At 41.2% G+C, this 57,671-nt stretch carries 55 protein-coding genes and 1 pseudogene (2 of these 56 cut by a window edge); 14 read left to right on the top strand and 42 right to left on the bottom strand.

The window, feature by feature from the left end; genetic code table 11:
- On the bottom strand, nt 1-78 hold the start of the coding sequence (gene hldE / locus GUY17_RS03575) for a bifunctional D-glycero-beta-D-manno-heptose-7-phosphate kinase/D-glycero-beta-D-manno-heptose 1-phosphate adenylyltransferase HldE (protein WP_101086086.1). 1,353 nt of this gene lie to the left of the window's left edge; only the first 78 of its 1,431 coding nucleotides appear in the window; it begins with the start codon at nt 76-78; its stop codon lies beyond the left edge, outside the window.
- A 105-nt stretch (nt 79-183) separates the two neighbouring features.
- Here hldE and lpxL point away from each other — a divergent pair, with 105 nt between their 5' ends.
- Complete coding sequence (lpxL, locus tag GUY17_RS03570; RefSeq protein ID WP_162022320.1) at nt 184-1,110, top strand: LpxL/LpxP family Kdo(2)-lipid IV(A) lauroyl/palmitoleoyl acyltransferase; 927 nt, start codon at nt 184-186, stop codon at nt 1,108-1,110.
- Between the two features lie 161 nt (nt 1,111-1,271).
- Here the strand turns inward: lpxL and GUY17_RS03565 are convergent, their stop codons facing one another.
- Together GUY17_RS03565 and GUY17_RS03560 are read right to left on the bottom strand one after the other, a co-directional pair.
- Nucleotides 1,272-1,646, bottom strand: coding sequence for a hypothetical protein (locus GUY17_RS03565; protein ID WP_101086088.1), 375 nt, complete (start codon nt 1,644-1,646; stop codon nt 1,272-1,274).
- Between the two features lie 146 nt (nt 1,647-1,792).
- Complete coding sequence (locus tag GUY17_RS03560) at nt 1,793-2,464, bottom strand: nitroreductase family protein (RefSeq protein ID WP_174839626.1); 672 nt, start codon at nt 2,462-2,464, stop codon at nt 1,793-1,795.
- Nucleotides 2,465-2,687: 223 nt separating this feature from the next.
- Between GUY17_RS03560 and GUY17_RS03555 the strand changes: the two genes are divergently transcribed.
- A complete protein-coding gene (locus GUY17_RS03555) occupies nt 2,688-3,368 on the top strand; it encodes a nucleoside-diphosphate sugar epimerase (protein ID WP_162022319.1) in 681 nt (226 codons plus the stop codon).
- A gap of 232 nt (nt 3,369-3,600) precedes the next feature.
- Nucleotides 3,601-3,774: a helix-turn-helix domain-containing protein gene (locus GUY17_RS03550; protein ID WP_101086091.1), complete on the top strand. Its 174-nt coding sequence runs from the start codon at nt 3,601-3,603 to the stop codon at nt 3,772-3,774.
- A 177-nt stretch (nt 3,775-3,951) separates the two neighbouring features.
- On the opposite strand, the gene nqrF is transcribed toward GUY17_RS03550, so the two are convergent.
- The 9 genes from nqrF to GUY17_RS03505 form a co-directional block, all read right to left on the bottom strand.
- Nucleotides 3,952-5,169, bottom strand: a complete 1,218-nt coding sequence (gene nqrF, locus GUY17_RS03545) for an NADH:ubiquinone reductase (Na(+)-transporting) subunit F (protein WP_162022318.1) — start codon at nt 5,167-5,169, stop codon at nt 3,952-3,954.
- 24 nt (nt 5,170-5,193) lie between these two features.
- Nucleotides 5,194-5,802, bottom strand: coding sequence for an NADH:ubiquinone reductase (Na(+)-transporting) subunit E (gene nqrE / locus GUY17_RS03540; protein ID WP_101086093.1), 609 nt, complete (start codon nt 5,800-5,802; stop codon nt 5,194-5,196).
- A gap of 9 nt (nt 5,803-5,811) precedes the next feature.
- A complete protein-coding gene (locus GUY17_RS03535) occupies nt 5,812-6,432 on the bottom strand; it encodes an NADH:ubiquinone reductase (Na(+)-transporting) subunit D (protein WP_101086094.1) in 621 nt (206 codons plus the stop codon).
- Complete coding sequence (locus GUY17_RS03530; RefSeq protein WP_101086095.1) at nt 6,433-7,200, bottom strand: Na(+)-translocating NADH-quinone reductase subunit C; 768 nt, start codon at nt 7,198-7,200, stop codon at nt 6,433-6,435.
- Nucleotides 7,190-8,404, bottom strand: coding sequence for an NADH:ubiquinone reductase (Na(+)-transporting) subunit B (locus tag GUY17_RS03525; protein ID WP_162022317.1), 1,215 nt, complete (start codon nt 8,402-8,404; stop codon nt 7,190-7,192). The genes GUY17_RS03530 and GUY17_RS03525 overlap by 11 nt, the downstream gene beginning before the upstream one ends.
- Nucleotides 8,404-9,783 carry a Na(+)-translocating NADH-quinone reductase subunit A gene (locus tag GUY17_RS03520; RefSeq protein WP_162022316.1) on the bottom strand — a complete coding sequence of 460 codons (1,380 nt, stop codon included), beginning with the start codon at nt 9,781-9,783 and terminating at the stop codon, nt 8,404-8,406. The genes GUY17_RS03525 and GUY17_RS03520 overlap by 1 nt, the downstream gene beginning before the upstream one ends.
- A gap of 356 nt (nt 9,784-10,139) precedes the next feature.
- Nucleotides 10,140-11,837, bottom strand: a complete 1,698-nt coding sequence (gene cydC / locus GUY17_RS03515) for a cysteine/glutathione ABC transporter ATP-binding protein/permease CydC (RefSeq protein WP_162024269.1) — start codon at nt 11,835-11,837, stop codon at nt 10,140-10,142.
- A gap of 35 nt (nt 11,838-11,872) precedes the next feature.
- Nucleotides 11,873-13,663: a cysteine/glutathione ABC transporter permease/ATP-binding protein CydD gene (gene cydD, locus GUY17_RS03510; protein WP_162022315.1), complete on the bottom strand. Its 1,791-nt coding sequence runs from the start codon at nt 13,661-13,663 to the stop codon at nt 11,873-11,875.
- A 332-nt stretch (nt 13,664-13,995) separates the two neighbouring features.
- Nucleotides 13,996-15,054 (bottom strand): DUF3626 domain-containing protein, encoded by a 1,059-nt coding sequence (locus GUY17_RS03505; protein WP_162022314.1) that lies wholly within the window; start codon nt 15,052-15,054, stop codon nt 13,996-13,998.
- 336 nt (nt 15,055-15,390) lie between these two features.
- On the opposite strand from GUY17_RS03505, the gene GUY17_RS03500 reads away from it, so the two are divergent.
- Entirely contained in the window at nt 15,391-16,824 is a 1,434-nt protein-coding gene (locus GUY17_RS03500; RefSeq protein WP_101086100.1) for a DEAD/DEAH box helicase, read from the top strand.
- Nucleotides 16,825-16,973: 149 nt separating this feature from the next.
- On the opposite strand, the gene dbpA is transcribed toward GUY17_RS03500, so the two are convergent.
- Complete coding sequence (gene dbpA, locus GUY17_RS03495; RefSeq protein WP_101086101.1) at nt 16,974-18,377, bottom strand: ATP-dependent RNA helicase DbpA; 1,404 nt, start codon at nt 18,375-18,377, stop codon at nt 16,974-16,976.
- A gap of 325 nt (nt 18,378-18,702) precedes the next feature.
- Nucleotides 18,703-19,569 carry a pirin family protein gene (locus GUY17_RS03490; protein WP_101086102.1) on the bottom strand — a complete coding sequence of 289 codons (867 nt, stop codon included), beginning with the start codon at nt 19,567-19,569 and terminating at the stop codon, nt 18,703-18,705.
- Nucleotides 19,570-19,790: 221 nt separating this feature from the next.
- On the opposite strand from GUY17_RS03490, the gene GUY17_RS03485 reads away from it, so the two are divergent.
- The gene (locus GUY17_RS03485) at nt 19,791-20,684 is read left to right on the top strand and encodes a hypothetical protein (RefSeq protein ID WP_162022313.1); all 894 of its coding nucleotides are present in this window, start codon (nt 19,791-19,793) and stop codon (nt 20,682-20,684) included.
- A gap of 186 nt (nt 20,685-20,870) precedes the next feature.
- Here the strand turns inward: GUY17_RS03485 and GUY17_RS03480 are convergent, their stop codons facing one another.
- The 4 genes from GUY17_RS03480 to GUY17_RS03465 form a co-directional block, all read right to left on the bottom strand.
- Complete coding sequence (locus GUY17_RS03480) at nt 20,871-22,421, bottom strand: PAS domain-containing methyl-accepting chemotaxis protein (RefSeq protein ID WP_162022312.1); 1,551 nt, start codon at nt 22,419-22,421, stop codon at nt 20,871-20,873.
- A gap of 457 nt (nt 22,422-22,878) precedes the next feature.
- Nucleotides 22,879-23,376: a hypothetical protein gene (locus GUY17_RS03475; protein WP_162022311.1), complete on the bottom strand. Its 498-nt coding sequence runs from the start codon at nt 23,374-23,376 to the stop codon at nt 22,879-22,881.
- Between the two features lie 24 nt (nt 23,377-23,400).
- Entirely contained in the window at nt 23,401-23,649 is a 249-nt protein-coding gene (locus GUY17_RS03470) for a hypothetical protein (RefSeq protein WP_101086109.1), read from the bottom strand.
- A 573-nt stretch (nt 23,650-24,222) separates the two neighbouring features.
- Nucleotides 24,223-24,771, bottom strand: coding sequence for a hypothetical protein (locus GUY17_RS03465; RefSeq protein ID WP_174839625.1), 549 nt, complete (start codon nt 24,769-24,771; stop codon nt 24,223-24,225).
- 737 nt (nt 24,772-25,508) lie between these two features.
- Between GUY17_RS03465 and GUY17_RS03460 the strand changes: the two genes are divergently transcribed.
- Nucleotides 25,509-25,886 carry a hypothetical protein gene (locus GUY17_RS03460; RefSeq protein WP_101086110.1) on the top strand — a complete coding sequence of 126 codons (378 nt, stop codon included), beginning with the start codon at nt 25,509-25,511 and terminating at the stop codon, nt 25,884-25,886.
- A 163-nt stretch (nt 25,887-26,049) separates the two neighbouring features.
- On the opposite strand, the gene GUY17_RS03455 is transcribed toward GUY17_RS03460, so the two are convergent.
- Entirely contained in the window at nt 26,050-26,700 is a 651-nt protein-coding gene (locus tag GUY17_RS03455; RefSeq protein WP_242445107.1) for a class I SAM-dependent methyltransferase, read from the bottom strand.
- A 413-nt stretch (nt 26,701-27,113) separates the two neighbouring features.
- Between GUY17_RS03455 and GUY17_RS03450 the strand changes: the two genes are divergently transcribed.
- Complete coding sequence (locus tag GUY17_RS03450) at nt 27,114-27,365, top strand: hypothetical protein (RefSeq protein WP_101086111.1); 252 nt, start codon at nt 27,114-27,116, stop codon at nt 27,363-27,365.
- Between the two features lie 93 nt (nt 27,366-27,458).
- On the opposite strand, the gene GUY17_RS03445 is transcribed toward GUY17_RS03450, so the two are convergent.
- From GUY17_RS03445 to GUY17_RS03410, 8 genes are all read right to left on the bottom strand, one after another.
- Nucleotides 27,459-28,223: a lysozyme inhibitor LprI family protein gene (locus GUY17_RS03445; RefSeq protein WP_101086112.1), complete on the bottom strand. Its 765-nt coding sequence runs from the start codon at nt 28,221-28,223 to the stop codon at nt 27,459-27,461.
- A gap of 195 nt (nt 28,224-28,418) precedes the next feature.
- Nucleotides 28,419-28,835, bottom strand: a complete 417-nt coding sequence (locus GUY17_RS03440; RefSeq protein WP_101086113.1) for a hypothetical protein — start codon at nt 28,833-28,835, stop codon at nt 28,419-28,421.
- Nucleotides 28,836-29,034: 199 nt separating this feature from the next.
- A complete protein-coding gene (locus GUY17_RS03435) occupies nt 29,035-30,354 on the bottom strand; it encodes a M24 family metallopeptidase (protein WP_254439907.1) in 1,320 nt (439 codons plus the stop codon).
- A 127-nt stretch (nt 30,355-30,481) separates the two neighbouring features.
- Complete coding sequence (locus GUY17_RS03430) at nt 30,482-30,880, bottom strand: hypothetical protein (RefSeq protein WP_101086114.1); 399 nt, start codon at nt 30,878-30,880, stop codon at nt 30,482-30,484.
- Between the two features lie 127 nt (nt 30,881-31,007).
- On the bottom strand, nt 31,008-31,652 hold the full coding sequence (locus GUY17_RS03425; protein ID WP_101086115.1) for a DUF2306 domain-containing protein: 645 nt from the start codon (nt 31,650-31,652) through the stop codon (nt 31,008-31,010).
- An 87-nt stretch (nt 31,653-31,739) separates the two neighbouring features.
- Nucleotides 31,740-31,904 (bottom strand): hypothetical protein, encoded by a 165-nt coding sequence (locus GUY17_RS03420; protein ID WP_157822778.1) that lies wholly within the window; start codon nt 31,902-31,904, stop codon nt 31,740-31,742.
- 544 nt (nt 31,905-32,448) lie between these two features.
- On the bottom strand, nt 32,449-33,150 hold the full coding sequence (locus GUY17_RS03415) for a CPBP family glutamic-type intramembrane protease (protein WP_157822779.1): 702 nt from the start codon (nt 33,148-33,150) through the stop codon (nt 32,449-32,451).
- A gap of 451 nt (nt 33,151-33,601) precedes the next feature.
- Nucleotides 33,602-34,612: a substrate-binding domain-containing protein gene (locus GUY17_RS03410; protein WP_162022310.1), complete on the bottom strand. Its 1,011-nt coding sequence runs from the start codon at nt 34,610-34,612 to the stop codon at nt 33,602-33,604.
- Between the two features lie 327 nt (nt 34,613-34,939).
- Between GUY17_RS03410 and GUY17_RS03405 the strand changes: the two are divergent.
- A pseudogene (locus tag GUY17_RS03405) lies at nt 34,940-35,212 on the top strand (tyrosine-type recombinase/integrase); the annotation flags it as partial.
- Nucleotides 35,213-35,366: 154 nt separating this feature from the next.
- On the opposite strand, the gene GUY17_RS03400 reads toward GUY17_RS03405, so the two are convergent.
- The 8 genes from GUY17_RS03400 to GUY17_RS03365 form a co-directional block, all read right to left on the bottom strand.
- Nucleotides 35,367-36,137 (bottom strand): ABC transporter permease, encoded by a 771-nt coding sequence (locus GUY17_RS03400; protein ID WP_101086119.1) that lies wholly within the window; start codon nt 36,135-36,137, stop codon nt 35,367-35,369.
- The gene (locus GUY17_RS03395) at nt 36,137-37,072 is read right to left on the bottom strand and encodes an ABC transporter ATP-binding protein (protein WP_101086323.1); all 936 of its coding nucleotides are present in this window, start codon (nt 37,070-37,072) and stop codon (nt 36,137-36,139) included. The genes GUY17_RS03400 and GUY17_RS03395 overlap by 1 nt, the downstream gene beginning before the upstream one ends.
- Before the next feature lie 146 nt (nt 37,073-37,218).
- Complete coding sequence (hpt, locus tag GUY17_RS03390) at nt 37,219-37,749, bottom strand: hypoxanthine phosphoribosyltransferase (RefSeq protein ID WP_011638672.1); 531 nt, start codon at nt 37,747-37,749, stop codon at nt 37,219-37,221.
- Nucleotides 37,750-37,756: 7 nt separating this feature from the next.
- Nucleotides 37,757-38,416, bottom strand: a complete 660-nt coding sequence (locus GUY17_RS03385) for a flavin prenyltransferase UbiX (protein ID WP_101086120.1) — start codon at nt 38,414-38,416, stop codon at nt 37,757-37,759.
- Nucleotides 38,417-38,441: 25 nt separating this feature from the next.
- A complete protein-coding gene (mpl, locus tag GUY17_RS03380; protein WP_162022309.1) occupies nt 38,442-39,857 on the bottom strand; it encodes a UDP-N-acetylmuramate:L-alanyl-gamma-D-glutamyl-meso-diaminopimelate ligase in 1,416 nt (471 codons plus the stop codon).
- 97 nt (nt 39,858-39,954) lie between these two features.
- Complete coding sequence (locus tag GUY17_RS03375) at nt 39,955-40,257, bottom strand: AzlD domain-containing protein (protein ID WP_059746143.1); 303 nt, start codon at nt 40,255-40,257, stop codon at nt 39,955-39,957.
- Complete coding sequence (locus tag GUY17_RS03370; RefSeq protein WP_162022308.1) at nt 40,254-41,039, bottom strand: AzlC family ABC transporter permease; 786 nt, start codon at nt 41,037-41,039, stop codon at nt 40,254-40,256. Before GUY17_RS03370 ends, GUY17_RS03375 begins: the two co-directional genes overlap by 4 nt.
- Before the next feature lie 531 nt (nt 41,040-41,570).
- Nucleotides 41,571-42,530, bottom strand: a complete 960-nt coding sequence (locus GUY17_RS03365; protein ID WP_101086124.1) for a LysR family transcriptional regulator — start codon at nt 42,528-42,530, stop codon at nt 41,571-41,573.
- A gap of 518 nt (nt 42,531-43,048) precedes the next feature.
- Here GUY17_RS03365 and GUY17_RS03360 point away from each other — a divergent pair.
- The 4 genes from GUY17_RS03360 (at nt 43,049) to nrfD (ending at nt 45,684) form a co-directional block, all read left to right on the top strand.
- Nucleotides 43,049-43,513 (top strand): hypothetical protein, encoded by a 465-nt coding sequence (locus GUY17_RS03360; protein WP_101086125.1) that lies wholly within the window; start codon nt 43,049-43,051, stop codon nt 43,511-43,513.
- Nucleotides 43,514-43,588: 75 nt separating this feature from the next.
- Complete coding sequence (locus tag GUY17_RS03355) at nt 43,589-44,053, top strand: multiheme c-type cytochrome (protein WP_124729735.1); 465 nt, start codon at nt 43,589-43,591, stop codon at nt 44,051-44,053.
- 6 nt (nt 44,054-44,059) lie between these two features.
- Nucleotides 44,060-44,746 (top strand): 4Fe-4S dicluster domain-containing protein, encoded by a 687-nt coding sequence (locus GUY17_RS03350; RefSeq protein WP_162022307.1) that lies wholly within the window; start codon nt 44,060-44,062, stop codon nt 44,744-44,746.
- Nucleotides 44,743-45,684 (top strand): NrfD/PsrC family molybdoenzyme membrane anchor subunit, encoded by a 942-nt coding sequence (nrfD, locus tag GUY17_RS03345; RefSeq protein WP_162022306.1) that lies wholly within the window; start codon nt 44,743-44,745, stop codon nt 45,682-45,684. Before GUY17_RS03350 ends, nrfD begins: the two co-directional genes overlap by 4 nt.
- Nucleotides 45,685-45,916: 232 nt before the next feature.
- Here nrfD and GUY17_RS03340 read toward each other — a convergent pair whose 3' ends face one another.
- From GUY17_RS03340 to GUY17_RS03320, 5 genes are all read right to left on the bottom strand, one after another.
- Nucleotides 45,917-46,597, bottom strand: coding sequence for a Fe2+-dependent dioxygenase (locus GUY17_RS03340; protein ID WP_162022305.1), 681 nt, complete (start codon nt 46,595-46,597; stop codon nt 45,917-45,919).
- Between the two features lie 14 nt (nt 46,598-46,611).
- Nucleotides 46,612-48,933, bottom strand: a complete 2,322-nt coding sequence (locus GUY17_RS03335; RefSeq protein ID WP_162022304.1) for a TonB-dependent siderophore receptor — start codon at nt 48,931-48,933, stop codon at nt 46,612-46,614.
- A 252-nt stretch (nt 48,934-49,185) separates the two neighbouring features.
- Nucleotides 49,186-49,572, bottom strand: coding sequence for a VOC family protein (locus GUY17_RS03330; RefSeq protein WP_162022303.1), 387 nt, complete (start codon nt 49,570-49,572; stop codon nt 49,186-49,188).
- Nucleotides 49,573-49,765: 193 nt separating this feature from the next.
- Nucleotides 49,766-51,826, bottom strand: coding sequence for a PhoX family phosphatase (locus tag GUY17_RS03325; RefSeq protein ID WP_162022302.1), 2,061 nt, complete (start codon nt 51,824-51,826; stop codon nt 49,766-49,768).
- Between the two features lie 173 nt (nt 51,827-51,999).
- Nucleotides 52,000-53,265: a DEAD/DEAH box helicase gene (locus GUY17_RS03320; RefSeq protein ID WP_162022301.1), complete on the bottom strand. Its 1,266-nt coding sequence runs from the start codon at nt 53,263-53,265 to the stop codon at nt 52,000-52,002.
- A gap of 276 nt (nt 53,266-53,541) precedes the next feature.
- Between GUY17_RS03320 and GUY17_RS03315 the strand changes: the two genes are divergently transcribed.
- Nucleotides 53,542-53,739: a hypothetical protein gene (locus GUY17_RS03315; RefSeq protein WP_162022300.1), complete on the top strand. Its 198-nt coding sequence runs from the start codon at nt 53,542-53,544 to the stop codon at nt 53,737-53,739.
- A 12-nt stretch (nt 53,740-53,751) separates the two neighbouring features.
- Here GUY17_RS03315 and GUY17_RS03310 read toward each other — a convergent pair whose 3' ends face one another.
- The gene (locus tag GUY17_RS03310; RefSeq protein ID WP_157822781.1) at nt 53,752-54,237 is read right to left on the bottom strand and encodes a GNAT family N-acetyltransferase; all 486 of its coding nucleotides are present in this window, start codon (nt 54,235-54,237) and stop codon (nt 53,752-53,754) included.
- A 312-nt stretch (nt 54,238-54,549) separates the two neighbouring features.
- Here GUY17_RS03310 and GUY17_RS03305 point away from each other — a divergent pair, with 312 nt between their 5' ends.
- A complete protein-coding gene (locus tag GUY17_RS03305; protein WP_101086135.1) occupies nt 54,550-54,990 on the top strand; it encodes a DUF3429 domain-containing protein in 441 nt (146 codons plus the stop codon).
- A 79-nt stretch (nt 54,991-55,069) separates the two neighbouring features.
- Here the strand turns inward: GUY17_RS03305 and GUY17_RS03300 are convergent, their stop codons facing one another.
- On the bottom strand, nt 55,070-57,671 hold the 3' portion of the coding sequence (locus GUY17_RS03300) for a transglycosylase domain-containing protein (RefSeq protein ID WP_162022299.1). It continues 446 nt past the right edge of the window; the window shows 2,602 of its 3,048 coding nt (coding positions 447-3,048); its start codon lies beyond the right edge, outside the window — the gene reads right to left on this strand; its stop codon occupies nt 55,070-55,072.

Here is a 57,671-nt window from a genome sequence, read left to right as displayed (position 1 = left end):
TACCCAATAGCGATCTAACATCACATCGCCAATCACTAAAACGCGCGCATTTTCAAAAGCTGGGAGAGAAACCTTCATAGTGTATTCGCTGTCTTGTAAAAATTTAACCGTGATTGTACCTAATTTTCATCTAAATATGAGTTAGAATAACAAATAATTTTTTGTGAACTAGACGAGTTGTCCGTGGTCGAGAAAGCCGAATTTTCTTCTGATTTATATCATCCTAAACATTGGCCTATATGGTTTGGCGTCGGTTTGATGCGTTTAACCTTACTATTACCTCTGTCTTGGCAAATGAAAATTGGCCGTGGCATTGGTCGATTAGTCATGAAAGTTGCGAGCGGAAGAACCCATACCGCTAAGCGTAATATCAATTTATGCTTTCCTGATATGAGTGATGCAGACAAGCAACAACTGCTTGAGCGTACTTTTGAAGAAACCGGTAAAGCGGTATTTGACACCATTAACGCATGGTGGTGGTCAAACGAGCGCGTGCAACAGCACATGACCATTAAAGGCACTGAGCATGTTAGTCAGAGTTTAGACAATGGCAAAGGGGTGATTTTATTTGCGGTACATTGTTTACCACTTGAAATGGGCGCGCGTATATTTGGCCAGTTTGCCCCGGGAATTGGCGTATATCGTCCCCATAACAATCCGGTGATGGAATACTTACAAGTCAAAGGTCGCTTACGTTCAAACAAAGGCTTAGTGCCTAAGCGTGATGTGCGCCAGATGATCCGCAGTCTGCGCAGTCCTGATGTCATTTGGTATACCGCCGATCAAGATTTTGGCCGTTCAAGCGCGGTGTTTATTCCCTTTTTTGGCGTGCCAGACGCTGCCACCATTACTGGCGCAACCTCACTGGCAAGATTAGGTAAAGCCAATGTAGTGCCTTTTTTTGTTGAACGTAATAGCGATGACAAAGGCTACACCCTTGAAATAATGCCGCCTTTAGAGAATTTTCCTGGCGACAATGAAACAGACGACGCCATTCGTGGTAACCAGATTGTAGAACAACTGATTAGCCGCAACAAAGCTCAATACATGTGGCTTCATCGTCGTTTTAAAACCCGTCCCACTGAAGACACGCCATCGTTATATGACTGATTTAAGTTAAACGCGTCGGGGTATATAAATGATGACTGTTGCTACCAACTAATAGCTACTGATGAGCAATACATAATTAACCCGCTATAGCAGTATTAAAGCCATAGCGGGTTAGTTATGTATTCAGAAAAATGTAAAAATCGAGACAAAAAAAGAAGCTATTAAGTTTTCTTATGAGTAAATTCAAACTCTTGCGAAATATTGACCGCCTTAAATCCTGATGGGTCCGCCATCAAGGTTTTCGCCATAAAATCGGCTGCCATCCCAAAAGGCTTTTCATTAACTTGGCGATTAAACTCAATACCTTCGCCCGTTTGGCTGATTAAATATTGATAAGCCAAACGGTTACACTCAATCACCCAATCAGCGGTTTCGCCAGCGGCTTCAGTTCTTGGCAAGCAACTTAACCCAATAGCGTTATCATTGTGTGTTATCGATAATTCGACTAAGTGGCCTAATTGAGCATCATCAGCTTCTGCTAGCATGGAGACAATCCCGCCTAGAGAGCAAACCAACAACGAACTTAACAATTTCATATTAACTCCTTTTAATACGTATCTAACGACGATCATTGAGATCAATAATATTCTTACCAACAATCATTTTACAAGCAGTCATTTTACAAGCTGTCGTTTTACAAGCTGTCGTTTTGTAAATACAGCTAGACTAACAGTGAACACCATTAAATAAAATCACAAATCTCCGCAAGCGACTTTTTCTCAATAGCATGCTGTGGAATGGTCGCTCCATCGGCCGGGTATCCCGCTATAATAAGCATATACGGACGCTCATTATCATTGTCGCGCCCACACACTTTACTTAAAAAACTCATCGGTTTTGGCGTATGCGTTAATGTGCCAAGACCTGCATGATGCAATGCTTGAATTAAAAAACCGGTCGCAATCCCCACAGACTCATGCACATAATAATTACTTTTCTGTTCACCCGATTCTTCAGTACGTTTTTTGCTAAACACTGCAATCAGCCAAGGCGCGTGTTCTAAATACGGTTTATCAGCATTAGTGCCTAAAGGTTTTAATGCATCTAACCATTCTTCACCGGCGCGACCTGCATAAAATGCTTGCTCTAACGCCTCAGCTTGTTGACGAATTTGCGCTTTTATCTGTGGGCTATTTATCGCCACAAAATGCCATGGTTGATGGTTAGCACCATTGGGCGCCGTGCCCGCTGCCAATATGCACTGCTCAATAATGGCTTGGGGTACCGCGCGATCAGAGAATGCCCGTATTGAATGACGTCGCTTAACTTGCTGGTAATTATCTTGTGCCCGCTTGAGCATTTCATCTGGAGAATATTCAATAAAATCTGTTAGTGGTAAATGCGCTTGGCTCATAATCCATCCTAATTGTTGTTCTTATGATTGCTATTCTTATGATTGTTATTCTTATGATGGTTATATTTTTATAAAGTGAAAACTCATTTTCAATAACCGGTAGTTTTTGTAATAGTCCTAAGCTAACAAACAGGATAATAATTGCTATTAAAATATTCTTATTGAAACCATTAAGGCGACAGATTAGAGTCTAGCGAGTCGGTTTAGCTTTCTAAAGGATTATATGATTGCAGCAATAATAGGTGCGACGGGTTTAGTGGGGAATACCTTACTTACTCGCATCATTGAAAGTGAACATTATAGTAAAGTATTGGTTATTGGCCGTTCGGCACCTAATTTGGTCGAACATCAATTTGGGGCTGAGAAAGTGCAATTTATTTGCTGCCAACTGGACGAAGTACATGAGCTGGCATTGGCAGAAAAAGTTGATCATGCGTTTTGCTGTTTAGGCACCACAATTAAACAAGCGGGCAGCGAAGAAGCCTTTATTCAAGTCGATAAATTAGCCGTATTGGCTTTCGCTAAACTTATCCAAGTTCAAGAAAATCCTTCACTTAAATTTATGGTGGTGACCGCATTGGGCGCGGATGCTAAATCAACCGTGTTTTATAATCGAGTCAAAGGCGAAGTAGAGCAAGCCCTTAAGGCACTATCTTTACCGGTACTCAATATTTTTCAACCGAGCTTATTATTAGGACCACGAGATAATGGTCGTTTTATGGAAGATATTGGCCAAAGCCTTTTTGGTGGTTTATCGTTTCTATTTATCGGTCCGCTGCGTAAATATCAGCCCATTAATGCGCACACGGTAGCGGAGTCGATGTACCAAGTGGCTTTGAAGCCTCAGGTCGCTCCCACGCATCAAATTATCACTAATGCCATGATGCATCGCTGTCATTATTAATACCAATCGTATTAGTTATCTGCTCATGCTGTGGGAATTCAAATGACGTTAATCAAGTCGAAGACTTGAAGGCATAGTCATTTTACGTCAAAGGCTTCAACGCAGAATAATGTGATTGGTTTAATACTAAGCTCGACAAAAACACGCGAATATGACAAGTTAATGCACATGTGATGTTTAATACTAACAAGGCAACACGAGTAACTATAACCATAACGTAAGGAGAACGAGAATGAGTGATGATAACGATTTATCTTTAAATGAAGTCTGTGAAATACTCGACAAAAGCCCTACTACGATTAAGCGTTATGCTCGCGAAAATTTACTGTTCACTGAACAAAACGGTAATGTGCTAAGTTTCAACAAAGCCGAAGTAATGCGTTATCTGGCGTTTTCTGAACGTTAATATCGACTTAACTCCTATTTGCTAAAAAATCCCCAAACCGTCAATGACAGTATGGGGATTTTTTATTGATACGCTCAGTTCATATTCTTATTTACAGCTTCTAAGCTACACTTGGACGAGTAAATATGAATGACCGAACATAGGCTAGCAAACATAAACCCAACGCTCAACACAGCATTAGTCACCAAAATCATCTAGCAAGATGTTTTCAGACTCGACACCTAAGCTTTCTAGCATGGCTATCACTGACGCGTTCATGATTGGAGGACCACACATATAAAACTCACAGTCTTCTGGCGCTTTATGTTGTTTCAAGTAATTCTCATACAGCACGTTATGAATAAAGCCGGTATAACCCGTCCAATTATCTTCAGATAATGGATCAGACAAAGCAACATGCCAAACAAAGTTGTCATTTTCGGCGGCTAGTTGATCAAAATCTTGCTGATAGAACACTTCACGAGTTGAGCGAGCACCATACCAAAAGCTCATTTTACGTTTGGTTTTAACACTTTTTAATTGGTTAAATATGTGCGATCGCATCGGTGCCATACCCGCACCACCACCAACAAACACCATTTCAGCATCGGTTTCTTTGACGAAAAACTCACCAAAGGGACCAGAAATAGTTACCTTATCACCGGCTTTTAAATTAAAAATATATGACGACATTTTGCCTGGTGGTAAACCTGCTTTAGGCGGCGTTGCAATACGTACATTTAGCATAATCGTCCCCTTTTCATCAGGGTAATTTGCCATTGAATAAGCACGTAATACGTCTTCATCAACGGTAGACACTAAATCGAACAAACCGTATTTAACCCAGTCACCACGATACTCTTCAGGAATATCAAAATCGGCATAACGTACTTCATGCGCAGGCGCTTCAATTTGAATGTAACCACCGGCTTTAAATAATACATCTTCACCGTCGGGGATTTTTAATAACAGCTCTTTAATAAACGTCGCTTGGTTATTATTTGAAACAACCTCACATTGCCATTTTTTAACCCCAAAAATTTCTTCATCAATCTCAAGTTCCATGTCAGTTCGCACCGTCACTTGGCACGCTAAACGACAGCCGTCTTTGGCTTCTTTTTTCGAAATATGATCAAGTTCGGTCGCTAAAATATCACCGCCACCCGCTTTTACTTTTACGCGACATTGGCCACATGTTCCACCACCGCCACACGCTGATGGTATAAAAATATGTTGTCCAGACAGTGCGCCCAATAACTTATCACCAGCAGGAGTTTGCACGCTTTTGCTGGCGTCACCATTAATACTAATAGTGATATCATTGGTGTTCACTAACTTACGTTTGGCAGCTAAAATCACCACCACTAGCAAACTTACCACTATGGTAAACATGCCAATACCTATTGCCATTTCCATTAAATAACCCTTCTCTTCAATGCGTTATAACGTAATTCCCGCAAATGACATAAAGCCCAGAGCCATTAAGCCGGTGGTAATAAAGGTAATCCCAATGCCTTGTAACCCATCAGGAATAGCATGAAACTTCATCCGCTCACGCAATCCCGCTAATAACACAATGGCCATCGCCCACCCCACACCAGAACCCGCAGCAAAAACCACTGACTCAGTAAAGTTATAGTCACGGTTAGCCATAAAGATAACCCCAGCAAAAATGGCACAATTCACCGTTAATAGCGGTAAGAAGATCCCTAATGACTGATATAAGGTCGGAATATAACGGTCTAAAAACATTTCTAAGATTTGCACTAATGCAGCAATGACCCCTATAAAGGTAATCAACTGTAAATAGCTTAAATTCAGCTCAGGAAACCCAGCCCAAGCTAATGCGCCTGGCGCTAAGATATTAACGTAGATAATTTGGTTTAATGGCACAGCCAGCATCATGACCACAATCACCGCAATGCCTAAACCAAATGCAGTAGAGACCTTTTTCGACACGGCTAAAAAGGTGCACATACCCAAGAAAAATGACAGCGCCATGTTGTCGATAAACGCCGCTTGGATAAATAAATTAATATAGTGTTCCATGCTGTTTCCTTATCCGCGCTTACGCTGAATGATTTTAATGACCCAAATCATCACGCCAATTAAAAAGAACGCACTGGGTGGTAAAGTGAACATTTCATTTGCAAGATACCAACCGCCATTTTCAACAGTGGTAAATATGTTGTGACCAAACAAACTGCCACGCCCCAGTAGCTCACGAATAAACGCTACGCCCATTAAAATTAAGCCATAACCCAAGGCATTGCCTAAGGCATCAAATACGGCTAAATGAGGCGGATGTTTCATCGCAAAGGCTTCAGCTCGGCCCATAATGATACAGTTAGTGATGATCAAACTAACAAACACAGACAACTGTTTTGACAATTCATACGCCACGTCTTGTAGCACCATGTCGACAATAATCACCAACGAGGCAATCACCGTCATTTGCGCAATAATCCGCACACTATTAGGAATAAAATTGCGGATACTTGAGATAATCAAGTTAGAAAATACCAACACAAAGGTCACAGCAAGTGTCATGACGAATGCAGTTTGCATCGAATTACTGACCGCTAAAGCCGAACACACACCTAATACCTGTATTGCCACAGGGTTATTAGCCATAATTGGCGATGTTAGGATCTCACGAGTTGAAATAGCACGACTCATTTACTTACCCTCCGCAGCTAACGTGTGTAGATAGGTTTGGTATCCTTCTACGCCAAACCAAAACTCGACTAAGCGCTGAATACCTACACCGGAACGAGTAGCCCCACTTACGCCATCAATACCGTGAATGTCACCGTCTTTGGCGCCGCCCTTAACCACTTTAATGGCAATGTTACCTTTGGCATCAAATAACGTTTTGCCTTGCCACAAGGCTAACCATTGTGGGTCAGTAATAAAGTCAGCAATACCTGGGGTTTCGCCATGTTCATAAAACACGATATTTTCGATAGTGTTTAAGTCTGGTTTTATCGCCATGTAACCGTAAATAATCGACCATAAACCTTTGCCATAGATCGGCATCACAATGCTGGCAAGTTGGCCATTGGTGTCATACACCTCAAAAATACGAATGTCGGTCGCCATGGTTTTAATTTTAGCGATATCTTTTTTCGGTTTGGTCGAGGTTTCAGGATTGATCGATGCCATGCGCTCATCAAAATCAAGTAGATTGGCTTTTTCAGTCACCTTGCCTGTCGCCAAGTTAACCATCTTAGGCTTCACTCGTTGAGCAAATAACTCACTAAAGTCACCTTGGCTGATGTCGATGTCCGCAGCCTTTAACACAAACTGCTGCACTTCTTCACGCTTTTTAGCCAACTTACGTTCTTTTAAAATCTCCACGGTACCGGTGATCATAAATGAGCACACTAGGCTTAAAATGATGATAAAAATCATTGTTCCAGCGACGCTATCTTTCTTAAAGGCCATGACGTTTTAGTCTCCGTTTAATATTGGCGCGTGCGACTAAGTAGTCGAATAACGGTGCCCATAAATTAGCAAACAAAATAGCCAACATAATGCCCTCTGGCATTTTGGCATTCAGTAAACGAATAATAATGGTCATAAAACCAATCATAAAACCAAAGGCAAATTTAGCCTTGCGGGTATATGACGCCGTTACCGGATCGGTGGCCATAAACATCATCCCCAGTGCAAAACCACCAGTGACTAAATGCCATGTCCACGGCATTGCCGACATAGGATTTCTGCTAGAACCAAAGTAGTTAAACAACAAAACGGTTATGATCATTCCTAGCATCACGCCGGCTACCACACGCCAATCAGCTACGCGGGTAAGCAGTAAAATACCACCACCGATAAGGATAGCTAAGGTACTGGTTTCACCCACTGCACCTGGGGTAAAACCTAAAAAGGCATCCCACCAAGTGCTGTCGCTTAATACGCTGAACCAACTCACATCAATAAAGCTTAATTTTTTAGCCACGGTAAGGGTTAACGTCGTTGCACCAGAAAAGCCATCAACGGCCACAAACTGGCTTAATGACACCACTTCTGTTGGGTATGCAAAATAAATAAACGCATAACCCGCCAGTGCAGGGTTTAAAAAGTTGTAACCCATACCACCAAACATCTCTTTGGCCACGACCACACCAAAGCTAAGGCCCAAAGCCACAATCCATAACGGCGTAGAGATAGGTAATATGAGTGAGAATAATAACGCGGTGATAAAGAAGCCTTCGTGCAGTTCTTGGTGGCGTACTTTGGCAAACACCACTTCCCACACCAAACTGACCACCAACGCAGTTAAGTAAAATGGCACATAAAAACTGGCACCATAGGCGAACAAACTGATTAAACCTGCGCTTTGCGTAAGTGGGCCAAACAGTAAGTCATAAAAGGTAAGTTGCCATACATCCGGCTGTGTTGCCCCGGCAATAATGGCTATTTGAGCCTGCAGGCCAATGTTGTACATGCCCAATAACATTGCAGGAAATAAGCACATGCCCACAATATGCATGGTGCGCTTAACATCAATCGCATCACGAATATGCACATCACCTTTGGTGCTACGACCATTGGCTATCCACAACGAACGTAAATAGCTGCGCATCGAGTTGCCATGAGCGTAATAGCTGTCTTGTTTGCTAGGCTTTTTCTGTTGCTGACTCATTAACCTTCCCTCTCGATAATATCTAGGCAAGCACGAAGTTCTTTACCAAAGTCATACTTTCCTGGGCACACAAAAGTGCACAACGCTAAATCTTCTTCATCTAGCTCTAATGCGCCGAGCAGTTGTGCCTCATCGGTATCTCGCACCACTAAATCACGTACTAACAAGATGGGTAAAATATCAAGCGGCATAACGCGGGCCAGTTGGCCAAACGCCATCATGGCTCGTGGAGAACCACCAGCAGTAGTGGTGAAATCGAACAGTTTTTTGGTGCGACTAAAACCTGACATCATGATGCCGGTAAGTGAAAATTTACTGCTGTCATGACGCACCCAAGGCAACAACTCTTGACGTTCATTTTCAGTCAATACGCTAATTTGATTATGGAATCGACCTAGGTAATCGTACACATCAGCAGCGGTATGGCCTGACAATAATGACCCAGACACAATGCGCGACTGTCGCTGGTCAATTTCACCATTTACCCATTCGCTTAAGTTTGCGCCTAACTGGGTACGCACTAAACGAGGCTTTAATACATTAGGCCCTCCTAGCGCGACGATGCGATCAGTATACAGTTCACCGGTTAAAAACAGTTTGCCGAAGGCAATCACGTCTTGGTAACCCACATGCCACACCTGGCGTTCAATACTGGCTGGTAACAGGTAATGAATGTGAGTGCCGACTAATCCTGCTGGGTGCACGCCGTTAAAGCGTTGCACACTGACTTGCGATAAGTCGTACTCGCTGCTGGCATCTGCCAATAACGAAACGCCATCGTCTTGGCATAAATACACTTTTTCGGTGGTCAAAAACGTTAGGGCAAATAATCCGGCTTGGAAAGCTTGTGGTTGAGTGGCAATAATGACACGCGGATCGGGCGCGAGAGGATTTGTGTCAATAGCAGTAACAAATATCCCTGCAGGACTGACATCTAATTGGGGAACTCGAGAAAAAGGACGCGTACGCAGCGCTGTCCATAAGCCACTGCGGACTAAACCGTCTTTAACGACTTGATGTGATAACGCATGAATATCCACTGATTGGAGAATAATGGCAGGCTCTTGCGTGGCATCACAATCAATCACTACCGACTGCAGTACCCTACGCTCTCCGCGATTAATCGCGCAAACAACTCCGCTGGCTGGCGCAGTAAATAACACGCCAGGGGTTTTCTTGTCCTCAAACAGCACTTGGCCTTTGGCGACATGATCACCCACTTCAACCGACATTGTAGGCTTTAAGCCAACGTATTCTTCACCAATCAACGCCACTTGGGTCGTTTTAGGTGCGCCATCTATTTGCTGCAGTGGTTCTCCAGCAATCGGGATATCAAGTCCGCGCTTAATAGTTATTACTGGATTGGTAACACCAGCCATCACATTCACCATCTAAAAATATTCGATAGCTCATGTTATATGTTTGCAACTACTAATATAGTAACTAAGATCACACTCCGAGCGAGGACTGTAATTTTGGAACATAACCGAATGCCAGATTTGTGAAGCAGGTCAATTTATGGTCTCGAGATAAAACTATTTATGTAATTTATGTGTCAAAAGGGTTGTTACATTCCGGCAGTATTAGCGGTACATGTTATAACCGATAATCCATAAAAAACCCACGACTAGATTGATTAACATCCACAAATTAGACTTGATTACTCCGCACCAAAACAGCCATAACGTATGTTCTATTGCGCTAGGCTAAGAGTTTAATCCGCTAATGGCTTATTTTAATCCGCTATCTGTTGAATTAGTCGACCTTGTTGAAAAAGGTACACGCAATCCATTTGTTCTAACGCAGTCAAACGATGACTAATCATTAACAGGGTTTTATACTCCGCAAAATCGAGCAACACGTTAAGGATTTCACGCTCGGTACGTTTATCTAATCCTTCAGTCGGTTCATCAAGCAATAACAAAGGAGCGTCACGCAATAATGCCCTTGCGACTCCGATTCTGCGCTGCTCACCACCCGATAATTGTCGGCCGCCCTCACCTATCCAGCAATCTAATGGTTTATCGCCCTGCAACAAGGTTTGTAAACCAACGCGCTGTAATACCTCTATAAAACGAGGATCATGAGCTTTTTGGGTTTCGCTTTGCACAAAGGGCAACGCCAAGGCTAAATTGTCACGTAAGGTGCCAGAAAACAGATAAACTCGCTGACTCACCACGGTCATCGCAGCACGAAGATTGGCATCGCTGTAGGCACTTATGGGCTCGCCATCAAGCGAAATAGACCCTTGTTGCGGCGCCCAATCACGAGTAATCAGCCCCAACAAACTGGATTTACCACAACCTGTGGGACCTAAAATAGCCACTTTTTCACCGGCTTTAAGAGTCAAATCTACACCTTGTAACACCGGTGAATGGCTGTGATAACCAAAGTGGATGCCACTGAGCTGCAAGGCGCCGTGTTTTGCTTGCAAGTGACTGTTAGCATTAAATTTAACACTCGGTATTTGTTCGGTTATTTCGGTCACCCGCCGCGCAGCAAGTACTGTACTAGATAAATGTTGAAATGCACCGGCTATTGGCATCATCATTTCAAGACTGGCCATGGTGGCAAACACCATTAAGGCCATTAACGGCCCCGGAGGCGTGGCATCTCCGACGCTTTGACCCGCTAAATACAACATAAACACTACTGCAATGCCATTGATTAATATCAATAATGCTTGGCTCAACCCAGTAATATTAGCCATGGTAGTTTGCTGACTAAATAAAGCCTGCTGTGATTTATCAAGTTGGGCTAAAAAACGCTTATTGGCGCCAAATAAACTTAATTCAGCTTGCCCCTGAATAACATCAAACAACTCGACTCGATATTGCCTTTGCGCTTGCATCAATGCTTGCCCAGGTGCCTTACCTAAGTAATAAAATACCAGCGGTAAGATAAACCAAGCCGCTAATAACAAAGCACATAAACTCAAGGCTAAATGGTTATCAAACCACCCGAGAAACACCAACAATACCCCAATCATCATCAAAGATGCGGTCATTGGCGTGAGTAAGCGTAAGTAGAGATGATCTAACGTATCAATGTCGGCAACTAAACGATTGAGTAAGTCGCCTCTGCGCAGACCTTGTAAGTTAGCAGCACTCAACGGTAGCAACTTATTCCATGCCCAAACACGCAGTTGAGTCAGCAATTTAAAGGTCGCTTCATGCGTTGCTAAACGCTCGCCGTAACGACTTGCTGTTCTGGCGATGGAGAAAAATCGAACGCCTCCTGCCGGGGTAAAAAAGTTGAATGTTTGGGCCGTCAACACTGCTAAGCCTGCTACCGCACTGGCTGATAAGAACCAACCAGATAAAGACAACAGACCAATACCGGTGAGTAACGTGGTAAACGTAAGCAATAAGCCGACTAACATCATCAGCCACTGGCGGCGGAACAAAGCAATAAACGGCCGTAACACCTGAATAATGTTACGCGGCGCGGCATCAACGGGTTGCGACATCAGCACACCTCCGGTTGTTGATTCTGTTGCTGATTGAGCATTTGTGCTAATAATCCATCAGCCTGCTGTAAATCATTGACATGGCCTTGCTGCACTACCATTCCGTTGTCCATCACCAATACGTAATTCATGTTGTGTAAATCATCTAATTTGTGGGTAACGGTTAATGCTGTTGTCGACTGCATCGCGCGGTGCAACGAGGCCAGCACTGACTGCTCGCTTTGGGCATCTAAGCTGGCAGTGGGTTCATCTAATAAAAACAATTTAGCGGGTTGTGCCAACGCACGTGCTAATGCAAAACGCTGGGCCTGGCCCACTGACACTCCTGCACTTTGGTCGCTTATGACTAAATCGAGGCCTAATGGTTGCTGCTTTACAAACTCACTGATATCAGCTTGTTCTAGCAACGTCATAATTTGTTCATCGTTTAATTGCGGATTGGCCAATGCAACATTTTCTCTTACCGTGCCATGAAACAATTGCGGATCTTGCCCTAACCAAGCCAAATGTTGCCGCCACTGAGCCACATTAAGTTGTGAAAATTCCTGACCATTAATCAGTAACGATCCCTGATAAGGCAAAAAACCCAGCAACGCATTAAGCAAGCTGGTTTTACCCGCACCACTTGGGCCCACAATAGCCCAGTGTTCACCTGCGGGTAATGTAAATGATATTGGCCCAGCTAAACGCTGACCATCTAAACTAAACACTTCAACCCCAATCGCTTGAATGTCTATGCTGTCGGCTGTGAACGCCATATCTGGTGATGCTGAATGGATTTTAGCAGGGGTATTAACGTGATAATCAAGTAGCTCAACCAACGCTTCTGCAGCGCCTATCGCTTGAGCTTTGGCGTGATAATGAGTGCCTAAGTCTCGTAGGGGTTGATAAAATTCTGGCGCTAAAATCAACACAAACATGCCAGTAAACAAACTTACCTGTACGCCATAGTGACCAAAATCTAAATGGCCTAAATAACTAAAGCCAAAGTACACCGCCAACACGGCAATCGATACCGCGGCAAAGAACTCTAATACCGCGGAGCTAAGAAAGGCTAAGCGTAATACCGACATCGTCCGGGCACGAAAATCTTCCGAAGCATGTTCAATGTTAACTAACTCGGCTTCACCGCGATTAAACAGCTTTAACGTTTGTAGGCCTTTTAGGCGATCCATAAAGTGACCGCTTAAACGTGATAACGCCTGCATATTTTTACGATTAGCATCTGCGGCGCCCATACCCACTAAAATCATAAATAGCGGAATCAATGGTGCCGTGGCCATCAAAATGATCCCAGCGGCCCAATTAAGCGGAAACACACAGGCTAATATAAGCAAAGGAATAAACCCTGCCAGCATCATCTGCGGTAGGTATTTAGCATAATAGTCATGCAAATCTTCAACTTGCTCAAATACTAAGGTTGCCCATGACCCAGCAGGTTTGCCTTTAATAAATACCGGCCCTAATGCGACTAATTTATTGAGCACCGCCTGGCGTATGTCGGTGCGTAAACGTTTGCCCGCCTCAAAGCTTATCCGTTCACGCACCTGCGCTAACAATGCTCGGGTGAATAGCAAACCAATAAGGGCAAAAAATTGAATGTTTAATGTGGCGGGAACAAGGCTATCAATAATGACACCCTGTAAAATCTGAGCAATAAAATAGGCCTGTGCCACCATGGCAATGCCATTTAGCACACCACATAGCACCGATAGTTTGAGGAAAATACCACAAGAAGATTGTTGGCTTTTAAGCCATTTGGCTAATGACTTTTCTAACGACTTGTCCATGAAGCTCCGGCAGAGTTATCGATGACCACTTTAATCACGCAGTATCGCAGTACTGGCATCGAGTTAACACCTAAAACAGTGTAAATGTTATCTGATTCACATTTTGCTAATAAAGCCTTATTTAAAGATTAAATTTAACCACTATCAGCTTGAAACTTATCAAATTCAATAAAGTGCATCTTTTACAAATAAAATGGTTAATCACAAACAATATCACAGTGTTAAACACAGTTTTTAACACAAACACGTTGAGCGACAAAACCAAGCTAATTTGCAAAAAGAACCAAAGGGGAAGCAATGCGAGTAAAATAATTTATTGTTGGTAATAACATTTATTGACCAGTACTCTCCCCGTATTTTACCAATACGTGCCAGAGTAACTTTAAGTCTTGTCGTTTTTTAGAATGTGCACCACGCTCACTCCATGAAGCCGGTTTTTTTTGCAATTGATACGCCGCACGGCCAATAATCTCAGCATTAATCAACTCATTTTCAGCAAGGCTTTGCGCCAAAATAGGCATCGCAGCACCACGAAAATCATCGGGTATTTGTGCCACATTAATCTGCCGCCCTTGATGCCAATGCAACTCAATTCCATACTCATGACACAAGGCGACTAATGAATCGCCAATGGCAGTGCCTACATATGACGGATCGGCCACTAATATGGCAATATCTTGATCCAGCGACACATCGCCGTGAATTTGGGCTTCAATATAATGATCTAAATTACCGCTAGGGGCCACATCGAAACGGCTACTGATATCATCGGTTAAATGCTGACTAAAATGTTCAATCAACTTACTCGGTTTAAGCCCAGAAATACCCAAAGCATATTGACGCTCAAAACTCTCACTGAGTAATGCCGCTAAAATCGCATCAAAACACTTTATAGTGCCCTTTTCTTTGGGCAACCGATAAGAGTCCATGTAACTAAAGGTACATCGAGACAATATTTGAGGATGAGTCACTAAATAACAACTGCCAAAGCGAGGCGCCGGACCTAATGGGCACAAACCAAAATCTAACGCACCATATTTAGGCCGATGCTTAATCCCAGAATAGCTGTGACCAAATAATTGGTTTTCCCAATGGTCGCGAGAACCGCCTAATTCTGGTGATAAATGACCATTAGAGACATGGGTTTCAAACTGGCTTTTATACACCCCGTCACGCAATAAACCATCAACGACAGTGAGGCCTCGATTATCAATTTGATCGGGATGAAAATGCAACGCGACTCGGCTATGTTGAGCGAGCTCGCGCATAGCAAGTTGAAGAGATAAGGTTGAAATATTAGACATTAACAGCACATTTTTGATCACGGCATGAGCATGATCTCGCAGCTCATACGCCATTTTCTCAATATGTATTTGTGCCGTTAATTTCATCAGTTAGAGACACCTTAAGTTAAGTAACCTCAGCTAAGTCGCTGAATATTTAGATAGAAAACGAGTTACCATTTTATTGTATGCAATAAGTCGACTTTTAGCACTGATTCTGGTCTTAAGATTAACACGATTTCATTAAATCGCTGTATTTGGCAATCATAAGCGAGACATTTTCACCATTAAATAGTCCATTATTAATTGTGATTTCAGAGTATATATCGTTGCCCACACAGGGATTTGATAGCACTCAAAGAGGTTTTCAGGTAAGCTTCACGGCCGCCGTTACTGGCTACCTTTTATTCAAAGCAACAATGCGTTGCCCAAAGAGATTTTTCTATGAGTTTTTCCTCACTTGGTCTGAATGCTGCTATTTTAAAAGCGGTTGAAAAACAAGGTTATGACACCCCCTCTCCAATTCAAGCACAAGCAATTCCAGCTGTTTTAGCCGGTCAAGATGTAATGGCAGCAGCACAAACAGGGACAGGAAAAACAGCTGGTTTTACCTTACCAATTTTAGAATTATTATCTAAAGGTGAACGAGCGCAACGTGGTCAAGTCCGTGCGCTAGTATTAACACCAACACGCGAACTTGCCGCGCAAGTACAAGAAAGCGTCGCCACTTACGGCATCAACTTACCGTTAAAATCAGCCGTAGTCTTTGGTGGCGTGTCCATCGTGCCACAATTAGCTGCGCTCAGAAATGGTGTCGACATTCTGGTCGCAACGCCAGGCCGTTTACTCGACTTATGTCAGCAAAAAGCCATTAGCTTTAACAAATTAGAAATTCTAGTGTTAGACGAAGCAGACCGCATGCTAGACATGGGCTTTATTCGCGACATTAAAAAAGTATTAGCATTATTACCCGCTAAGCGTCAAAACTTGATGTTTTCAGCAACATTCTCGAATGAAATTCGTGAACTTGCTAAAGGCCTGGTTAACAATCCGGTAGAGATTTCAGTTACGCCGCGTAACGCAACAGCAAACACCGTGACCCAATGTGTGTATCCAGTGGATAAAACCCGTAAATCAATGGCGCTAATCGAACTGATTAAAACCAATGATTGGAAACAGGTGTTAGTGTTTTCTCGTACCAAACATGGTGCTAACCGTTTAGCGAAAAGCCTAGAAGCTGCTGGCATCAAAGCCGCTGCCATTCATGGCAATAAAAGCCAAACAGCACGCACTAAAGCATTGGCAGATTTTAAAGCCGGTGCCGTACAAGTTATGGTCGCAACAGATATTGCCGCGCGTGGCATCGACATCGATCAACTGCCATTTGTGGTTAACTTTGACTTACCTAACGTACCTGAAGATTATGTGCATCGTATTGGCCGTACCGGCCGTGCTGGTTCAACAGGTCAAGCTGTATCATTAGTGGGTCTTGAAGAAGTTAAATTACTGCATGATATCGAGCGTTTAATCAATCGTGTTATTGAGCGTAAGCAACTTGCTGGTTTTGAAGCACCATTCACTATCCCTGAAGCGAGTAGCAGATCTGGCGGTAATAGCGCTAAAAAGCCAAACCCGAATCGCAGTAAACATGCTCAACAGCATGCAAATGATGGCGCTCAAGGTGATAAACCAGCGCGTAAACCTGACTCTCGCCAACCATCACGCAGTCACGATAAGCCTGCAGATCCTAAAGCGGAAGCTAGAGCGAATGGTAATAAACCACCACAGCGTAATCGTCCACCACGTCGCAGTGGTACTGCACCAGTAGTGTCAGCCAATAGCAATAATCCTTATGCCAACGCTAAAGTTAAAAGCTAACTTGCGATAGAGCATAAAAAAGCCGGTGAACATTGTTCACCGGCTTTTTTATTATTCAGGCATAACCCAATCGACTAACTATCAATCAACTGCAAATCAATCAACTGCAAATCAATCAACTGCAACCCTACAGGCTGCAAAAGGCTCAGTTACATGAACCACGCACGATAGCTACGGCCTTTTAACTTACCTTTACTGATGATATTCATCGCTTGTTTAGACACATTGCTTTTTACGGCAAAGTAAGCGCGAAAATCAGTCACTTTAATTTTGCCAATATCGTTAAAATCTAAACCATTGCCACCCGTTAATGCACCAACAATGTCACCAGGACGGATTTTTTGCTTTTTACCCGCCTCAATCTGAATGGTGATCATTTCAGCAGCAAGCGGTTGCTTGTTGAGCGCACTCATTGGCGGTAAAGGCTCACTGACGACATCTTTGTTCATGGCTTCTTCAATCATCGCCATTTTGTAACCGTCTTCTTCACCAAAGAAAGTATATGCGGCTCCAGAACTGCCAGCACGGCCAGTACGGCCGATACGGTGAATATGCACTTCAGTATCGTAAGCAATATGATAGTTAAATACTGCGTCTAACTCATCAATATCCAAACCACGTGCAGCTACGTCGGTAGCAACTAAAATACGCGCACTACGGTTAGCAAACTGCAATAACATTTGATCGCGATCGCGCTGCTCTAAATCGCCATGTAATGCTAGTACGCTAAAGCCAAACTCATGTAATGAGTCAGCCACTTGTTGGGTTTCACGCTTGGTATTACAAAACACGACTGCGCTTCCAGGCTGCTTATCTAATAACAATAAACGCAATGCCTCAAGACGGCCCTGGTTATCTTCAATACGATAAAAGTGCTGATCGATAGTGAGGTTATCGTGTTTAGCTTCAACTTTAACCATTACCGGTTTATACAGAATTTGATCGGCAATCGCTTGGATTTGATCTGGGAACGTGGCACTAAACAGCAATGTTTGACGTTCACGAGGGGCCGCTGCAATGATTTGGTCAATGTGCTGTTGGAAGCCCATTTCTAACATGCGATCAGCTTCATCTAAAATCAGCATGTTCATGTTACTTAAATCTAAACGGTTGCGATCTAAATGATCAACAATACGACCCGGTGTACCGACAATAATGTGTGCTCCGTGTTCCAATGAGCCAACTTGTGGCCCCATAGGTACGCCGCCACATAGCGTTAGTACTTTAACGTTATGGATACCACGGGCCAAGGTACGAATGTCTTTCGCTACTTGGTCGGCTAACTCACGCGTTGGACAAAGCACCATGGTTTGGATGCGAAAACGTTTTACATCCAGTTTATTAAGCAATCCTAAACCAAAGGCAGCTGTTTTACCTGAACCTGTCATCGCTTGGCCGATAACATCTTCACCGGCCAAAATAGGCGGTAAGCTCTCAGCTTGGATCTGAGTCATCGATTCAAAACCCATAGTTTGGAGGTTTTCAAGCAATTCAGGTTTTAATTTAAGTGATGCAAAAGCCGTGTTAACGACTTGTTCTGTAGACTGACTCAAGGCAAATATCCTCTGATATCGAAAGGTAAAAAGCAGGCAAAAGCTGCAAAAAAATATACCAATACCATTACATAAATGAGCCAATAACGCGCAAAACTATCATTAAACAGCGGAACAAAATTAGCATATACAATGATGTTATATGAAAAATGCTTACCGCTATTTGCGAACGATTTATCTTGCCAGAAGGAACAGATAATAAATAAGATTGGTGTGAGCAAAGGTCTTAAAACAAACCTAAGCCAGATGTCAGCTATTGTAGCAATTTTATTCGCAGTTCGCTGACAAATATTTATCGATAATTCAGCTTATTTTGAGGGTAATGCTAGGTAATTTGGCCAAAGTGGCCTTGCTGATAATCACGAACAGCTTGCTCTATCTCAGCCTGGGTATTCATCACAAACGGCCCCATGTGGACAATTTTTTCGTTAATCGGCTTGCCCGCTAATATTAACAACCCAGCACCTGTGGCCTCGGTTTGAAAATGACAGACTTCAAGCGCATTTAAAACTAAAAACTGCCCTGCTCCTGCAGTTTCTCGCAAACCTTGTGCATCAATATAGTTAAGCTCGCCTTGATACACATAAGCGCACACCGTTTGGTGCTCTGCAAGGTTCAGCGTGCAGTGACCATATTCAGTTAACGTTAAATCAGCAATTGCCCCATGGCCAGCTAACCCCTGAAGAGTTGAAGTAATCTTATGTGGCTCATGATTAAAACCCCAACTCCCCGCCAAGGCAACAAGCGTTGCGCCGTGTTCGTTATTTATACGGGGATTAGTCTGTTTGCTGCTGTCTTGATAAATCGGCGGACGCATTTTGTGTTTTGCTGGCATATTGATCCAAATTTGAAACCCATGCAGCCCTTCTTTGGCATCTGCTAATGGCATTTCAGAATGCAGCACGCCACTGCCAGTACTCATCCACTGCACATCTCCGGCACGAATAGGTTTAACATTGCCCATTTGATCGCGATGTTCAAAGCCGCCTTTACGAATATAAGTAAAGGTTTCTACACCTCTATGTGGATGCGGCGGAAAACCACCAATAAAATCTTGTTCATCATCAGACTTAATCTCATCGATCATTAAATATGGATCAAAACGAAGCTTATCAAAGTCGGCAATACGATTAATGTTTACACCATCACCGTCCATTGCGGGCAAAGCGCTAAAACGCTGTAATACTTTCATGAAAACCTCGGTGATGAAAAATAACTATTTAATAATAGCAGGCTGTTAACTGAATAAATATTGCATAATAGTGTGATTTTCTTTCGATAAAATAGACCAATTAACAAGGATGATGTCTTTTGCTCAAGCAAGATAAATTTATCCACATCAATTTATGAACTTTACCTTCTGTTAACAATCAAAAAAGGACTGATAATACTGCGATAAAGTGATTGATATAAATGGAAGTAATAACGGTTGGCTGGGAGCCACATCACTCTCGATCTTCAACACACTCCTCTAAAGAAGCATATTGGCTTAAGCCTGTACTCACGGCATTCATCATCCATGTTTTATTGATTTATGTGTTGATTGCGTTTTGGTACCAAGACACGACGCAACGAGTGTCAGCTTTAGTGGTTAAGCCTTCGCCCACCGCAATAAAAAGCTATCTCATGACTTCAACGCAATACCAATCAATAACCCAAACAAGTTTGCCACCCAAGCTTTATGACCTAGAAAAAGCCCAACACATAAAGAATTTTCCGCCCATTATTGATACGAATGTTGATGTTAGCCAATCAACGTCTATATACACGAAAGAGACACCAACCTCCTTAGATGAAGACAACACCCTCGATAAAGTGATGCCATCAAGCAATAAGCCCAACAACATACAACCACATGTAATAACCAAAAAAAATAATGTACTTCCGAGCCAAATAAAACCAAACACGACCACTAACGTAAACAAGTCCACGCCATCATTAGCATCAATACAACAAGCCACTAGCCATTTTATACAACAAAATAATATTGCAGCATTAGACACACTCATAGGATCGCAAACTGCATTACAAAACAAACCCACTGGCACTATGAGTGAAATGGACCCTAACCTTGATTTTATAGAGTTAGCAGCAGAAATTGATATCAGCCAACCGCATACCTTTAACCATAGGCTAGACCCTAACAGAATTGTAAAACAGGGCGATTATTGTTACCGGGTGGTTGAATTAGCAACTCAAGTGAATCCTCATGGATGGGGACTAGGATTTGCAACATTTTGTGGCGAGGACCAAGTCAAAAAGCAATTAACAGAAGCAATTAACAATAGAGTTAATCGCATAAAATAACAGCGCTAACTCAATAGAGAATAATACTTATTGATTGGCTCATTATGTTAATGATGACACGCTTGAAGATTTGTATTTCCTCATCACGACACTATTTTGAATGGCTACAGTACAAAATGAGCAACATTACCTTTGTTAGAACCATAGTGAATGATTCACTTTTACTGCGATGGCGATTCGAAAAGGCTAATTAAATTGATTTACCAACTCTGTTTGACGTATACCCTGACCACTAATTTCTTGGCTATGTATTGCTGCATTATGACAATTTTGTTCAAATTGATTAATGCCATCTTGTAGTATCATCGCGTTGTTATAAATTTGATTAACAACAGCAGCTTGCTCTTCTGCCGCCACTGAAATCTGCTCGCCATTACTTTCGATAATACTCATCACTTCACTAACCGAAACCAGGCTTTTCTCGAGTATTTGACTAGAATCAATACTCTTATCTATTAACAAATGGCTTTGTTCCATCTGTGCAACGGCTTCTGCAGTTGTGCGACTAAGTGAATTTATAATAGCGTGTATTTCATGAGCAGAAGTTGCCGAGCGACTGGCCAAGTTACGCACTTCATCCGCGACCACCGCAAACCCTCTCCCAGCCTCTCCAGCCCTCGCAGCTTCAATGGCGGCATTGAGCGAAAGCAAGTTTGTTTGCTGTGCAATACTCTCGATCACCTCGACAACTTGGTTTACATTTTGACATTGCTTATTCAGCGAAGAAATAGCAATACGAGATTCTTCCAATAAGTTATTAATTTCCGTAGTCGCGATTTGACTGCTGGCTAATGCCACCTTAGTTGACTCTATTTGTTCAACTAAGTGATGAATTTCTGTGGTTGAATTTGTCGTATTTTTAGCTATATCAGTAACAGACGAGCTCATTTGGCCGATGGCTGTGACAACTTGCTCAAGGTTTTGTGATTGCGTAACCAACTGATTTTGATTGGCTTGATTTTGTTGTTGATGCTCTTCTAAACCTTGCTGTAATTCCTCACCACTGTCTTTTATACGTCCAACCACCGCCAGCGTTTCAGCTTTTTGCATCCGTAGACTTAATTCGATGTGAGAAAGCTCATCGGTATAACCTGTATAAACAAATTGATTTAGTGGATTGTTATGTATTTTTTCACTTAATATCAATATTTTAGTGAAACGCTGTTTAAGAACATAAAGCGGCCGACAAAAACAGATAATGGCAACAATAAATGCGACGACGGTGAAAAAACCACTTGAGTAAGGCAAGGACATCAACAACCCAACAGATAGCAACCAAGCCAAAAAAAGTTTGGTAATAATACTGGCGCCAAGCTTAGGCTTAGCAGCTTTACCAGCATTAATGGCATCGTAACAGGCTTGAGCACGTTCAGTCAGCTCTGCTTCAGGCTGAGTTCTTACCGACTGATACTCGCAAATAATACCGTTACGTTTAATCGGGGTCACATAAGCGTTAACCCAATAATACTGACCATTCTTGCAGCGATTCTTCACCAATCCCATCCAGCTTTTCCCTTGCTTTATGGTGTCCCATAGGTCACTAAATGCAGCTTTAGGCATATCTGGGTGGCGTACTATATTGTGGGGTTTATTAATTAGCTCATCTTCTTTATAACCACTGACCGTCATAAAGTCATCGTTAACATGAGTAATAACACTGTCTAAATCGGTTGTTGAAAGGATCATATAATCCGACGGATAAGTGACTTCTTCATCGATGATATCTTTTGTGGTCATGTTGATATATTAAACGTCATTGAGTTAAATAATTAAGCTGATTATTAAACAATCAGCATTATTTGTATGTGATGACTCACGACTTTAATCAGTAAATAATTAACATCTTTGAAATATTTGCGATTGGTCACACTGACAGTTATCCAGACTCACAACAGTTCAAAGTATTGACTCGATCATATAATGGGCAAGAAAATGGCTATCATCATGATTGATTGGTTTTTATTCTTAAGGTTTTGAATTGCGATGTTGTTTCGCATAATTAAAGCTTAGAGAAGCAATAGGATAAAGAGATTTAATACTTTTCCTATACCGAGCAAAGACAATCGTGGCGATGGTGACACCAACTGTGACCCCAAAAGGATGCTTTCGAGTCTGCTTTTTGACAGAATGGAGTAATAAATTAAGCGTTAACTCGCACTGCCTAACAGAGTCTTTCCCCTGCATACGTGTTAACTTAATCGAATGATTTAGATGCTTTAGAGATGACATCGATACCCTCCTTTAATTGGGAGACAGTGTCTTTGAAGCCAAAAAAACGAATAAGCCGTTTTTGCCAATACAGCAAGCCAACTAAAACCAACATCATTGTGAGTAGAAATACCCCTAAGCCAATAAATATGCTGTGAGTGAGGCTGTAGATCACGATCCCGGAACAAACACATAAACTGAAGATAAAGAGAACTAACAATGGAATAAATAAAAGCTGGCAAACAAGAAACTGTTTTGCTGCGGCAACATTTCGTAATATTTCCATAAAGAAAAGTTGGACTGTAGACTCTGACCACTGTCCAACCTCTTGAGCTAATTTCGATGCCTTATTAAAAATATCTTTAATTTCTTCAACGTTTACGTCATCGGAGTTTACGTCCACCTCATCTGAGTTAACGTGAGGATCGGTCTGCGTGCCATCGGAGATTTTATCTTTACTGTACACTTTCTCAGTGTTTTCCATAATAAAACCCCTCCGGCCGCTTTGCTATTTTATAAGTTTCGAAATCGCCCATCCCGCTAAAAAAGCACACCCGACACTTAATAAAGGGTGTTCCTTAATAAGATTTTCAGTTTGAGCTGTTGCCGATTTAACTTTTTCAGTGCCTTCACCCAATGATTCTTTCGCTTTATCTTTCAAGGAATGAACAGCCTCTGAAGTCGCTTCTTCAGCTAAGTGATAAGCATCTTCAATTTTCTGTTGTGGATCTTGATTTTTTGCCTTTGTTGTAGCCATTTCTAATCTCCTTAAATACAAAATTTATAGAGTGATATTACGTTGAAATAAATAGGGGCAATAAAAACTGTCCAATTAACACACTATTACGATAAATAGATTGGGTCAATTTATATAACATTAATAAAAAAACATGCCTAAATATTAGCGACTCTATTTTAATAAAGCGAAAGGCATGCCACATTTAAACCGAAGCAACAAAAAAATAAACAACTGATAAATATAACATTTATATTTGATGATAAAAAATGAAATATTGTAATATAATTATTTTGTAGTTTTTACAAATTATTACTTTTTACCATGTAAAAGTTACTCATGAAAATAAAAATAACCATCAATAGTTGTTTCAGAATAATATGGGGATTGTATCCAACTGGTAATAACAAAATATAACCAAACTAGAAATTAGATAGCTATTGCTCGACTAATTTCTGGCTAGGTGATTTGGGTGATGCTTATATCAATCTAACACTTAAAAAAATAACTGCGAGCCTAGTAAACAAAAGCCTACCGAATAAGTCAGCTAAAATTTACAGCAGACTAAGCAATAAGCTTGAGGCCATGCATTTTTTACTCTACTAGTGATACCTCATTCTTATCTATCTGTAACGCAGATAATTTATCAAGTAGTGCTTCAATGTTTTTTCTTCCAGCACCTTCATTGGCTAATCTAAGCCTTTTTACCGCAACAAAGGCATCCTTAAATGTTGCTGTGTGCGGTGCAATGATGGTTTCGTCAAACACAATGGATTGGGTTGCCGAATCGGTCAGTAAATATTGAACATGAGTAGTAACTTCAAAATCTAACCCAAAAATAGGTTGATCCACTTTAAGCATATTCACAACCAGTTTATATCGACCATCATCAGACAATAATCCCTGTGCTTGCAGGCTTCCCCTGACAGCACCAGAAAAGGCTTCACTGCTAATTTCTGATGTCCACAGTGGATTTGTTTTTTGACCACCAGAGACATTTGATAACTCTATGTTGTCATTTAATACATCAAAGTAGGATTTTTGTTCACCCTGAAACGTCATATTTTTCATTTTTGCACCAGATGCGCATCCAGATAAATATATGGCCGCTACAAAAATTAAAGCCAATTTGAACAACTTCATCTATCACTCCGTTGAGTTAATAAGTTTATCTATGACAGCGTATTTGTGAAAAGAGTCAGAGTTTCGGTAAATACCCGGAACACATTTAACTGCGCAATAGTAACACGTGTTTAATTATTAATATTTTTAATAACTTACCAGCATACATTGGTTAAATCAATCCTCCTTACAACAGGAAAATAGATGAATTAATCCGTATATAAAAATATTGCCAAGTTCTCATTATTAGCGGTATCAATCATCCGCTTAATAATGAGTTGATTTGGTCGACTCTTTTAATTAACTCATTACTTGCAGTTACCAAGACAAGAGCGGGAATGTTTTTTCGTACCATTAGATAACCTATCTAACTCGCTAATGTTGTTGTGACATTACAACTCTTTTTAAGGAGTATTGTATGAGTCTTGCTGGTGAATCAACTCACTTTAATGCATCGATGTTCCTCGTCAGGCAAGTAAATTAAACCCATTTTTTGACGGGTTATTTGTTACCATTGCAGCTTTCATCCTAGGCTGTGAGGCATAGTAAGAATTGAAGACTTAAGCTATTGTCATTTAGAGTGGTCATCACAGCTTAATAAACGATCACGATATTATCCTCGTCGGAAGTGTCCCTATGCGGCTATATTTACAACTGAGTAATCAATATTAATTAGCACGATTGATGTGTGCTAGATAACGTTAAATTATTCAATAAACTGTATAATTGTGGTTAATTATTAATTGGTGGAAGATGACGTGCTAACAAAAATTCTAGTGACAATATTGGTAATCCTTGGCGCTATTGTCTACTTGCGCCGTGGACGAGGGCATAAAGTTAATCGCATCGCAGATATGGCAGATGCACAAAAATCACCCCTTCTTAGTCGAGTAATTATTTACACTATGATTGCGGTGTCGATGTTAGCCTCTGCAGGCTATTGGGGCTGGAGTTGGTATGACGATAATACCGTCGTTGAAGTTACAATTACATCACCTATTGAAGCGATGACAAACAGTTACAAGGTGCGTAAAAAAGATATTGAAGCTCAGCGGATTACCACAGTCGATGGGATTCAAATTCGGTTATCTAATCAAGAGAGATTAACGATTAAAACGACTAATTCACCTCAATGACACGAAATAAAAACGACTAAATTCTAGACCAAAATAGCACTGCCCAGTTCCCGCCTATTATCTTAATCTAGATCATTATGCTCATCACCTCGACTAGGATAACAAAACTAAGTACTGAAATTAAAGTGACCAGTTTAAACCACCTTATATCCCCACTCTCTTGTTAGGTCTTTTTAGTCGCCACACCACAGCTAATATACGATGCAAACTTTGGCACTCCCTTTATATAATCACTTTCAAACCAATCGATACTAAAGCCGCTGCTTTGTATATTGTCAATCATAGGTCTATTCAAATTACAGCCACCAAAAGCGTTACCCCATAAGCGATTTAAACGATGTTGCCATTTTTTAATTGAATCGTCAGGTGCTTCTCCATGCTCACAGAAAAATATTTTACCATCAGGCTTCAACACTCTATGTATTTGCTGCATAGCGGCACGCCAATCAGCAATAGTGCAAAGAGTATAAGTTAACACAACTGAGTCAACACATTGATCATCTAAAGGAATCTGTTCACTAGGGAGACTTAGCCATTCAACCTGAATAGGCGATTTCGCTAAATTTTTCCGCGCTTTTTTACGCATCCCAGGAGAAGGTTCAAGGCCCCATATCATATTAACGTTCATAGGATTATACAAAACCATATTAACAGCAGAGCCCATACCAATCTCTAAAACATTGCCATAAGCTAAAGGCACAACTTTCTGCCTAAGCTCCATGATGACACTTGAAGAACAAGCACAATTTATAATGTGTGGAAGAATGTTGTTTTCATAAAAACTCAAAGGTAAATCCTCTGTAATAATTAACATTTGCATTCCGAAAGCTCAATATAAACCATGGCTAACATCTGCAAGCATTGGGTGTTAATTTACGATTATGATTACAGCCTAATCTAACAGCCATCGTCTATTTGCTGTTTTATATGACTCTATATGTATCTATATTAGCAGTTTCGTCAATTTAACCTTAATCACGATCTTCATATGGTTGGCACTCCAAGCACTTTTGAGTGCCAATAGGCTGATTAATATTAAACAGCCAGTCATAAAGATAAGCATTAAAAGAGTCTTAAGCTCTTTCTTGGTCAGTAACATTAACGGATAACAGCGTATACCAATAGCAAGAGGGCCGGATGATAAAAGGCATCGCTAACTTTAGCCTAACCCGGCACTTTTCATTACAATAGGCTAAAGCACTTTACAGACTTTAGAGTAAACGATACATGGCCCAACCCAACAAGAAAGGTCCTTCGCGCACCGTCGATGTTTTCTGCGCTAAGTGTAAAGCACCATTGTTTAAGTATCGTAAGGGAGGTAAAGGCGCCTTAATCAAATGCTTTAAGGAGCGTATTGTCGAAGACAACACCAAGGTTCCTTGCACATGCCCTGAATGCAGCCAGATATTTGCCAGAGATACCTTAGTGAGAGGCGCACCAGCCTTTAAAATGGTGGGAGGCAAAGTTACCTTTAAATAATGACATCCTATAACGAGAAATGCAGGCCAAATAACTAAGGAAGCTAATAACTTGTTTAATAGGTACTTAGCAGCCCTAGTTTACGTTAATTATCTACACTTTATTGGCTAACGGTGCAAGTTGCTGTAAACAACGAGACTGTTCCATCCAACGATCTTCTAAAGGTATTTTGTTAATACACTTAATAGATGAATTAACGCGGCGCAAACGTTCTTCAGTCAAATTGACCTCACAACGATTAGCATAAGTCGATGGCCATGAGCCACCCGCTCCGGTCAGCGAACCAATTAATTCACATTCGTCAGATCTATAAGTACTCCAGGACAGTTGCTGTGCGGTTAAAGCCGAGATAACACGAGAGTCAGGCTGTTTTTCACCATCATAATTAGGGGCATCAGACAACAGAGCGATGAGCTCATCATGCTTTATTTTCAATTGAGCAGATGCCTTGTTCAAACTGTTAACTAATGTCAAACCAGTATGCATAGCGCTGCCTTCTGGCCAACACTCGGGACGATCGGTACAGTTTTCTAGCGCTTTATCTTTTTTAGCCTCTGTTTCAGGCCAAGCATTTAACGCCAACGCTCTAGATTGGTATTTATCTAAAATACAAACATCAGTCTCACATGCATTTCGTTGTGTTAACCAAGCACGCTGACCATTAATTAAATCATTAACATATTTAGCTTGGCTTTTAATATTGCTATAAAGCGTTGCTAACGCCTCATCTGCCTTTGAAATATCAGGGTTAGCACATATGTTCTTTTCTATCGCGCTTCTGGCCAGCGAGCAATCAAAACTGGCACCTTGCACTGAAAATACGGATATCAATCCTAAGATATAAATGATTTTTCTCAACTGAGTTCCTTGTTAATGTTTGACCAAAATTAAATCATGCTAGTTCGAAATAGCGTAGATTAAGTTCATTTGCTCAATTTTTCGTTTTTATTAAAAAAATAAAACCTGACATCACTATCTTTGAAAGCTGACTTCATTTTCAAAAAATTACCCATAGTAAAGACGTGAAGTCGTGAAGTCGTGAAGTCGTGAAGTTTACAGCAGACTTTCAACACCAAAAAAATCTAACGCCAACAGCAGGCTAACGCCAATAATCATAAAAACAACCAGACTTATCAAGCTGACAAAAAGTACTCGCCAGTTAGAATGAAAATCTAAATCATCGTTATTGGAGATGACTTCTTTTGTAAATTGAAACTTTTCAACTAACAGTCTCGTAGAAATAATCGTGATTATAGGAATGATCATATTTGGAAAGTTTTCTGGCAAAAAAGGCAAAATTGAGATGAAAAAAGTAATAACCAAAGCACCATAGCGATTCGTTTTTTTAACGGCTTCATCATCATTCAAGACGACAAAGTTCTGTTTTATGAAAAAAACTGAAGCTATTGGCCCTCCTAAAAATGCGCCTAGACTAGCTTGAACGGGTGAGTAGACTTTGCTTCCTGACATATACAACTTCCTTGTTTGCTTTACGCTGTTTTAAGCGATGAATCATAACGTACTAAAATGTGGAACGAAATAGAACCTAAAGAATGAGTAACTTGGTTCGTTGAATACACCTAACAGGAGACCTTGCCCCCAACACTCGCACACCATTGTTGTATAAAAGAGTAACTATTTTTCCCAAACAAGTTTTAATCTATAAAGCTCAGCGAGACTGAGATTTAATCAGTAAAAAAGCTGTTTGTCTGCCATTTAAATACCACACTCCCGATCCGTCAAAAATGGCATCTTCTTCTAACATAATTCTGATTTCTTTTTTCCACGGCTCAATATAAACGGCATTGTTAAGCTCAATTGAATAGGCCGTATTGAGGTGTAATGGGTAGTCACCATCACCAGGAACCCCGTCTTGCGAATCCCACATTCCCAGTGTCGTACCTGCGGCATGGCCATGATAACCCAGCGGGTGAGTATAAATTGTGGGCGTTAATCCTTGTGAAATTGCACGTTCACGAGAGCGTTTTAATACTTGGTTACCAGTAAGACCTTCAGCAAATTGTCCGGTAAATACATCTTGTAGTTTATTGCCTGATAACAGCGCCTGTTGTAAATATTGTGGTGCTTCGCTTTCGCCTGGCTTGAGTACATAAGCATGCTGCTGCGTATCCGTATTTAAACGTAAATAGGTTATGCCAAAATCAACATGCAGTAGATCGCCCGGTAAAATAATTTGCTTATCATTGTCATGGGTAACACTCGACTCGCGCGCTAAGGCAACATCATCACTACGCTGAATTGATACACTTGGATGAAACCAAGTTTGTAACTTGAGCTCAACGATACGCTCTCGTAGCCACCAAACCACATCATCAGTCGTTGTTTCCCCAGGGATAATGACTTGGTTAGAAAATGCTTCAGCAATGATTGCATGAGCCAATTTTACGATATCTTTATAAACGGCAATTTCTTCAGGTATTCGTTGCTCCAACCATCCTACGGCGACGGGTTCAGCTGAAACTATTTTTGTTTTATATTTTTCGGGTAAATGCGCTAACAGATTTTCTTTATCTGTTGCGACTAGTCCATCGGCGTGAGCCCAATGTTTCGATTGATTAACACCTATGGTATTGGGTTGATAGCTTTCAATTAACTCATTAAGAGCCAACCATTGATTGGGTTGTTTTGATTTATCCCACGCTTTTTCGAAAACATTACCAACGTTATAAGGCGCGATTGCATAAGCATCAACACTGCCGTCACCTTTACGAGCAAATACCAGTATTGTTGTGCGGCGAGCAGATATCCATGTAGCAGGTAATAGCGTTTTAATAACAGGGTCTTCATTGTATTCACGACTAATGATTACCCACATATCGAGCTTATGTTCATTCATCAACTTGGGTAATAATAGCTCGACCCGCTTAGCCAGTATGCTGTCAATAAACTCAGCTCTGTCGCGCATAGGCAATATCTCAACTGCAACTGTGGCAGATGAACTTGCCGAAAAAGTTGCAACTATAACAATTGTTAAGTAAATCCAATGAATCAAGCGCAAAATAAACTCCTTTTATCTGCCATAAGGCGTAAAACAGATGTACGATTTTGATATTAATTTCACATCGTCCCACAACTGAAAAAATACGATGCCGTTATCACTCTTTAATATTTCGAATACCAACAAACCAAAACGAAAATACCACGGCTAATGAATAATATGTGACCATTAACGAAAACAAAATATCGGTCGTAATGATCGCCGTTATCGCACAAGGAATAACAACAGCTAATAATAATGAGCCCAACGACAGCACGTTATAACGCCAAAGCGCATACCAAACTAAGCTGCCATATGTCGCGGTAATAACATAAGCAACGCAAATGCCCCACAAACTGATAAATATTACATTAAAAATCGCATCAATTAAGTTTTGAACAGTAAATTGATTAACCAAGGCAATTAAAGCCCAAATAAGTGTTGCAGGCAGTACCGCAAGCGGAGCAATTAGCACGCCTCGCCAAAAGGCAATTTTAATAGCACTATTTTGCGTCATAAGTTTCTAACGTCCGACTTGCAATAAGTGCCCCAAGGGGCGCGAGTGGTTAACCAAGCGGATTAACCAAATTAATCAATCCATTTCTCGCTTATTGGTGGCGTTTAAGAGCTGTTTACACTTTGCTCTATGTACTTAATGTATTATCAATAGGACGTTGAACGGCATAATTAACACGTTTGGTTTTTAGTAAATATAATTGTGCTACTAATACATTTGGAACCCAGGCAACCCAAGAGATTGCAATGTAAGACGTTATAAAGTCTACATTAAATAACCACGGGAATGATGGTAGATACAATCTAAGGGTAATGGCTGAACAAGTTAAAGAGTAGTTTATTATCATCCAATAGCGATGTGCATTCACGTTACCTTTCTTGATTTGCACAAATGCCATACTTACAGTAAAAAGCCATAAAACAGCCATAGTACCAAAACCGAAATGAGCAACAATCCCCCCCATAGAATTGGTAGCTAAGTATAAACCAGCAGAACCGGAGAGTAATACAGCGGTAACATAGACCTTACCAAGAGCTCGGTGAAGTTTGATGCTTTTAGCTCTTAAGCGACTGTTTAACTGGAATGCACCAATAGTTAACGCTATTGAGCCTCCGACCATGTGCAGATACATTGCCAAAGGTGTTAATGAAAATTTTTCTTTTAAATATTCTGAGCCAACCCAATCAACAGTTACAAACAGAATGGCATAAATGCTAACACCAAGCGCTAAAAAATAGAAAATACCGTATCCACATTTTTTAAATACTTCCATATAAAACGAATCCTTTTTAAAAATCTAACGCGACACTCATAAGTGAACCCTGTGCTGGCTAGGACCCATATACGCTAGCATCGAACGCTATGACTTGTGCTTATAAGCTCCCATAATGCCAAATCCAATAGCGGCAACAAGTATAATAATATCTATGTAGTAAACAGGCTTTTGGGTAGAAAGCACAGTCCCTATCGTCGTTAGCACAAGGCTTGTGTTGGCATAAGTGTTACTTTTAATACTTTTTTCCATGTTTTAAATTCTCCATATTATGAATTGTGTAGATATATTTTATATGCATGCTGATGAGCCTGTAGAATGCCACCGCTAAAATTTAACAATACCATAACACCAACCGACTTTGGAGAGGGATTTAAATGAAACTGCTGTTTTTGTTGATTATTTATTGAACACGATTTGGGGGTGTGAGAAAAGATACAATCAGGAGTTTAGATAAATATTGCTATGATTTATTACTCATTCAGACCTTATTATTAATCGCCATCAACTTCACCAATAATATAAAACAAATTAGATGCGCGTATATGGCATGTAAGCTTACTTTTCTAGGTTATATTTAGAAGATGTGTTTTTGCATAGTGATTAATCACTACAGAATTTGGTAATGCCGCAAAAGATTCATTTTATTCACTATCACTTGCTATCACTGACTTGCTACGAGCTAAAAACAGCTTCGCTACACAAACCAATTCTGTCCGATATCAAATAGTAAGCTAGTGTCCATCAACACTCTTGGGTGGCCTATTGATTTTGGCCAAGTTTATAAATGCACTAATTAATAGACCGAATAATAGAAAGCGGAAAAGCCAAATGCTAACTCAATCAATAAATGAAACGTTAATGCAGGCCATAAACTGCGCGTCTTAATGGTTAAATAAGACAATAATGGCGAGGCAAAAATCATACCTATAGCTTCGTAAATCGGTTTTTTTATGTGGAATAATACTTCAAAGATGCAGACAATAACGGTCATTATCACAGCCGCCGCCGTCGGGTTGATTTTGTAATGCTGAGTTAAACAATATTGGCCACCACCCAATAAAAATCCTCGGTGAAGCACCTCCCAGCCAATGATAGTCGATACGGTAAAAATTAAAAAACGTTGAAACTTCCCTGCCTCTCTTAGCCCCTCTAAAGAACTGCCATGACGATAATGAGATAAATAATCTGCGGCAAAAAATTGTAGATAAACGAATAAACAAAGCAAAAGACCCAAAAACACAGCCATAAGTAGCAGGTTTTCACGATTAATTGTTGGTTTAGAGAAGTACAATTGTTTTAACGGTATGGCCAGCAATAAAATAAGAACAAATGGAAAGATTAATCGACTTATAATCCAATAACCTTTAACCCCTCCAGAAGCTAAAAAGTTATTGCTGACATACACACCAACAACCTGTGTCAGTAATATCACTATTAATAATATACAAAAAGGAGCCGCCATTTTAATGGTAAGGCTCTGATCTTGGTGTGGCATACTCATTCTTCCATTCAGGCTTTTTATAAGATTGGAGTGTAATTGAACCACCTTTCATATGTGAGATCGATTATTATCAGCAACACACATTATTTACAACTAATCTTGCTATCAAAATTTTGGTCTAACAAATAGCGTGCTTAATAAGCAGAAAATCAGTATAAAAATATGTGAATAACCCCATTCTCGGCGATGCTCAACGCTCTCACCTGTCGAATTATCAATCCCGCAAAGAAAAGCATTACGTACTAAACGCGAGCAACAGTGGCAACTTTCTATATACAGGGAAAAGGCGTGTCATTTAAGCTAACAATGGTTTGTTTTGGCCTGATCTGGCCATCTTTAATTACCCTTTTAAAAGGGTAATTAAAGCGTTTTTTCATTGTTAATTGCTAATTGTTTAGCCGACAACTTTGGCTGGTTATGTTAATTCGGGCGAAATCAAATATGATTACAATCCCGCACTCTTGTTACAGGTATCAACATTCTCTGGTGTGCAAACTGTGATAGGAGTGTAAATTGTTTTCTCATATTTTTGTTCTGTTACAATCTTATAAAGTGTCAAAATGGCTTGTCTTCCCATTTCATATGGGTTTTGACCAATATTGATATGAGCAAGTTGATCTTCCAGCATAGTTAATTGTTCAGAGGATGTATCAGTAATAATAATGATGACCTTGTTGTTATTAATTTTTGCCTGGTACGGGGCAATCATTTTACGGTAAAGTGCTTGATCATTTTGTGCCCAACCACCAACAGTAATAAAGGAGTCTGCTTTTACAGGTTTACCTTTCATTACAGACTCCATTTGATTAACAGATTGATCCAGCTGATCAAAATTAAAAAAAGGTTCTCTAACTTCAGTCCAGCCCGAGTCGTTATTAAGCAATTCGCCAGGAGGCGTATCGTATTTTTTCCCCGATAATGCGGAACGAACACCCATAAGTCTTAAATTCAGATTGGGAGAATCTGGTCGCCCAGATTGCATTATTAGCGTCCCCCCATTAGGCCGAAGTTTTTTTAACTCTTCACCTAATGATTTACCCAATTCAAAATTATCAGTGCCTATATAGGCTAGACGTATATTATTAGGGTCTTCGTTGATTGAAGCATCAAAATCAGAGTCATAGGTAATAATCGGTATGCCTGCTTCTTTAGCTCTCTTCAGGCTATTGTTAACGAGATATTTAGACTGTGTAACGGCTACCGCGATACCATCGACACCTTCATCAATCAATTGATTTATTACCTGATTTTGCATCCTAACATTACTTATATCTGGTCCTCGATATATGCATTTCACGCCTTTTATTTGAGCGGCGGCATCTATACAACCAGCTTTACTTTGCTCAAAAAAAACACTATTAAATTTAGGTACCACAGCAAGTTTCAATTCTTTTCCATAGACTGAAAATATGGGTATTAGACTAAAGACAATAAACAGTACAAGTGATCTCGCCATACCCCCTCCAGAAATAAATCAAAGCGCTACTTTACTTACAATAAAATATAGCAAAGGAATTCATTTAAAGATACGAGCTGAAACGGTATTACCGAACATATCAGTGTAGGCTAATCGATATTGTTGTGTTTTGAACTCCCCCATGCGTCAGGATAGCAACACCATATCAGTAACCAATTGGTTCTAATTTTTGAATGCCTGTCTTAATAATGAAGCGATGACTTCCCTCCCATCATAAAAAAATTCCACCCATCATTTAAATAAGTAACATATCTCGTTTTCATTGCTTTGGAGAGAGTTCTTTTTCCTTCGATTCACTGTGTGTCACATCCAATTAATGGGTATCTGTGTCGACACCACATTGATCCAACAACATTTAGAAAGGCATTAAAAAAAGCAGTTCAGAAAGCGACTATCACTAAACGCATTACCGCCCATACTTTTAGGCATTCTTTTGCGACAAACTTACTTAGGCGTGGGCACGACATTAGAACGGTACAGGAGCTATTAGGCCATACCGATGTAAAAACGACCCAAATTTATACTCATGTAGCTGGTTTACACCAAACCGGTGTACAAAGCCCAATGGATTATAATTAGCAGTAATAATTACTTAGTCCGAGGTCAAGCCTATTGAGTAAACCCCTGTTAAATATCGCCCACAAAAAAGGACTCTTGCGAGCCCTTTTATACTTAGATTGTGACAACTGGTTTGTGAGCGGTTTATCTATTGCAAGACTAGGCTATGCAAGACTTAGCTACGCAAACCAATTCCACGCGATATTAAATAGTAAGCCAGTGTCCATAAGCTGACACAAAAACCAACCATTATGGCAATCGATAACGGTACACTTAAGTCAGCAAAACCTAAAAAGCCATAGCGGAATACGTTGATCATATACACAACTGGGTTTAAGCCCGATACACCTTGCCAAAAAGGTGGCAATAACGATAACGAGTAAAATACCCCACCTAAGTAGGTTAATGGTGTGAGAATGAATGTTGGAATAATACTGATGTCGTCAAAGCTTTTGGCAAATACCGCATTAATTAACCCGCCAAGTGAAAATAACACAGAGGTTAAAAACATGGTTAGCACGACCAAGCCAACATGATGTAACGAGATATCAACAAACAACATCGCCACTGTGGTAACAATTAAACCAACACTTAGACCACGGGCGACGCCGCCACCGACGTAACCGGCTATCATCACGTAATGTGGCACTGGGGCCACCATGATTTCTTCAATGTTGCGTTGAAACTTGGCGCTGTAAAACGATGAGGCTACATTAGAATATGAGCTGGTTATCACCGACATCATGATTAAACCTGGCGCGATAAACTCCATGTAGGTAACGCCGCCCATTTCTCCGATACGGCTACCAACTAAATTACCAAAAATTAAAAAGTATAACGTCATGGTAATGGCTGGCGGCACCAGTGTTTGGATCCAAATACGGGTGAAGCGATTAATTTCTTTGGTTAAAATACTTTTAAAAGCCACAAAATACAGACTGTTCATTATTTTGACTCCTTGGCTTTTTCTACCAGCTCTACAAATAATTCTTCTAAGCGGTTAGCTTTGTTGCGCATCGACAATACTTCGATATTGGCTGCTGTTAACTGAGTAAATAATTCATTGATATTGTTCGATTTGGCCACATCGACTTCTAAGGTATGTGCGTCAGTTAAGCGGCAATTCATATTGGTGAGCATTGGTGCTACGTCGAGATCGTGTCGTAAATCGAAAATAAAGGTTTCAACATCTAGCTTACTCAATAATGCCTTCATGGTGGTGCATTCCACCAGCAAACCGGTATCGATAATACCAATGGTGCGACACAACATCTCAGCTTCTTCAAGGTAGTGGGTGGTTAAAATAATGGTCACACCTTGCTTGTTGATTTGCTTTAAAAATTCCCACATTGAACGGCGCAGTTCAATGTCGACCCCAGCTGTTGGCTCATCTAAAATCAATAATTTAGGTTCGTGCATTAACGCACGGGCAATCATTAAACGGCGTTTCATACCGCCAGACAGTTCGCGGGCTTGGGCGTGACGCTTTTGCCATAAATCAAGTTGGGTGAGGTACTTTTCAGCACGCTCTAATGCAACCGCTTTTGGTACCCCATAGTAACCTGCTTGGTTAACCACTATTTGTTGCACGGTTTCAAACTGGTTAAAGTTAAATTCTTGCGGCACTAACCCGATGCATAACTTGGCATGTTCGAGCTGCTTATCAATATCAAAACCAAATACCGACACTGTACCTGCGGTTTTCTGTACCAATGAGCTGATAATGCCGATGGTGGTAGATTTACCCGCACCATTAGGGCCAAGCAGGGCAAAAAAGTCACCTTGCTTTACCGTCAAACTGATCGACTTAACGGCTTCTACGCCACCTTTATAGGTTTTTTTAAGGTTTTCGATCACCAATGCATTGTTGGTGTTACTCATTGTCATACCTCTAATCCATGAATTGCGAATTAAACACTTTTTATTACGTGCTGCTTATGACGTAATGTAGATGAGAAAGACGCTGAAATATTCTGACGCCCAAAACAAAACTCCCGCCTGTGTAGCGGGAGTGTATACAAATCTCATTAATCTAATGGAACAACTTTAGCGATGTAAGGCAAGTTGCGATACTGCTCTGCGTAGTCGATACCGTAACCCACAATAAACTCGTCTGGGATGGTAATACCAATAAAGTCGACATAAACATCGACTTCACGGCGCTCTGGTTTATCTAATAATGTACAAAGCGCTAAGCTTTTTGGCTCACGGAGTAATAACATCTCGCGCACTTTGTTTAAGGTGTTACCTGAGTCGATTAAGTCTTCAACGATTAATACGTCACGGCCGGCGATGTCAGATTGTACATCTTTAAGCACTTTCACATCACGCGAGCTGTTCATGGTATTACCATAGCTTGATACTGACATAAAATCGATTTCAACATGGCCTTTGATACGGCGACACAAATCGGCCATAAACACGACAGAACCTTTTAATAAGCCAACCATTAATAAGCGTTCACTGTCGGCGTAATGAGCATTAATACGTTCTGCTAGCTGGTCTAGGGTTTTATTGATTTCTTGTTCTGAAATCATCATTTCAATGGTGTGCTTCATAAATCTCTCAATTGTCGATGTCGTGTGACTGAGTACGTCCGTATCCCCAGCGACTCGTTAAGTCGTGTTCAATGCCCAAATGATCAAGTATTCGGGAAACCATGAAGTTTACCAGATCTTCAACCGATTTGGGATTATGATAAAAGCCTGGGGCTGCTGGCATGATGGTCGCACCGTTGCGCGTAAGGCTTAACATATGTTCTAAGTGTATGGCACTAAACGGAGTTTCACGCGGAACAAGGATTAACTGCCCGCGCTCTTTTAATACTACGTCTGCTGCTCTTTCGAGCAAATTATTACTCATGCCTGTCGCGATAGCGGCTAATGTGCCAGTTGAGCACGGACAAACCACCATTTGCTTAGGCGCAGCACTGCCTGATGCTGGCGGCGAAAACCATTCATCTTTGCCTAATACGACTAGCTCACCTTTTAATGGCTCATCGGAATTATGCAGCTGTTCAATTAATTGCTCTTTGGCTTTTTGTGGATTTGCGCTCAGTTGCAAGCCATGTTCGGTGGCTAATACCACCCGCGCTGCACTGGATATCATTAAAAAAACTTGGAAATCGGCCGCTAACAAACATTCCAGCAGCTTAATGCCATAAGGAGCGCCAGATGCCCCCGTCCAGGCAAGACTAATTGCTTTAGCTTTTTTGGCGTAGGCCATGTTGTACCCTCTGTCGGCGAAAGCCTTACGCTAAAGCCTTAATAATTTTCTGGTGAATCCCATTAAAGCCACCATTACTCATGATGACCACGGTATCACCTTGGTTTGCTGTGGCGACGACAGTGCTAATAATATCTTCAATGTTGTTAAACACAGTCACAGGAATTGGCGCGTTAGCCATACTGGCATGAATGTCCCAACCAATATTATCCGCTTGATATAGATAACCTACATCGGCTAATGCCATCGAGTTGGCGAGAGTATCTTTATGTACTCCACTTTTCATGGTGTTTGAGCGCGGCTCTAGCACCACAATAATGTTGCCATTAGGATTGTCACTAGATGCAACTTTAGCCCGTAACCCTTGTAATGTAGTGGCTATAGCGGTTGGATGATGAGCAAAATCGTCATACACCGCCACACCGTTTACTGTGGCTAATAGCTCTAAACGACGCTTTGGTGGACTAAATTGTGCCAACGCCTCAATAGCATGACCTGGCGCTACGCCCACATGACGAGCAGCCGCTATTGCCATTATGGCATTTTCAATATTATGCTGACCTATTAATGCCCAGTTTAATACTCCTTGCGACTCGCCCTTAAACAGCACTTCAAATTCATGGCCATCGTCGGCAATAGTACGCGACTGCCAAGCACTTGGTTCACCTTGTTGAGCTGAATCGCTGGCTAAGCTTGTGGCTTTAGAATAAATTTCTTGCTCGCTCCAACAGCCCATAGCAATCACTTGTTGTACGGCTTCAACGTCGCTAGGCCAAATCACTTTACCCTCGCCCGGCACTGTACGAATAACATGATTAAACTGGCGTTGGATCGCCGCTAAATCGGCAAAAATATCGGCATGATCAAATTCAAGGTTATTGATCACTAAAGTGCGAGGATGGTAATGAACAAACTTAGAGCGTTTATCAAAAAAGGCACTGTCGTATTCGTCGGCTTCGACAACAAAAAACACTGAGTTACCTAAACGTGCTGACACACCGAAATTTTGCGGTACGCCGCCAATTAAAAAACCCGGCTCGTAGCCGCAGTACTCTAAAACCCACGCAAGCATGCTTGAAGTAGAAGTTTTACCGTGTGTACCCGCTACCGCCAATACCCAACGGTCTTGCAAAATATATTCAGCCAAAAACTGCGGCCCAGAAGTGTATTTTATGCCGCGATTTAATACTGCTTCTACACACGGATTACCGCGGCTCATGGCGTTACCAATAACCACTAAGTCTGGTTGGTTGTCGCCTTCTTTGCCTAATTGAGCCGGATCAAACCCCTGGATTAGCTCAATACCTTGTTGCTCAAGCTGGGTGCTCATCGGCGGGTAAACGTTGGCATCGCTGCCGGTAACTTTGTGGCCCATTGCGCGGGCAAGTAGGGCTAAACCGCCCATAAAAGTGCCACAAATACCTAAAATGTGTACGTGCATACTCAACTCTAATTGGTCCGTAATATGGCGGTTATTCTAATCTATTGCGCCACAGAATGTCAGTTAACAATGATTGAAATTAATCTAGGGTATGTTGTTAATACAAAATAAAAAACAGCCCCATACTGAGCACGGTTGTGAGCAAGGTATTACGGGTGACGTAAGCCAGCACAGTGGCCACTAGCGCACAGGTTAAATAAGGATTATGCACACTAATAGCCAGCTGGCCTTCGGGCACAAATACGATAGGGGCTAATATGGCGGTTAATACCGCAGGTGCTGAATAGCTTAAAAACGTTAAGGTATTTTTACTTAACCGAATAGGCAATTTAGGTTCTAGCAGTAAGTGCCGACTAACAAATACCACTGCTGCCATTGATAAAATAATCAGCCAGGTCATGCGTTATCTTCCTTAGCGTTAGGAGTTGAATCGACATCGGTTGCCACTGCACTTCCTTCATTAGTCAGTTTGGCGTAGGTCATGCCTGCAGCCATACCCGATATAGCGGCAATTAACAGCCCTGCTTGGATCGCGAATACTGCGCACACCACAGCTAACGTAAGCGACACTAAAACGCACACTAATATTGACGGCTTCTTTACTGTCGGTACCACTATGGCAATAAAGGTGGCTGCAATGGCAAAGTCGAGCCCGAGTTCGCCTAGGTTGTCGATAGACTGCCCTGCGACAATGCCGAGCAATGTAGCAATATTCCAGCCGACATAAAAAGTTAACCCGCCGCCCAAAGCGTACCAACGATCAAACTGATGTTGGCCTGGTTTATCACCACTGTGAGTTTGATTAGCGATAGCAAAGAGTTCGTCGGTGAGTAAAAACCCTAGCCCTAAACGCCATTTAAGCGGCAACGGGCTAATATGAGTACGCATGGCCATGGCATACAATAAATGCCTTGAAGTAATTAGTAAGGTGGTTATCAGAATACTGCCGATACCAATACCGGCTTTTATCATGCCAAGCGCAACTAACTGGGCGCTGCCAGCAAAGATAATGGCCGACATTGCTTGGCTTTCAACGGCTGTAAGGCCAACTTCAAGGGCAAACGAGCCCGCTAAAATCCCCCAAGGGATCACCGCTATCGTTAGCGGCATAACGGCAAGCGCGCCAGCTAAAAATGATTTGGTTTTAGTGGTAGTGATACTGATAGATTCGGTTGCGCTCACATCATCTCCTTATGCTGCACTGATTACGCTAACGCGCTAAGTGACAAGAAGATTAGCTTAACGTGAATAAATGAATAAAGCCCCTGAAAACTGATCATTATGGAGAATTTTCAAACTATGCTGTGGGTTAAGATCTTGAGGGGCTTCATTATTATGTATAAAATCTATTAGTGAAATATAAAAAAATTGATACATTAACTTAATATCAATAGGCACAAACAATGATAACGTGAACCTTGCAAATTGTATAACCAACATTCTAATTTAATAAATTAGATATCAAAACCCCTCTTTCAAGATGCAAAAATGACATTTTACATCTTTAAAAATAAGCAATAACTAAATATTAAGGAACTAAATATTAATAACTAAATACCAGCGAGCTAAACTCCCGATCCCTTACCCCCTATTTTCTATTTCTATTTCTATTTCTATTTCTATTTCTATTTCTATTTCTATTAAATATACAGGAATTATTATAATTTCACTCATTAGGCAATAATGCGAACCTTCATATTAACTCGTTTTATATTAAATTAGCTCATGGGTTAATTCACGAATTTGCTTTTTTAACCATGCTGCATCTTCATTGTCAACACTAGGATGAGTGACTAAAACCAATTTTAATGGCTCTACAACCTCAAATAGACGATTGCATTCGTACTCAGATAACTGGCAAGCATGTAAACCAGAGTCATCATCTAACATGTCATACACTGCTTTGTAGGGTGTTATTGCCAATGACTGACAGTCTGAGAGGTAATCAAATAAAGAAGACACGCTGGTAATGGTCATTTCGGTATTCAGAGATAAATCCTTAGCCTGACAATACTCCTGGAATGGGTTGAGTATGGGGGCCTGGATACCAATAAGCGTATTGATATATGGGTATTTAGCAATGGTTTCTAGAGAGATGTCTTGCTTTAATATAGGGTGCTTTCTGCAGCTGAGTAAGTATTGTCGGTTCATTGTCGCAAGCACTTCAACCTGTAATTTTTGGTCAAAACAGAGGATCTCTTCAGGGCCTTTGCAGCAACACATCACAATACTGTGTGGATCGCTAATCACGCTTTCCAGAGAATGACTATTCCAGCTACTCACATTAATATGGATATTTTTATTATGTTCTTTAATGGATTTCATCAATGCTCGCGGATAGGCATAAGCAATCATTCCAGGAATGACTAATTCAAAGTATCGATTATGCGATTGTTCAGCACTATTAACTCGATTGAAATTTTTAGCACAGTCCACTATTTCTTTAGCAATGGGATAAATTTTTCCCGCATAATCATTTGGGACTAATCCGTATTTCCGTCTAATAAACAGCTCATCACCAAATATTAGTCTTGCTGTGTGTAAACAACGACTTATCTTCGAAGCTGGCACATCTAATATTCTAGAAACATGCGTCGCTGATTTATTTTCATAAAGACTCACTAATATAGATAGTGTTAATAAATCTAATTTATCTAAGTCAATTGGCTTCATCTTAGATACTCCATTTTAGGTATATAACCTAGCATTCTAACGCTTTTCAAAAGAGTTCATAATGTTATTTTAAGTATTCAATGATTACTTATTCCAGATCATAAAAATAATTTTCTAACACTACTTATTTCACATAGAATGCTTCCATCGATTGGAGCAATGTTTAGTAAAAGCTAATTTCATGTATTGTAATATCCAATTAAACAACTAGAATTTCGAGAAAACAGATATTCACATATTGATTTATTAAATTTCAACATATCAATATTTTAAAAATTCAAATTCAAACTTAATAACTTTCAAATCAACTTTGTTTATTTCAAATATATATCAACTTAAAATGCAGAAAAAAACAATAAGACCTAAATCATAACTACGATCGAATAAATTAAAAGCACATCATTTAATTGATTACGATCAATTAAAAACCAAAATATAAGGATAATATTGATCGTACGTCAATGACGTATGTTTAATTCATAAAACAATAAATTAAAAACGATTTTTTGGAGGATAATATGATTACTTCAGTCTTTTTAAGTTATGCATTTGTGTACTCTGTGCTGTTTATTGTGGTTCCCTTTATATTAGTAATTTTCATTATGACTTGTATAAAGTTCTTCAAAACTGACACTGAAGAGCACTCAATTAAGTTCAAAAAAATGCTTTTTGATACTCAGAGCTTTAACTTTTTAAAATCACTAAAAACAATGGTGGGCGGCAAATATGATGTTTGTTGCAACGTTCCAATCGATACCGTGTTCGAAATGGATGCCCAAACCGCAGCCGAAAACCATACACGATTCGATTATGTCGTGATAGATCATGACTCGTCGGAAGTGAAATTGGTTATCTCTGATTTCAGTCAACAAGATGATGCTAACGCAAAAAGTTTGTTTGAAAAATTCAACGTTAAATTAGTTGAAATCGTTCGAGGCAAACCTTACGACATGCAAATGTTAAAGCTATCCCTACCGGTATGAAGACCCTGTCGGGTGAAGACAATCTGTTTTCACCCGATATTTTTTGATAATCCATGATTGTAGAGAGGACTGATTATGTCCCGGAATAACTGGCTACTGATGTTAAGTGTAGGCGTATTGTCGTTTGCCCTTATTAGTCAGGGAGCAAATAGCGCTGACTCTACTGAGAAAATTAACAATGACTCATGTATGAGATGCCATAAACGCAATGGTGCAATGCTAGGCCACCATGCCCAAGCACAGCTAAAAATGAGCTGTAGTTCATGCCATGGTGAGCAAGGAAATCACCCTAAAAAACCCAATGACCTGATGGTATTTTCCGCGGGAAACGACATTACAATAGACGCTAAAAATGACGTTTGTTTGAAATGCCATTCGCCTAAAAAGATATCCCAAGCAGAGTGGACTCACAACGTACATGCTCAAAAAGTGAGTTGTACATCTTGCCATAAACTGCATCCTGAATCTGACCCCATAATGGGCTTAGGATCAAAAGATCGCAGTAATGTGTGCCGAAATTGTCACACGGTACAGAGGTAAGTAATCATGGAAAACTCAAGAAGGCATTTCCTTAAAAGCACCTGCGCATTGGTTGCAGGCGTGTCGGTATATCCATTCAGTGGTAATCATGCCAATGCCGAAATGGAACCCGCTATAAACAACATAAAGTACGCTTTGTTAAATGATGAAACTAAATGCATTGGCTGTAATGCCTGTGTTGAAGCATGTCGAGAAGTGAATCATGTACCTGAAGGTGTCACACGACTAAGCATTGAAAGAACTGGGCCGTTTGGAGAATACCCTAATCAGTTTTATCATTTTTCTCGACATTCTTGTGAACATTGCGAGAACGCACCTTGCGTTTCTGTTTGTCCAACCGGGGCCGCCTTTATTAATAAAGAAACCGGTATTGTTGCAGTAAATGCAGATAAATGTGTCGGTTGCCAATACTGTATTGCGGCCTGCCCTTATGAAGTGCGTTTTATTAATCCTGTTACTAAAGCTGCCGACAAATGTGACTTCTGCCGTGAAACTAATCTCAAACAGGGTAAACAACCTGCCTGTGTAGAAATATGTCCGACAAAAGCATTAGTGTTTGGCAATCTTAAAGATCCCGAGTCTGAACTGGTTGCGCTATTAAAGGCGAATCCGACTGAGCGCTTTAAGCAAGATTTAGGTACCCGACCTAAAATATTTCGTATCAAAGCGAAACAAGGGGAGATTATATTATGAGTGCTTTTCATTTTGATACATTGGTTTGGCACTGGCCCATTGCAGTATACCTATTTTTAGCCGGGGCATCCGCAGGCGCCATGTTCTTCGCTGTTTTATTGAAACATTTTTGCTTAAAAGAGAAAGCATATCAGTCTGGATTTATTATAGCTGCTTGTATTATTGCGGCAATTTCCGTTTTAGCTGGCTTAGGAGTGTTGGTATTAGATTTAACAAAACCTTGGGACTTTTGGAAGATTCTAGTGTTTTACAATCCTACGTCGGTGATGTCGATGGGTGTGATTATCTTAATGCTATATCAAGTATTTATGTATGCTTGGATTGCAGTAACATTCAGACAACCCATTGATAAATTTTGTGAAAAACATTTACCAATCGCCTGTACGTTAACCAGGCTGCTAGCGCGATATGAAGCAGGTATAACCGGTTTACTAGTGATTTTCTCAGTGTCGCTAGGTGCCTATACCGGATTTTTATTATCGGCTCAGCCTCACTTCCCAATGTGGAATACCGGAGTATTACCCTTACTATTTTTAGCTTCTGGCTTGTCTTCAGGTGCCGCTGCATCACTATTAGGTGGTGTGTTACTCAAAGGCAATCCCAATGGTGCTGAAGTACGTTTTATTCATAAAATAGAGATCCCATTGATTTTAGGCGAGATACTCCTTATGTTCACCTTCTTCCTAGGATTGGTCTTCAGTGGTGGCCAAAGCAAGGTTGCGGCATTCAATGCTATCGGAGTAGGCTTTTGGGGATTTGTATTCTGGTTCGGCATTATGGGACTAGGATTGTCGGCCCCATTAGCGATGAACTTATTTATGACCGCCACTTCAAAACGCAAGTTTTCCTATGTTGCCGGAACAGCATGTCTAAGTTTATTGGGCGTCATATTATTACGTAACTTTATACTTTATACCGGTCAAATGGTGGTAAGTTAATAAAATTAACGGTGATAGCACGCGTTAGCAACCGTACTGTCACCGTCTATTCGACAGAAGATACCGCTGTTTGTAACCTCGTCCCTTTATTGAGTCTCATTTTTTTGAGTCACCATTTTTTGAGTCACCTTCGCTTAACTATTTTTACCAATTGATTTTAATTGGTATTAGGACAAGCTAACAATTCAAAACCAACCATTATTACCCCGTCATTCAAAGCCCACTAGAGCGATTACAGCTGGGTAAACTGCCTGATCAAATTGTGATACACATTATGCAGGTTATCTAACTCGGCGCGATCTGTGTTATTGGTTTTGATCAAGTTTTGAATGCTTTGATCGAGCTGATACAAGGTTTGGCGTAATGTGACATCGGCCACCATACTTTGCATCCACGTAATAGCTGCTACGCGTTGCCCTCGGGTTACCGCGGTCACTTTATGCAAACTACTCGACGGGTATACTACGGCGTATCCTGCAGGTAATTTAATTTGCTGCTGGCCAAATTCAGTGGCAATAACTAACTCACCACCGTCATACTCTTCGGGTTCACTCAAAAATACCGTCATGGATACATCACTGCGGATCACTTCTGCGGTATTAGGGATCCGCATGATGGCTGCATCGACATGGTAACCATACTCTTCAGTTTCGCTATAACGATTAAAGCACGGCGGAAATATCTTATGCGGTAACGCCGCTGATACAATTTTAGGCGTTTCGCCAATACGCGCCAGTAGTTGATTAGCCAGTTGGCGCACATTAGCGTGTTGCGCATCTGCTTGATTGTTATTTTTAACCGACGCCGCTATCCCCATTGCGGTTTTACGGCCGTCGCCCCACGGACATTCAGCCAGTTGCTGACGATAAGCACCGACATCCTGTTTCGAGAGAATTTGTTCAATAACAATCATGCAAATACCTTTAATTAAAACTCATATGTCATCGACAATTTAGCATTACGGGCGTCACCTAAGTACATAAATGAGCCAGAACGATAAGCTGCCGTCCAGTATTCTTCGTTCAATATGTTACCTACGTTGACACGGAAAGTTAAATCTTCGGTGGCATTGTAACTGGCAAATAAATCAACTACTTGATAGTTAGGCACCACAATGCTGTAACGGCTATTGTCGCTATCATAACCTGCTGCAGTGTCTGGTTGTCCACCATACATTTCACTTTGATAAGTGTAACTACCACCAAATACGAATGACTCTGTTAGCTCATAACGCAGTTGCAAATAAGCGCTTTCATCAGCAAAGTTACTCAGTACTAAACCAATATTAGCTGGATTGTAAGATTCTAAAATTTCGGAATCCATTTTGGCAGCCGAGAATTGTATGCTGAGTTTGTCAGTAATATTGCCGACCATACCAAACTCAATACCTTTAACGCGGTTTTTACCGGTATTAAGTGTCCCCAAAGTTGAGTAACTGTCGCCAACACTTTCCATTACATCACTTTTAGTGATTTGGAAGATTGATGCTGAAAACATCATTTTGTCGTCAAACAACATCCACTTGGTGCCAAGCTCTAGGTTTTCAACGATTTCGGCATCGGCTTCAGCAGCTTGCTCTTGTGTACCACAAATACCACCGTAACCACAGTTAGCACCTAAGTCAGACTCACCGCCGTTGATGTTGGTTGCAGTACTGTAATTGGCGTAGATATTAGCATCTTCAGATAAGTCGTAAACTAAGCCAATATTGCCGTTATACATGGTATCGGAATAGGCATAATCCACTTCAACAGCACGACTCGTGGTGTTATTACTGTAATCAAAGCTGTCTTGTCTAAAACCAAAAAACAATGCTAATTGATCGGTTAATTCGACCGTATCCATCATGTATACCGACACAGTCTCGATGTCGTATATCGCATCTGATCCACCATCAACATAGCTGCGATCCATTAACTGGCCGATGTTATCGACAGTATTGCCGTCACCATCAATAATACAATAAGACTCTGATACGCCACCGCGACCATTGGTCAAACAATTTCCATCATTGTTGTTGGTGATGCTATATACGCCGTTATCAACATTTTCATCTGTGTATTCAAGGCCAAATACTAACTTGTGATTAAAACCCAGTGCTTGAGTGTTCCAAAATAAGTTGAATTGAGTGCTGACATAATCAACATCTTGGTTACCTTGGTGAGTACTAAGCGTTAAGGTGCTGGCACCAGGCGCTGTTGGGTCGGTATCGGCCCGCGTTGTGCCGCCCATACCGGTTGTAATATAGCCATTTTCGGTATGTCCAACGCGTGTGGCGTTGTACAACGTAATGCTGTCATTTAACTCATATTCGGTACGTAAAGTAAACGTGGTGACCTTAGAATTTAGAAAGTCACCATCTTGAGCATAAACAGGAATATCTTCTAGCGGCTTACGAGTATCTCGATCAAAATAACTGCCTAAATCTGGCACATCTTTCGCGTCTAGGTAGTAACCATCGGCGGTAAATGACAATGCATCGGTGGCTTCATACACACCCGATAACTGAACACCTTGGCGTTCACTCGTAATGCCTTCGCGGCCCGGCTTGTCTTCTTCAGCCGCTAAACCATTAAGGCGTACTGCCACTTTGTCTGATATCGGTAAGTTATAGTCCACCGTTAGACGAGTGTGATCGTCAGTACCAATACCCAGATCGACACGGCCAAAATCGTAAGCTACTGAGGCTTTTTTAGTCACACTGTTAATGGCACCACCTGATGAACCACGGCCAGCAAATGTTGAACTTGGACCTTTGGTAATTTCAACTCGCTCGGTGGCAAAACTTTCACGAGTGGTCATGCCAGGGTCGCGAAGTCCATCTACAAACACGTCGCTACGTGCTTCGTGACCACGGATAATATAACGATCACCGAATGCATTACCGTTTTCACCCGTACCAAGGGTGACACCCGCTTGAGCTGACAAAATGTCTTTTAAGTCGGTATTTCCTGACTCTTGAATTTGGTCTTGAGTTAACACGGTAATCACTTGAGGCGTATCGACAAGTGCAGCCATTCGGCGTTTGTCGGCTGAGTTATTAAACATGTAAACCGAGTTTTGCACACCATGAACACGAATTCGCTCTATTGATTCGTCCGTTTGCGCGGGTTTACATTTCGCCAATATATCCTTATCGCAAGTTTCATTTTTGGTGTCTGCAGCATATAGCGCTGGGCTACTGAATACTAATGCTGCAGCAACGGCTTGAGCACCTAACGATAACTTACTGTAATTACTCGACTTCATGCTTAACATCATCCTGTTATTAATAAGCGTTAACTAAATTTCATTTATGTGATGCACTTTACATAAATGAAACAAAGATCGCAAATGCAAATCATTATCATTTGTGTAAAGATTTATTAAATAAGAGATTTAGCTAACAAAGGAGGCAATAAGCAGATAGGTAGCCGTTATTAATAACCGCGGTTATTGATAAAAACCGTCATTGATAACAGTTTGAATACCGCTCAAAAACAGCGGCCTGGTCGATATCGATTAACTGACTTGATAAAGCTCTAACGGTAAACCGTCTGGATCGCTAAAAAAGGTATATTGTTTACCGGTATATTCGTCAATACGAACGGGTTCGACTGAGATGTTGTTCTGCTGCAAATGGGCCACTACCACATCGAGATCATCAACTTTAAACGCTAAATGACGTAAGCCTTGGGCTTCGGGATAACTGGGTCTTGGCGGCGCACCATTAAATGAAAATAGCTCAATTTGGCTACCATCGGGCAAAGCTAAGTCAAGCTTGTAAGAATCCCGTGCTTCGCGGTAATGCTCAGCAATAACTTTTAACCCTAAAACTTGCGTATAAAATGCTTTTGAACGTGGGTAATCGGCACAGATAATCGCGACGTGATGAATTCCATTTAGCATGGCTGTCCTTGTAAATAGACTATTAATAATTAAAGCTGGTAATTAGAACTGGTAATTAGAACTGATCATTAGATTTTGTACACAGAAAAAAGTAAAACCCTGATAGAACAAGTCTATCAGGGTTGATATACGCTTTTAAAGCCATAAACAAGACTAAAGCAAGGTTAATGACTTCCAGAGAAAGTGGCTTACATTAAACGCCGATTTCACCGCCGTCATCTTTAATAAACATCACTGTAGCTGCACGTGGACGAACCGTTGTGCCTGCGGGCGTTTCTTCATCTGCTCTATCAGAGTATGGCCAGTTGCCAGGATGCTGAATATTGGCAAACATTGCGGTGTAGTCTGGTGACATGGCAAAACCAGTCACTTCACAGCCGTTAGGGCCAACAAAGAAACGCTTAAGCTGAGTTTGGTTTTCAGCCGTTACCACTTGTTGGTTACCGTCTGCATCTACCATCGTTGATGGCACAATCGCTAACATTTGATCGTTGGTTTCTTCGGTAACTTCAGAGGCACCATTGTCGGTTTGCACCCACAAAATACCACGTTGATCGAACGCCAAACCGTCTGGACTAGCAAACTGGTTTAAGTCAGTTAAGCCAGATAAGTTAGTCTCAGCATCACCATCTGCAGGTGAACCAAATATAAAGATATCCCAGCTAAATTCCGTTGCTGCATCACCTTCATCCCAACGGATAATATGACCAAAGTTGTTATTTAAACGCGGGTTAGCAGGGTTGGTGCTGTCGGTACGCTTACTGTTGTTGGTTAACGTTAGGTATACCGTACCTGTAAATGGATCGACAGTTGTCCATTCTGGGCGATCCATTGGTGTAGCACCCACTAAATCAGCAGCGCCAGCGGTATTTAATATAATCGCGGCTTGTGAGTCAAAGCTGCTCGCAAGCGTGCTTCCGTCGGCAGTCACCCCATCTAACGTTAGCGGTAACCATTCACCGACACCGTCTTCGGTAAACTTAGCCGCATATAAGGTTCCGGCATTCATGTACTTATCGCCAACTGTTAAGCGGTTAGTACTGTTAGCATCTGCTGGATCCCATGCTGCGTCAGAAACAAACTTATACAGATATTCAAAACGTGAATCGTGGCCTGAATAAAATGTGATTGGTTTGCCTTCTTCAAGTTTACCAAAGGCACAACCCTCGTGGCGGAAGCGACCTAATGCAGTACGCTTAATGGCGCGCGAGTTGGGATTGTATGGATCAATTTCAACAATATAACCATGGCCATTAGCTTCGTTACGGTAATCATTAGTCGCACTTGAGCCCGTTGGCGTCACATCAAAACGAGCAAATTCGTCTAAACGTTCATCGTCATCACCCGCTAAGTGGCTCCAGCCATAACGAGTGTCAGAAGTCGAAATACCAATGCGCGTTTGCTCTTGCGTTAAGGTGCCTTTATTAACAAAGTAACCAGGCCAGTTTTCTTCACATGTTAAATAAGTGCCCCAAGGCGTATAACCATTACCACAGTTATTTAAAGTACCGCGCGCTTGGCTGCCATCGGGCGAATAACGCGTTTCAAGGTATGAGCTGTACGCTAGTGGGCCAGCAATATCCATCACGGTTGCACCAGTAAAACGACGGTTATGGCTGTCGTTTTCGACCACTTGCCATCGTCCAGAAACTAATTTAATACGTACAACTGAAATACCATGGGCGTTGATTTCTTTGCGAATTTCATCAATTAATGTGCGCTTACCATCAGCATCAAACGTTGGGCCTGTTGGATGTAAAGCATCCTGGTCAATGTATTCGTGGTTAATACACAATAAACCGTCATCTGCCGAATCATTCAACGGGAAGAAATGCATACCATCATGATGCATACCTACTGAGTTTTCCTGATCGATAGCAGTATTACTGCCATCGGCTTTCCACGCTGCAGCTTTCGAATTTAAGGGTGTTCCCCAAGGTGCTAACACATAAGCTGAATAACCAGCAGCTACCGCAACTGCATCGGTTTTAGAACCGGCAATAGACTCAAAACCTAATACTGCAGAACTTTTTGTTGGTGCTGTTGGCGTGGTCGGCGTTGTTGGCGTTTCTGCAACGGTGTCATTGTCAGAGCCACAAGCACTTAATCCGAAGCCACCAAACGCCGTCATAGCACTAAGGCCTAAACCACGCTTAACAAAATTACGACGTGATAGATGATTATCCATCACTTCATTGAAGGGGGTATTTTTACTGTTGTTAAAACGAGTTGGATCAAATGTCGCCTTGCTCATAAATTGTCCTTAGATATGCTCTGAAAATAACGGATCAAATATAGGTATAATTATTTGTCAGTTAAGATAAGCGTCTAATGTGACAACTCGGTTCAAACTAGATGACATTAATGTGGCAGTAAAAAGACACTCACCACACTGTCATGTGTGATGGAATCAATATAAAACTCATGTTAGCGTTTTTTACCGCGTGAAGATGCCGCTAATGCCTTTTTACGGGCTTGTTTTTTTAATGCAGATTTGGTTGTTTTACGGGTAACTGGAGCAATTAAATCAAGGTCTGGCTCAAAACCTGCCAGCCATTGCTGTGGTAAACGTCGGTCTAAAAAGGCTTCTAGTTTAGTTAATAATGGCTCGTCATCGATGCTTAATAATGTAATAGCTTGCCCTGCTTTACCTGCTCTGCCTGTGCGGCCTATTCGGTGTACGTAGTCTTCAACTTGAAACGGTAACTCCATATTAACGACATAATTCAACTCGTTAATATCTAACCCTCTAGCAGCCACATCGGTGGCGACTAACGCGGCCACATCACCGGCTTTAAATGCTGCTAATACTTGTTCACGTGCTGCTTGAGTTAGGTCAGCATGAAATGCTTCAGCCGCTACACCAGCTTGATTCATCTGCTTTACCAGTGCATCAGCACCTTGTTTGGTGCGGCTAAATATTAAGCTTTGCTGCCAACCTTCTTGGCTGATTAAATGACACAGCATGGCGCATTTTCGGTTAGCGTCGACATTAAACACTCGCTCAACAATACTGCTGGCGGTGGTATTTCGCTGAGCCACTTCAATCACTTGTGGTGAGCGTAATAAGCGTCGGCTAAAACTGAGCATACGGTCATCTAAGGTGGCTGAAAATAATAATGTTTGTCGTGTACTTGGTAAACGCTTAAGCACCTCGACAATTTCATCTTTAAAGCCCATGTCCAGCATGCGATCGGCTTCATCAAATACCAAATGAGTTAATTGCGACAATGACAACGCACGCTTACGCAGCAAGTCTAATAACCGCCCTGGAGTCGCCACCAAAATATTAGTGCCATTGGCTAACAGGCGGATTTGTTCACCAATGCTAACCCCACCATAAACCATCACGCTAGTGACTGAACTGCCATAAGCATATTGCTCAATACTACTGTGCACTTGCTGGGCTAACTCTCGAGTTGGGACTAATACAAGCGCGGTAATAGGGGTTAAATGAATATATTGAGTATCTGGCTGAGCGACTAAAGCATCTTTATGAGTCAATAGTTGATGCAGTAACGGTAATGCAAAAGCAGCCGTTTTCCCGGTGCCCGTTTGCGCCCCCGCCATCACGTCTTTACCGCTTAAAATAACCGGAATAGCCTGTAGTTGGATCGGCGTAGGTTGCTGATATTTTAATTCAGCTAGGCGGTTAATCAATATGGGATGTAACGATAAATCTGCAAAAGACATAAAAACTCCAAACATGTGGATGCGCAGTTTATCACGCTCATTCAGATTAAAACAAAGGCTCTAGGCAGTGCTTGCTTGGATTATCGTTAATTAACACGGCAGTTAAATGTGATGCTCAACACATCTTAAGCAGGTCGAGCTTATTGCGGCAGATAACACTTGACTAAAAAAGTAAGCCTTATACAATTTAAACATGCAAATAAAAAACATGTTTAAATTTGGCCACTAGATTTCATCACAACATTACACAATCAGCTCCCATAACGAGGTATCACCATGAGTTTTTCAATTAGCGGTATTTTCAAGCCTGCCAAGCAAGCTGAACCAGTTAGCAATGTGGCACCTACAGCCCAGGACACTGCTGTAACAGACTCGAACTCTGCAACAGAAAAAGTATCTCAGGCTGAAAATACTACCAAAAAACAAGCTAATGGTGGCAGTTGTTGCGGTGGATGTGGCGGCGGCAATCATTAATCCACGAGAATATTAAACGTTACCACGTCTGAATAAACGTAAATTGTCTTTACTGATTAATTGCGGATACTGCGCTGTAACGTCGAAAAAGCCATTGGCATACGCCACTGCCACTGAGCCTTGATTCTGTTTCTCGATATAAGCAAAAACTGGGCTCGAAATAAATTGCTTTAAAAACATTTCCACTGCTTTGGTGGCAATGCCCTTGCCCCAATGTTCACGTCCAATCCAATACCCAACTAAACGCATTTGTGGGTCGGACTTTGCTGCTGCGTCGGTATTAATCCACGATAAAACATTACCCACTAAAACATCATCGATCCAAATCCCTTGCGCTATCGCCTTTTCATTAGCCAATACTTTTTGCTGCCAATGCAGGTTAAAAGCCTTACGTTTACGCGGCACAAAATCTGCCATTTTATTAGCAATAGGGTCGTTTTCAAATTCAAACAATATATCTAAATCTGCTTCAGTAATGGGATGAAGAGAAATATTCATTTCGGGTTCGCCTTTTCTATGTTGTGTCACCAAGATCATTTATATTATAGATAACCTCAGCTCTAAAAAGAGATGGGATAAATCGTTAAAAACGGGTTTAATTCAAGTCTGCAATATCAAACTTGCCATGTGTTTTGCTAACAAGGCATATTGGACGTATCAATAGCTCGCCTATTGTAAGTCGATTCAACACTGATAGCGGAAATGCCTGTTTGATGACCGTTTATTATCCATAATTGAGGTTATATATTCTCATTCATCGACACGCTTGACGATGAATAACCGTATCAACATGCATTAAAGGACTACAGGATGAAAAGCATTAAAACATGGCAATGGTTGGGCTTTGCTGGCCTTTTACCTTTTATTATTCTCAGTGTATTAGCCTTCAATCATAGCCTATTAGCACCCGAACATACTATGCTAGGGTTTGTTAGCTATAGCGCAGTGATTTTAAGTTTTGTTGCCGGTACTCTGTGGGGCAAAGCGGTTATATTAACCTTAGATGACAACATCGCTAAGTTACTTATCATTAGTAATATCATCGCTCTCGCTTGTTGGATTGCACTGTTAACACCATTTGCATTATCCGCGCTTATCCTACTCGCCAGTGGTTATCTGTATCTATTGTATATTGAATTTAAAGCCAAACAATTATCAACCACCACCAGCTACCTCACATTACGCACAATATTAACCAGTGCTGCTGTAGTATGCCACATTATTGTTATGCTCAGTCTTTTTAGCGTTTAACAACATGTTAATTCGAACAAAAAGCCCATACTTTACAGCATGGGCTTTTTTGTTGATCGCAGCAAGCTGGATTCATCATTTATAAACCAGTTTGACACTGTTCTTGCTGGTTTATCATCGGTGATAAAATCGGCATCATGCCTTTAAGTACTTGTAATGGCAGTGCTGAAGTAAAGCTAAAGTCGTCAGCCTTCTCCCCTGGCACAAACGCCGTTAAGGTACCAAAATGACGATCGCCTAAATAGAACACAAACGTTGCGGTACGGTTTATAGCGGTTGAAGACACTTTACGGCCATTACGAATTTCAGTCGCAATACGGTTATCACCAGTACCCGTTTTACCACCCATAACAACAGCCTGGCCATTGCTATCAACCAAGCTGCCTTTGAGCCTTCTCGCTGTGCCATTTTCGACCACATTTGCCAGTGCTTTTTTCAACGCTCGCGCAACTTCTTGATGCATTACTCGTGTAACAGTTTGCTTATTATTGGCCAATGTCACCTCATAAGGTGTGTCTTTGGCAAACTGCAGCTCATCAATTCTCACGGTAGGGAAACGATAGCCATCATTTTGAATAATACCCATTAACTCAGCCAATGCTGCAGGTCTGTCGCCCGAGCTGCCTAAAGCAGAGCCTAATGAAGGCACCATGTATTCAAACGGATAACCCATTCTCACCCAACGTTGATGAATACTTAAAAATGCTTCCACTTCTAACATCACCTGAATACGCACATCACGAGCATTTTGATGACGCGTTCTAAACAGCCAGCGATATACTTCTTGTAGCTGCGGCTGCGCATCCTCTAATACTTGAGTAAGACCCGTTTCTGGATAGTCATTTAAATAACGTAATACCCACAGCTCTAACGGGTGCACCCGCGCAATATAGCCTTGATCAGCCAAATTGAACTTTTCTTCGCCATACTTGTTGTACAACACATTAATTTGTTTATCAGTAAAGGTTTTTGCTGGTAAACGCCCTGCAAGAAAAATCTTTAACTCACGGGCACCATCGTAAGGTTTTAAATAACGATAAACCGCCGTTAACTTGTGCTCTTGTTGTTGAATACCATCAAATAACACCTCAAGACGCTGCTCTGGTGCAAGCTGACGATACTTGCGATAAAAACGTTTTACAAACGAACTGCCCTCACGCTTAGCAAATGCTTTTAGGTATTCTTCACGGCGCGGATCTTTGTCGTTACGCAATAGCTGCGACACACTGCCTTCACTGTTATAACTACTGCTGTAATTAACAATGTCTTGCATTAAGCGCACAAAAGGCAAGTTTATTGACTCTTGCAATGCTTGATATAATGTTGGTACGCGGCTGTTTTCTTTTTTATTAAAATTGTTAAATACATGCAAACCACCACCGGTGAAGAAACGTTCTTCTGGTGAAGCCGAATATTCGCGCTGCAGTGCTGCATCTAACATTCGGGTTAAATTACGGTCTCGGGTAGTAATTAAATAATCAACTACCCAGCGTGTAATATGGTCTTTACGTTCCACATCCACTTGGCGTAAATCAGCCACCGTCATTGCCGAAAAACGCTGTTGTAATTCGGCAATAATGTCTAAATATGTCGCTAATACACGTAACTTAGCCGTTGAACCAAGCTCCAACTTACTGCCTTCGTTAATATCAAACGGCTGATCAATACTGTCGGTTTGAATCCGTACCCGATTGGCGCTGTCGGTGCTTTCATATAAGGTAAAGCTGTACAACACTTTATCTAACTGCTGCACTGACAGTAAACGCTCACCTAGTAGTCCGATACGTTCAGCCGAACTGGGCTGAGCTAAACTACGTAAGTAATCACTAACTTGTTGTTGCAAGTCACCATGAAAGGTACTGTTAATCGATAAATCGTAGCGATCGAGATCAAATAAACTTAATCCCAACATACCCGCAGTACGAATACGTACCGCATTAACCCCTTTATTGTTAGCGAGGTTAGTCGTCGCTAACTTACTAGAATTAAATTGTAATGTTTGCTCAAGTGCCGACACCATCAATTGCGTTTCAATCAGACCATCACCGCCCAGTAAACGTAAATAGCTGTCTACTAACGATTCTAAATCCTCATGACCTTGGCGTAAGTAATACGACGGCCGACGCTGAGCAATCATTAAGGCCACGATTTGACGAAACACCTTGCCACGCTCAGCAGCATTTTGCTGAGTATGACGGCTCAATAGTATTTGGTTAGCTTGATTAAAATCTGTTTTAAACCAGGCCCATAAGCCATCACCAATACCATGAACTTCACCAAACCCTGGCGCCGATGATAATGGCACTGTGTTGAGATAATCTTGTACGATACGTTGGCGAGCGCCAACGGTGCTTTCACCCTGCTGATACACTCGCACAATTGCCGAACCAATTTGTAATAATTTATCCTTAATACTCAAGGTTAAGCCGTGGTTAGAATGCCTAAATTTTTCAATTTGGGTGGCCAAGGTACTGCCACCTGCTTTAGACATATCAGCCCCAAAAATACCCGCTACTTGGCTGGCGGCAGCCAACACAAATCGAGGCCAGTCAACCACAGGATTGTATTTAGCTTCTGGACTCAACATTTCACGGTTTTCGATAAACAATAAGGTATTAATGATTTGGTCGGGGATTTTATCTTGGTCTTGATACACTCGTTTAGGATAGGAGAAATCGAAT

The organism is Shewanella sp. Arc9-LZ, assembly GCF_010092445.1.
Classification (GTDB): Bacteria; Pseudomonadota; Gammaproteobacteria; order Enterobacterales; family Shewanellaceae; genus Shewanella.
The sequence above is the reverse complement of the archived record's forward strand: the minus strand, read 5'-3'. Positions and strand labels throughout refer to the sequence as shown.

Bases quoted from the DNA above. Each gene is read 5' to 3' on its own strand.
- GUY17_RS03520 (WP_162022316.1), bottom strand. From the start codon at position 9,783: ATGGCTGGTGTTACCAATCCAGTAATAACTATTAAGCGCGGACTTGAT.
- GUY17_RS03425 (WP_101086115.1), bottom strand. From the start codon at position 31,652: ATGGAAGTATTTAAAAAATGTGGATACGGTATTTTCTATTTTTTAGCG.
- nqrF (WP_162022318.1), bottom strand. From the start codon at position 5,169: ATGGAAATGGCAATAGGTATTGGCATGTTTACCATAGTGGTAAGTTTG.
- GUY17_RS03330 (WP_162022303.1), bottom strand. From the start codon at position 49,572: ATGCTAAATGGAATTCATCACGTCGCGATTATCTGTGCCGATTACCCA.
- GUY17_RS03340 (WP_162022305.1), bottom strand. From the start codon at position 46,597: ATGATTGTTATTGAACAAATTCTCTCGAAACAGGATGTCGGTGCTTAT.
- GUY17_RS03475 (WP_162022311.1), bottom strand. From the start codon at position 23,376: ATGGAAAACACTGAGAAAGTGTACAGTAAAGATAAAATCTCCGATGGC.
- GUY17_RS03530 (WP_101086095.1), bottom strand. From the start codon at position 7,200: ATGGCCTTTAAGAAAGATAGCGTCGCTGGAACAATGATTTTTATCATC.
- GUY17_RS03525 (WP_162022317.1), bottom strand. From the start codon at position 8,404: ATGAGTCAGCAACAGAAAAAGCCTAGCAAACAAGACAGCTATTACGCT.
- GUY17_RS03560 (WP_174839626.1), bottom strand. From the start codon at position 2,464: ATGAGCCAAGCGCATTTACCACTAACAGATTTTATTGAATATTCTCCA.
- GUY17_RS03400 (WP_101086119.1), bottom strand. From the start codon at position 36,137: ATGAACAGTCTGTATTTTGTGGCTTTTAAAAGTATTTTAACCAAAGAA.
- GUY17_RS03415 (WP_157822779.1), bottom strand. From the start codon at position 33,150: ATGCCACACCAAGATCAGAGCCTTACCATTAAAATGGCGGCTCCTTTT.
- GUY17_RS03485 (WP_162022313.1), top strand. From the start codon at position 19,791: ATGGAAGTAATAACGGTTGGCTGGGAGCCACATCACTCTCGATCTTCA.
- GUY17_RS03420 (WP_157822778.1), bottom strand. From the start codon at position 31,904: ATGGAAAAAAGTATTAAAAGTAACACTTATGCCAACACAAGCCTTGTG.
- GUY17_RS03305 (WP_101086135.1), top strand. From the start codon at position 54,550: ATGAAAAGCATTAAAACATGGCAATGGTTGGGCTTTGCTGGCCTTTTA.
- GUY17_RS03440 (WP_101086113.1), bottom strand. From the start codon at position 28,835: ATGTCAGGAAGCAAAGTCTACTCACCCGTTCAAGCTAGTCTAGGCGCA.
- GUY17_RS03550 (WP_101086091.1), top strand. From the start codon at position 3,601: ATGAGTGATGATAACGATTTATCTTTAAATGAAGTCTGTGAAATACTC.
- GUY17_RS03465 (WP_174839625.1), bottom strand. From the start codon at position 24,771: ATGAAGTTGTTCAAATTGGCTTTAATTTTTGTAGCGGCCATATATTTA.
- GUY17_RS03320 (WP_162022301.1), bottom strand. From the start codon at position 53,265: ATGTCTTTTGCAGATTTATCGTTACATCCCATATTGATTAACCGCCTA.
- GUY17_RS03410 (WP_162022310.1), bottom strand. From the start codon at position 34,612: ATGGCGAGATCACTTGTACTGTTTATTGTCTTTAGTCTAATACCCATA.
- GUY17_RS03310 (WP_157822781.1), bottom strand. From the start codon at position 54,237: ATGAATATTTCTCTTCATCCCATTACTGAAGCAGATTTAGATATATTG.
- GUY17_RS03430 (WP_101086114.1), bottom strand. From the start codon at position 30,880: ATGACGCAAAATAGTGCTATTAAAATTGCCTTTTGGCGAGGCGTGCTA.
- GUY17_RS03450 (WP_101086111.1), top strand. From the start codon at position 27,114: ATGGCCCAACCCAACAAGAAAGGTCCTTCGCGCACCGTCGATGTTTTC.
- nqrE (WP_101086093.1), bottom strand. From the start codon at position 5,802: ATGGAACACTATATTAATTTATTTATCCAAGCGGCGTTTATCGACAAC.
- GUY17_RS03470 (WP_101086109.1), bottom strand. From the start codon at position 23,649: ATGGCTACAACAAAGGCAAAAAATCAAGATCCACAACAGAAAATTGAA.
- GUY17_RS03365 (WP_101086124.1), bottom strand. From the start codon at position 42,530: ATGAAGCCAATTGACTTAGATAAATTAGATTTATTAACACTATCTATA.
- GUY17_RS03350 (WP_162022307.1), top strand. From the start codon at position 44,060: ATGGAAAACTCAAGAAGGCATTTCCTTAAAAGCACCTGCGCATTGGTT.
- mpl (WP_162022309.1), bottom strand. From the start codon at position 39,857: ATGCACGTACACATTTTAGGTATTTGTGGCACTTTTATGGGCGGTTTA.
- GUY17_RS03500 (WP_101086100.1), top strand. From the start codon at position 15,391: ATGAGTTTTTCCTCACTTGGTCTGAATGCTGCTATTTTAAAAGCGGTT.
- GUY17_RS03455 (WP_242445107.1), bottom strand. From the start codon at position 26,700: ATGTTAATTATTACAGAGGATTTACCTTTGAGTTTTTATGAAAACAAC.
- GUY17_RS03565 (WP_101086088.1), bottom strand. From the start codon at position 1,646: ATGAAATTGTTAAGTTCGTTGTTGGTTTGCTCTCTAGGCGGGATTGTC.
- GUY17_RS03395 (WP_101086323.1), bottom strand. From the start codon at position 37,072: ATGAGTAACACCAACAATGCATTGGTGATCGAAAACCTTAAAAAAACC.
- GUY17_RS03480 (WP_162022312.1), bottom strand. From the start codon at position 22,421: ATGACCACAAAAGATATCATCGATGAAGAAGTCACTTATCCGTCGGAT.
- GUY17_RS03335 (WP_162022304.1), bottom strand. From the start codon at position 48,933: ATGAAGTCGAGTAATTACAGTAAGTTATCGTTAGGTGCTCAAGCCGTT.
- GUY17_RS03535 (WP_101086094.1), bottom strand. From the start codon at position 6,432: ATGAGTCGTGCTATTTCAACTCGTGAGATCCTAACATCGCCAATTATG.
- hpt (WP_011638672.1), bottom strand. From the start codon at position 37,749: ATGAAGCACACCATTGAAATGATGATTTCAGAACAAGAAATCAATAAA.
- nrfD (WP_162022306.1), top strand. From the start codon at position 44,743: ATGAGTGCTTTTCATTTTGATACATTGGTTTGGCACTGGCCCATTGCA.
- GUY17_RS03505 (WP_162022314.1), bottom strand. From the start codon at position 15,054: ATGAAATTAACGGCACAAATACATATTGAGAAAATGGCGTATGAGCTG.
- GUY17_RS03355 (WP_124729735.1), top strand. From the start codon at position 43,589: ATGTCCCGGAATAACTGGCTACTGATGTTAAGTGTAGGCGTATTGTCG.
- cydD (WP_162022315.1), bottom strand. From the start codon at position 13,663: ATGGACAAGTCGTTAGAAAAGTCATTAGCCAAATGGCTTAAAAGCCAA.
- GUY17_RS03315 (WP_162022300.1), top strand. From the start codon at position 53,542: ATGAGTTTTTCAATTAGCGGTATTTTCAAGCCTGCCAAGCAAGCTGAA.
- GUY17_RS03555 (WP_162022319.1), top strand. From the start codon at position 2,688: ATGATTGCAGCAATAATAGGTGCGACGGGTTTAGTGGGGAATACCTTA.
- GUY17_RS03375 (WP_059746143.1), bottom strand. From the start codon at position 40,257: ATGACCTGGCTGATTATTTTATCAATGGCAGCAGTGGTATTTGTTAGT.
- GUY17_RS03490 (WP_101086102.1), bottom strand. From the start codon at position 19,569: ATGAAAGTATTACAGCGTTTTAGCGCTTTGCCCGCAATGGACGGTGAT.
- GUY17_RS03385 (WP_101086120.1), bottom strand. From the start codon at position 38,416: ATGGCCTACGCCAAAAAAGCTAAAGCAATTAGTCTTGCCTGGACGGGG.
- GUY17_RS03360 (WP_101086125.1), top strand. From the start codon at position 43,049: ATGATTACTTCAGTCTTTTTAAGTTATGCATTTGTGTACTCTGTGCTG.
- GUY17_RS03325 (WP_162022302.1), bottom strand. From the start codon at position 51,826: ATGAGCAAGGCGACATTTGATCCAACTCGTTTTAACAACAGTAAAAAT.